Source organism: Corynebacterium sp. MSK310 (assembly GCF_030227355.1).
Taxonomy (GTDB): Bacteria; Actinomycetota; Actinomycetes; order Mycobacteriales; family Mycobacteriaceae; genus Corynebacterium; species Corynebacterium rhinophilum.
In genome coordinates, this window is the sequence record NZ_JASPFZ010000003.1 from 112,848 (window position 1) to 168,911 (window position 56,064).

At 61.6% G+C, this 56,064-nt stretch carries 55 protein-coding genes (1 of these 55 cut by a window edge); 39 read left to right on the top strand and 16 right to left on the bottom strand.

Annotation, left to right across the window (positions count from 1 at the left end):
* The 6 genes from eccCa to rpsI all read left to right on the top strand — a co-directional run.
* Window positions 1–1,891 carry the 3' portion of a type VII secretion protein EccCa gene (gene eccCa / locus QP891_RS04145; RefSeq protein ID WP_284770179.1) on the top strand. Its footprint begins 1,799 nt before the window's first position, so 1,891 of the gene's 3,690 nt are visible here — the last part of the coding sequence; its start codon lies beyond the left edge, outside the window; its stop codon occupies window positions 1,889–1,891.
* Entirely contained in the window at window positions 1,892–3,055 is a 1,164-nt protein-coding gene (locus QP891_RS04150) for a type VII secretion-associated protein (RefSeq protein WP_284770178.1), read from the top strand.
* Window positions 3,056–3,187: 132 nt separating this feature from the next.
* The gene (locus QP891_RS04155; RefSeq protein ID WP_284770177.1) at window positions 3,188–3,502 is read left to right on the top strand and encodes a WXG100 family type VII secretion target; all 315 of its coding nucleotides are present in this window, start codon (window positions 3,188–3,190) and stop codon (window positions 3,500–3,502) included.
* 44 nt (window positions 3,503–3,546) lie between these two features.
* Window positions 3,547–3,834 carry a WXG100 family type VII secretion target gene (locus QP891_RS04160; protein ID WP_005277116.1) on the top strand — a complete coding sequence of 96 codons (288 nt, stop codon included), beginning with the start codon at window positions 3,547–3,549 and terminating at the stop codon, window positions 3,832–3,834.
* 385 nt (window positions 3,835–4,219) lie between these two features.
* Window positions 4,220–4,663, top strand: a complete 444-nt coding sequence (gene rplM, locus QP891_RS04165) for a 50S ribosomal protein L13 (RefSeq protein WP_126318309.1) — start codon at window positions 4,220–4,222, stop codon at window positions 4,661–4,663.
* Complete coding sequence (rpsI, locus tag QP891_RS04170; RefSeq protein ID WP_126318311.1) at window positions 4,663–5,205, top strand: 30S ribosomal protein S9; 543 nt, start codon at window positions 4,663–4,665, stop codon at window positions 5,203–5,205. The genes rplM and rpsI overlap by 1 nt, the downstream gene beginning before the upstream one ends.
* A 335-nt stretch (window positions 5,206–5,540) precedes the next feature.
* Here the strand turns inward: rpsI and QP891_RS04175 are convergent, their stop codons facing one another.
* Complete coding sequence (locus QP891_RS04175) at window positions 5,541–7,166, bottom strand: BCCT family transporter (RefSeq protein ID WP_284770176.1); 1,626 nt, start codon at window positions 7,164–7,166, stop codon at window positions 5,541–5,543.
* Between the two features lie 15 nt (window positions 7,167–7,181).
* Complete coding sequence (locus QP891_RS04180) at window positions 7,182–7,466, bottom strand: hypothetical protein (RefSeq protein WP_284770175.1); 285 nt, start codon at window positions 7,464–7,466, stop codon at window positions 7,182–7,184.
* A 195-nt stretch (window positions 7,467–7,661) separates the two neighbouring features.
* On the opposite strand from QP891_RS04180, the gene glmM reads away from it, so the two are divergent.
* From glmM to QP891_RS04200, 4 genes are all read left to right on the top strand, one after another.
* Complete coding sequence (glmM, locus tag QP891_RS04185; protein ID WP_284770174.1) at window positions 7,662–9,005, top strand: phosphoglucosamine mutase; 1,344 nt, start codon at window positions 7,662–7,664, stop codon at window positions 9,003–9,005.
* Between the two features lie 96 nt (window positions 9,006–9,101).
* On the top strand, window positions 9,102–9,416 hold the full coding sequence (locus QP891_RS04190; RefSeq protein ID WP_034653448.1) for a hypothetical protein: 315 nt from the start codon (window positions 9,102–9,104) through the stop codon (window positions 9,414–9,416).
* Window positions 9,416–11,206, top strand: coding sequence for a hypothetical protein (locus QP891_RS04195; protein ID WP_284816965.1), 1,791 nt, complete (start codon window positions 9,416–9,418; stop codon window positions 11,204–11,206). The genes QP891_RS04190 and QP891_RS04195 overlap by 1 nt, the downstream gene beginning before the upstream one ends.
* Window positions 11,206–11,484: a hypothetical protein gene (locus QP891_RS04200; RefSeq protein ID WP_284770172.1), complete on the top strand. Its 279-nt coding sequence runs from the start codon at window positions 11,206–11,208 to the stop codon at window positions 11,482–11,484. The genes QP891_RS04195 and QP891_RS04200 overlap by 1 nt, the downstream gene beginning before the upstream one ends.
* 22 nt (window positions 11,485–11,506) lie before the next feature.
* Here the strand turns inward: QP891_RS04200 and QP891_RS04205 are convergent, their stop codons facing one another.
* Window positions 11,507–12,340: a dienelactone hydrolase family protein gene (locus tag QP891_RS04205; RefSeq protein ID WP_284770171.1), complete on the bottom strand. Its 834-nt coding sequence runs from the start codon at window positions 12,338–12,340 to the stop codon at window positions 11,507–11,509.
* Between the two features lie 202 nt (window positions 12,341–12,542).
* On the opposite strand from QP891_RS04205, the gene QP891_RS04210 reads away from it, so the two are divergent.
* The 10 genes from QP891_RS04210 to QP891_RS04255 all read left to right on the top strand — a co-directional run bounded on the left by QP891_RS04210 (window position 12,543) and on the right by QP891_RS04255 (window position 24,276).
* The gene (locus tag QP891_RS04210) at window positions 12,543–15,347 is read left to right on the top strand and encodes an FAD-binding and (Fe-S)-binding domain-containing protein (protein ID WP_284816968.1); all 2,805 of its coding nucleotides are present in this window, start codon (window positions 12,543–12,545) and stop codon (window positions 15,345–15,347) included.
* Between the two features lie 225 nt (window positions 15,348–15,572).
* Window positions 15,573–17,444, top strand: a complete 1,872-nt coding sequence (glmS, locus tag QP891_RS04215) for a glutamine--fructose-6-phosphate transaminase (isomerizing) (RefSeq protein ID WP_023030137.1) — start codon at window positions 15,573–15,575, stop codon at window positions 17,442–17,444.
* Window positions 17,445–17,555: 111 nt separating this feature from the next.
* Entirely contained in the window at window positions 17,556–18,653 is a 1,098-nt protein-coding gene (gene alr, locus QP891_RS04220) for an alanine racemase (protein ID WP_284770169.1), read from the top strand.
* Window positions 18,643–19,143, top strand: coding sequence for a tRNA (adenosine(37)-N6)-threonylcarbamoyltransferase complex ATPase subunit type 1 TsaE (gene tsaE / locus QP891_RS04225; RefSeq protein WP_284770168.1), 501 nt, complete (start codon window positions 18,643–18,645; stop codon window positions 19,141–19,143). Before alr ends, tsaE begins: the two co-directional genes overlap by 11 nt.
* A gap of 88 nt (window positions 19,144–19,231) precedes the next feature.
* Entirely contained in the window at window positions 19,232–20,821 is a 1,590-nt protein-coding gene (locus QP891_RS04230; RefSeq protein ID WP_284805865.1) for an aspartate:alanine exchanger family transporter, read from the top strand.
* 174 nt (window positions 20,822–20,995) lie between these two features.
* The gene (locus QP891_RS04235) at window positions 20,996–21,505 is read left to right on the top strand and encodes a hypothetical protein (protein WP_284770166.1); all 510 of its coding nucleotides are present in this window, start codon (window positions 20,996–20,998) and stop codon (window positions 21,503–21,505) included.
* Entirely contained in the window at window positions 21,505–22,197 is a 693-nt protein-coding gene (gene tsaB, locus QP891_RS04240; protein ID WP_284770165.1) for a tRNA (adenosine(37)-N6)-threonylcarbamoyltransferase complex dimerization subunit type 1 TsaB, read from the top strand. Before QP891_RS04235 ends, tsaB begins: the two co-directional genes overlap by 1 nt.
* Window positions 22,194–22,715 (top strand): ribosomal protein S18-alanine N-acetyltransferase, encoded by a 522-nt coding sequence (gene rimI, locus QP891_RS04245; RefSeq protein ID WP_284770164.1) that lies wholly within the window; start codon window positions 22,194–22,196, stop codon window positions 22,713–22,715. The genes tsaB and rimI overlap by 4 nt, the downstream gene beginning before the upstream one ends.
* Window positions 22,715–23,758, top strand: coding sequence for a tRNA (adenosine(37)-N6)-threonylcarbamoyltransferase complex transferase subunit TsaD (gene tsaD / locus QP891_RS04250; RefSeq protein WP_284770163.1), 1,044 nt, complete (start codon window positions 22,715–22,717; stop codon window positions 23,756–23,758). The genes rimI and tsaD overlap by 1 nt, the downstream gene beginning before the upstream one ends.
* Window positions 23,759–23,847: 89 nt before the next feature.
* Window positions 23,848–24,276: a hypothetical protein gene (locus QP891_RS04255; RefSeq protein WP_284770162.1), complete on the top strand. Its 429-nt coding sequence runs from the start codon at window positions 23,848–23,850 to the stop codon at window positions 24,274–24,276.
* Between the two features lie 9 nt (window positions 24,277–24,285).
* On the opposite strand, the gene QP891_RS04260 is transcribed toward QP891_RS04255, so the two are convergent.
* Both QP891_RS04260 and QP891_RS04265 read right to left on the bottom strand, forming a co-directional pair.
* Window positions 24,286–24,921, bottom strand: coding sequence for a response regulator transcription factor (locus QP891_RS04260; protein ID WP_284770161.1), 636 nt, complete (start codon window positions 24,919–24,921; stop codon window positions 24,286–24,288).
* A complete protein-coding gene (locus tag QP891_RS04265; RefSeq protein ID WP_284781908.1) occupies window positions 24,918–26,114 on the bottom strand; it encodes a sensor histidine kinase in 1,197 nt (398 codons plus the stop codon). Before QP891_RS04265 ends, QP891_RS04260 begins: the two co-directional genes overlap by 4 nt.
* Window positions 26,115–26,226: 112 nt before the next feature.
* On the opposite strand from QP891_RS04265, the gene QP891_RS04270 reads away from it, so the two are divergent.
* The 5 genes from QP891_RS04270 (at window position 26,227) to groL (ending at window position 31,528) form a co-directional block, all read left to right on the top strand.
* On the top strand, window positions 26,227–26,832 hold the full coding sequence (locus tag QP891_RS04270; protein WP_284770159.1) for an ABC transporter ATP-binding protein: 606 nt from the start codon (window positions 26,227–26,229) through the stop codon (window positions 26,830–26,832).
* A complete protein-coding gene (locus QP891_RS04275; RefSeq protein ID WP_284770158.1) occupies window positions 26,816–28,075 on the top strand; it encodes an FtsX-like permease family protein in 1,260 nt (419 codons plus the stop codon). The genes QP891_RS04270 and QP891_RS04275 overlap by 17 nt, the downstream gene beginning before the upstream one ends.
* Before the next feature lie 106 nt (window positions 28,076–28,181).
* A complete protein-coding gene (locus tag QP891_RS04280) occupies window positions 28,182–29,423 on the top strand; it encodes an ATP-binding protein (RefSeq protein ID WP_284770157.1) in 1,242 nt (413 codons plus the stop codon).
* 176 nt (window positions 29,424–29,599) lie between these two features.
* Entirely contained in the window at window positions 29,600–29,893 is a 294-nt protein-coding gene (gene groES / locus QP891_RS04285; RefSeq protein ID WP_005277188.1) for a co-chaperone GroES, read from the top strand.
* A 9-nt stretch (window positions 29,894–29,902) separates the two neighbouring features.
* Window positions 29,903–31,528 (top strand): chaperonin GroEL, encoded by a 1,626-nt coding sequence (groL, locus tag QP891_RS04290; RefSeq protein WP_023030149.1) that lies wholly within the window; start codon window positions 29,903–29,905, stop codon window positions 31,526–31,528.
* 371 nt (window positions 31,529–31,899) lie between these two features.
* Here the strand turns inward: groL and QP891_RS04295 are convergent, their stop codons facing one another.
* The gene (locus tag QP891_RS04295; protein WP_284770156.1) at window positions 31,900–32,196 is read right to left on the bottom strand and encodes a WhiB family transcriptional regulator; all 297 of its coding nucleotides are present in this window, start codon (window positions 32,194–32,196) and stop codon (window positions 31,900–31,902) included.
* A 420-nt stretch (window positions 32,197–32,616) separates the two neighbouring features.
* On the opposite strand from QP891_RS04295, the gene QP891_RS04300 reads away from it, so the two are divergent.
* Window positions 32,617–33,189: a sigma-70 family RNA polymerase sigma factor gene (locus QP891_RS04300; RefSeq protein WP_284770155.1), complete on the top strand. Its 573-nt coding sequence runs from the start codon at window positions 32,617–32,619 to the stop codon at window positions 33,187–33,189.
* A 64-nt stretch (window positions 33,190–33,253) separates the two neighbouring features.
* Window positions 33,254–34,012 (top strand): PTS lactose/cellobiose transporter subunit IIA, encoded by a 759-nt coding sequence (locus QP891_RS04305; protein ID WP_284770154.1) that lies wholly within the window; start codon window positions 33,254–33,256, stop codon window positions 34,010–34,012.
* A 25-nt stretch (window positions 34,013–34,037) separates the two neighbouring features.
* Here QP891_RS04305 and QP891_RS04310 read toward each other — a convergent pair whose 3' ends face one another.
* Window positions 34,038–34,409 (bottom strand): DUF5319 domain-containing protein, encoded by a 372-nt coding sequence (locus QP891_RS04310; protein ID WP_284770153.1) that lies wholly within the window; start codon window positions 34,407–34,409, stop codon window positions 34,038–34,040.
* A gap of 120 nt (window positions 34,410–34,529) precedes the next feature.
* On the opposite strand from QP891_RS04310, the gene guaB reads away from it, so the two are divergent.
* From guaB to guaA, 3 genes are all read left to right on the top strand, one after another.
* Window positions 34,530–36,050, top strand: a complete 1,521-nt coding sequence (gene guaB / locus QP891_RS04315) for an IMP dehydrogenase (protein WP_284770152.1) — start codon at window positions 34,530–34,532, stop codon at window positions 36,048–36,050.
* Window positions 36,051–36,057: 7 nt separating this feature from the next.
* On the top strand, window positions 36,058–37,209 hold the full coding sequence (locus QP891_RS04320) for a GuaB3 family IMP dehydrogenase-related protein (protein WP_284816969.1): 1,152 nt from the start codon (window positions 36,058–36,060) through the stop codon (window positions 37,207–37,209).
* A 210-nt stretch (window positions 37,210–37,419) separates the two neighbouring features.
* Window positions 37,420–38,994: a glutamine-hydrolyzing GMP synthase gene (gene guaA / locus QP891_RS04325; RefSeq protein ID WP_284770150.1), complete on the top strand. Its 1,575-nt coding sequence runs from the start codon at window positions 37,420–37,422 to the stop codon at window positions 38,992–38,994.
* 63 nt (window positions 38,995–39,057) lie between these two features.
* Here guaA and QP891_RS04330 read toward each other — a convergent pair whose 3' ends face one another.
* The gene (locus QP891_RS04330) at window positions 39,058–40,152 is read right to left on the bottom strand and encodes an HNH endonuclease signature motif containing protein (protein WP_284770149.1); all 1,095 of its coding nucleotides are present in this window, start codon (window positions 40,150–40,152) and stop codon (window positions 39,058–39,060) included.
* 137 nt (window positions 40,153–40,289) lie between these two features.
* Window positions 40,290–40,709: a hypothetical protein gene (locus QP891_RS04335; protein ID WP_023016789.1), complete on the bottom strand. Its 420-nt coding sequence runs from the start codon at window positions 40,707–40,709 to the stop codon at window positions 40,290–40,292.
* 64 nt (window positions 40,710–40,773) lie between these two features.
* Here QP891_RS04335 and imuA' point away from each other — a divergent pair, with 64 nt between their 5' ends.
* Together imuA' and QP891_RS04345 are read left to right on the top strand one after the other, a co-directional pair.
* On the top strand, window positions 40,774–41,436 hold the full coding sequence (gene imuA', locus QP891_RS04340; protein ID WP_502869490.1) for a DnaE2-dependent mutagenesis accessory factor ImuA': 663 nt from the start codon (window positions 40,774–40,776) through the stop codon (window positions 41,434–41,436).
* Window positions 41,433–42,965, top strand: a complete 1,533-nt coding sequence (locus tag QP891_RS04345; RefSeq protein ID WP_284770147.1) for a DNA polymerase Y family protein — start codon at window positions 41,433–41,435, stop codon at window positions 42,963–42,965. The genes imuA' and QP891_RS04345 overlap by 4 nt, the downstream gene beginning before the upstream one ends.
* Here QP891_RS04345 and QP891_RS04350 read toward each other — a convergent pair.
* The gene (locus QP891_RS04350) at window positions 42,962–43,519 is read right to left on the bottom strand and encodes an AMIN-like domain-containing (lipo)protein (RefSeq protein WP_284770146.1); all 558 of its coding nucleotides are present in this window, start codon (window positions 43,517–43,519) and stop codon (window positions 42,962–42,964) included. The genes QP891_RS04345 and QP891_RS04350 overlap by 4 nt on opposite strands.
* 110 nt (window positions 43,520–43,629) lie before the next feature.
* Here QP891_RS04350 and QP891_RS04355 point away from each other — a divergent pair, with 110 nt between their 5' ends.
* On the top strand, window positions 43,630–44,502 hold the full coding sequence (locus QP891_RS04355; protein WP_284770145.1) for a ferredoxin family protein: 873 nt from the start codon (window positions 43,630–43,632) through the stop codon (window positions 44,500–44,502).
* On the opposite strand, the gene QP891_RS04360 is transcribed toward QP891_RS04355, so the two are convergent.
* From QP891_RS04360 to QP891_RS04370, 3 genes are all read right to left on the bottom strand, one after another.
* A complete protein-coding gene (locus QP891_RS04360) occupies window positions 44,489–45,169 on the bottom strand; it encodes a methionine ABC transporter permease (protein ID WP_005277229.1) in 681 nt (226 codons plus the stop codon). The genes QP891_RS04355 and QP891_RS04360 overlap by 14 nt on opposite strands.
* Entirely contained in the window at window positions 45,166–46,203 is a 1,038-nt protein-coding gene (locus QP891_RS04365) for a methionine ABC transporter ATP-binding protein (protein ID WP_284770144.1), read from the bottom strand. The genes QP891_RS04360 and QP891_RS04365 overlap by 4 nt, the downstream gene beginning before the upstream one ends.
* 72 nt (window positions 46,204–46,275) lie before the next feature.
* Window positions 46,276–47,139 (bottom strand): MetQ/NlpA family ABC transporter substrate-binding protein, encoded by an 864-nt coding sequence (locus QP891_RS04370; protein ID WP_023016795.1) that lies wholly within the window; start codon window positions 47,137–47,139, stop codon window positions 46,276–46,278.
* A gap of 136 nt (window positions 47,140–47,275) precedes the next feature.
* Between QP891_RS04370 and QP891_RS04375 the strand changes: the two genes are divergently transcribed.
* Window positions 47,276–50,395: an error-prone DNA polymerase gene (locus QP891_RS04375; RefSeq protein WP_284770143.1), complete on the top strand. Its 3,120-nt coding sequence runs from the start codon at window positions 47,276–47,278 to the stop codon at window positions 50,393–50,395.
* Window positions 50,396–50,560: 165 nt separating this feature from the next.
* On the opposite strand, the gene QP891_RS04380 is transcribed toward QP891_RS04375, so the two are convergent.
* Window positions 50,561–50,788: a helix-turn-helix domain-containing protein gene (locus QP891_RS04380; protein ID WP_005277240.1), complete on the bottom strand. Its 228-nt coding sequence runs from the start codon at window positions 50,786–50,788 to the stop codon at window positions 50,561–50,563.
* Window positions 50,772–51,320, bottom strand: a complete 549-nt coding sequence (locus tag QP891_RS04385) for a hypothetical protein (RefSeq protein WP_284770142.1) — start codon at window positions 51,318–51,320, stop codon at window positions 50,772–50,774. Before QP891_RS04385 ends, QP891_RS04380 begins: the two co-directional genes overlap by 17 nt.
* Before the next feature lie 112 nt (window positions 51,321–51,432).
* Here QP891_RS04385 and QP891_RS04390 point away from each other — a divergent pair, with 112 nt between their 5' ends.
* On the top strand, window positions 51,433–51,894 hold the full coding sequence (locus tag QP891_RS04390; RefSeq protein WP_284770141.1) for a PH domain-containing protein: 462 nt from the start codon (window positions 51,433–51,435) through the stop codon (window positions 51,892–51,894).
* A complete protein-coding gene (locus tag QP891_RS04395) occupies window positions 51,891–53,192 on the top strand; it encodes a PH domain-containing protein (RefSeq protein WP_284770140.1) in 1,302 nt (433 codons plus the stop codon). Before QP891_RS04390 ends, QP891_RS04395 begins: the two co-directional genes overlap by 4 nt.
* On the opposite strand, the gene QP891_RS04400 is transcribed toward QP891_RS04395, so the two are convergent.
* Entirely contained in the window at window positions 53,176–53,646 is a 471-nt protein-coding gene (locus tag QP891_RS04400; protein WP_284770139.1) for a tRNA (cytidine(34)-2'-O)-methyltransferase, read from the bottom strand. The genes QP891_RS04395 and QP891_RS04400 overlap by 17 nt on opposite strands.
* Window positions 53,647–53,669: 23 nt before the next feature.
* Between QP891_RS04400 and QP891_RS04405 the strand changes: the two genes are divergently transcribed.
* The 3 genes from QP891_RS04405 (at window position 53,670) to QP891_RS04415 (ending at window position 55,913) form a co-directional block, all read left to right on the top strand.
* The gene (locus QP891_RS04405; RefSeq protein WP_023025319.1) at window positions 53,670–54,518 is read left to right on the top strand and encodes a bifunctional methylenetetrahydrofolate dehydrogenase/methenyltetrahydrofolate cyclohydrolase; all 849 of its coding nucleotides are present in this window, start codon (window positions 53,670–53,672) and stop codon (window positions 54,516–54,518) included.
* The gene (locus tag QP891_RS04410; RefSeq protein ID WP_284770138.1) at window positions 54,515–54,829 is read left to right on the top strand and encodes a DUF3017 domain-containing protein; all 315 of its coding nucleotides are present in this window, start codon (window positions 54,515–54,517) and stop codon (window positions 54,827–54,829) included. The genes QP891_RS04405 and QP891_RS04410 overlap by 4 nt, the downstream gene beginning before the upstream one ends.
* A gap of 115 nt (window positions 54,830–54,944) precedes the next feature.
* The gene (locus QP891_RS04415) at window positions 54,945–55,913 is read left to right on the top strand and encodes an HNH endonuclease signature motif containing protein (RefSeq protein WP_284770137.1); all 969 of its coding nucleotides are present in this window, start codon (window positions 54,945–54,947) and stop codon (window positions 55,911–55,913) included.
* The last annotated feature ends 151 nt before the right edge of the window (window positions 55,914–56,064 follow it).

Below are 56,064 nucleotides of genomic sequence, written 5' to 3' on the forward strand. Positions count from 1 at the left end.
CCTCAAAACCTTTTCCTCCGCCGAATCCCGCCAGGTCCTTGGCGTGACCGACGCGTATCATCTCCCCGGCCAACCCGGTGCTGGCTACCTGAAATCCGATGCCGAGGATCTCACCCGCTTTCAGGCTTCCTACGTATCAGGGCCGCTCGCGCGCCGGGTTGCACCTGGCGCGGGGATGCACGCGGCCACGGACCTGGAAGGTAATCCTTCCGGCCCGCCGCGCCGGGTGGAGCTTTTTACGGGATGGGCGAAGGACGATGCCGCTGTACAGAATTCTCCTGCGGTGGTAATGGATGAATCTACATCGGTTCTTACTGAGGTGGTTCGCGCCGCCGGCGAAGAGGCCGCCGCACGCGGCCAAGAGGCCCACCGCATCTGGCTACCTCCGCTGCCACCGGTCATTGAACTATCGTCCCTCGAGATGGAGGGCGCGGAGTCCACCGCAGCGGAACTGTCCGTGCCGATTGGGATCATCGATAGACCCTACTACCAGCGGCAAGACCAATTAGTCATCGATTTTCACCAACACGGCGGCCACCTTGCCTTGTGCGGGGGACCGCAATCCGGCAAGTCTGGCGCGCTGCGGACGATAGTCTCCTCCCTGGCGCTGCACCTGCGGCCGGAAGATATCCGCTTTTATGTCATCGACTTGGGCGGCGGGCAGCTAACCGCCCTAGACCGGCTACCGCACGTTGCCGGGGTAGCCGGGCGCGAGGAAGGCGAGAAGATCCGCCGCATCGTAGACGAGGTCGCCGGGTTTATTCGCCGGCCGGAATCGCGCGAGACCTTCTTGATTATCGACGGCTGGCACCACATCGGCCCGTCCAACGCGGAGTTTGAGGATATAGCTGAGTCCATCACGGATATCGTCGCGGACGGCGCCTCCGCCAATGTCCACGTCGTCATCGCGACCTCCCGGTGGACCACGATGCGCCCGGCGATTAGGGATCTCATAGCCCACCGCCTCGAGCTGCGCTTGGGTGAGGCGCTCGATTCCCTCATTGACCGCAAGCTGCAGCAAAAACTGCCCAGCGCGCCGGGCAGGGGACTGACACAGGCCGGCGAAAATATGCTGCTCGCGCATACCTCGAATCAAGACATTGCCCATATCTGCCGCGTGCATGCTAACGCCGTTCCCGCACCGCGGTTGAAGATGCTGCCCGCGGTGCTGACCCCAGAGGTGCTCGCCGCCCATGGCGAAGCACCTACTGGTGGCATCCCGTGGGGCATCGGCGGGCGCGACCTTTCCACTTTGGCGTGGAATCCGGAGCGCGAACCGCACCTAGTTGCCATCGGTGCCCAGGGCTGCGGCAAGTCCAATTTCTTGGCACAGATAATGCGCGGGGTTAGTAGCCTTCCGCGGGAGGAGGCGCGACTGGTGGTCATCGATCAGCGCCGTGCTCACCTGGGCACGCTGGATCCGGACATGGTGGCGGCCTATGCCGCGACGCAATCAAGTGCGCAGGAGGAAATCGTCAATACCGTGCGCACGCTGGAACAACGCTTGCCGGGAGCAGATATCACCCCAGAGCAACTCGCCGCCCGCGATTGGTGGGAGGGTCCGGATATTTATGTGGTGATTGATGATGCGGACTTGGTGAGCGATATCGCCCTCGCACCCTTAATCGATCTTCTGCCGCACGCGCGGGACATCGGCTTGCACATGGTAATCGCCCGAAAATCCGGCGGCATCGGACGGGCGCTGTTCGGCCAATTCTTTTCCGCGGTGCGCGACCTGCAACCTGCATTCCTGCTTTTCGATGCCGACCGCGACGAAGGCACCATCTTTGGGCTCAAGCCCAGCCACCAGCCGCCCGGCCGCGGGCAGTGGAGCATCCGCGGCGAAAACCTGGGAATTGCCCAGGTGGTCTATGGGGAAGGAAAAGAATAAATGTCTACAGATACGCCTACATCCGCGCCACCGGCAACAATTACGGTGACCGTCATGGATGCGGCCACTGTCTTTGAAGGCCCGGAAACCGTGTACCGCTACGATCTCGCTGGAACCGGCATCGTAGAAGGCAAAGCCTTAGGCCACGTCATGGACCAGATTGCGAAGATCGCTGGATCAGCTTGGCCGGACGTGGACGTATCCGTCATCGCGGATCCCTCGGGCACCGCTATCTCCCGGGAAGCGGTGACCATCCTGACCCGCCAGCTCGATGTAGCCGGCGCCCGCGTGCAGCAGCAAGATGCAACACCCGCACCGGAATCAACTCCAGCACGAAGTACTGAATCGGTTGCGGCCGCCCCAGAATCCGCGCCGACCGCCCAGATGGATGTCCCCATGGAACGCGCGGAAGCGGCTCCGGAGGCAGGGACTGAAGCCGGACCCGGAGCCGGAACTGGAACTGGCCCGCGAGCAGGCAAGGGGCAGGAAGCAGGCACGCGGTGGGGCGATAAGCTGCGCGGTTGGATAGGTGCCATCGATATGTTCCACGTCGCGATCGTCGTGGTGATTCTTGCCGTCGTTGGGGCCTCGTGGTGGGCTATGGGCGCGAATGCGTCTAATGATGAAGACGATGGCGAGACCGGTACTACTGCCGGAAGCACCACCGCTGCGAGTGCCGCCGATTCCGTGCCGGCGGAAGAATCTGGTGGCGGTGGCAGCGATGATGGCGACGGTGCGGCTGGCGACGCGGGCGGTGATGGCGAGCTCAACCCAGGCGAAAAACGCCTCGATATTGAAGGGCTCTCCGTTGTCCTTCCCACCGGATTTCAAGCCACCGTGGAGGAAGGACTGGTTACCGCCTCAGGAAAAGACCCTGATTTAAGGATCCTCTTAGCGTCGGACTCGCTTTTTAACGTTCCGGCCAAGGCGCTCTTTGATGAAATAAAAGCGCAGGTGGATAGGGATCCGGAACTGCGCGATGTATCCGAGGACGCAGGGCGTTTGCACTATATAGAAGACCCCGGCGATGGCTCCGTTGTGGAATGGACCATCTGGGAAGATACCGGGCACCACATGTCGGTGGGGTGCCATACCCGCCATAACGCCAATGCCGTGCAAAAAGCCGCGTGCCGGATGGCCACCGAGTCCCTGAGTAAGAAATAACCAGAAAAGTTTTAACTTACTGGGAACCATATGGCCCTGAGCTCAGTCCAATAACGGTGAGAAAGCACAGAAGCTTTTTCGGGGGAAATCACACTCAACATCTCTTCCCGCCCTAAGGAGGGGCGCACTGTTATGTCTCAGACTTTTAAGACACAAGCCGATGTCATGGTCTCCACTGCCGGCCGCGTGGATAACACCAATGACGAAGTCCAAGGCGAGCTCACCCGCCTACAGGGTGTAGTGGATTCTGTCCGCGGCAGCTGGGCCGGCCAGGCGCAGGTTTCATTCGATAACTTGATGCAGCGCTACAACACCTCCGCACAGCAGCTGCGCGAGGCATTGACCTCGATTTCTGAAAACATCCGCAGCAATGCCCGCAACTTTGACAACGTCGAAGCCGAAAACACTGAGGCCTTCTCCAAGGTTGGCGGCGGCCTAGCCCTGTAACCCAGCCACCTCCACCAGCAATTTCGAAAGGAACCATTTTCCACATGTCCGAGATCAAGTACCAATTCGGCGCCATCTCTTCTGCCGCAGCTGATATCAACGCCACCTCCGGCCGCATCAACAGCACCTTGGCCGACCTCAAATCCCGCCTTCAGCCCATGGTGAGCACCTGGGAAGGTGAATCCGCAGTGGCTTATAACCAGGCGCAGGCCAAGTGGGATAAGGCGGCACAGGAACTCAATACCGTGCTGGCAACCATCTCCAAGACCGTCTCTCAGGGCAATGACGCCATGAGCGATGTCAACCGTCGCGCCGCCGCTAGCTGGGGCTAACGCACTGTTGGCGGTATCTAACTAGCCTGCTTCTTCAAGCGCGGTAGGAGGGACGAGCGGTGCCTGTGCCCGTATCCATCCGGCAGGAGGCGAACGCAGCTGCCGTCCCCGCACCGCGCTAATCACGGAAGCTAACCGCAGAAACCAACCACAGAAACCGCCACCTAGAACCTCTTTTACCGGTACCTTTTCTTTCTGAGAAGGTGCCGGTTTCGGCGTTTTGGTCTTTTCTGCCAGCAGCAGCTAAAGTTGTAGCCCTATGTGTTCGCTCGTCGGCAAGCAGCTGGCGAAGCGCTTCCCGCAGGTCTCCACCGGCCGCTGTTGGGAAGCGAATGGATGCTTAGCGCTGGCCGGCAGTTCCGAGACAGACTTTCAAGGAGTCATTTTGTCTACTTTCCACCCAAAGAGCGGTGACATCACCCGCAAGTGGTACGTCATCGATGCTACTGACGTGGTGCTGGGCAAGCTTGCTTCCACCGTGGCAGACCTGCTGCGCGGCAAGCACAAGCCACAGTTCGCACCCAACGTTGACACCGGTGACCACGTCATCATCATCAACGCTGACAAGATTCACGTTTCTTCCACCAAGCGCGACCGCGAAATGCGCTACCGCCACTCCGGTTACCCGGGCGGTCTGAAGTCCATGACCCTGGGTCAGTCTTTGGACGCCAACCCGGTCCGCGTTATCGAAGAATCTGTTGCCGGTATGATGCCGCACAACAAGCTCTCCCGCGCTTCCATCAAGAAGCTGCACGTCTTCGTAGGCGATGAGCACCCGTACGCCGGTCAGAAGCCGGAAACCTTCGAGTTTAAGCAGGTGGCACAGTAATGGCTGAGCAGAACATCGACAACAATGTAGCCGAGGCTGCTGACATCGCTGCAGCAAGCGCCGCTACCGAAGAGTTCACCAACACCATCGGTGATTCGTTGGCTAGCGCCAACCCTGAGACCGAGGCAGAGGTTGAGGCCGCTGCTCCGGTTCACGAGGGCCCAATTCAGACCGTCGGTCGCCGTAAGCGCGCCGTCGCTCGCGTTCGCCTCGTTGCTGGCTCCGGCCAGATCGTGGTTAACGGCCGCGAGTTCGCGGAGTACTTCCCGAACAAGCTGCACCAGCAGGACATCCTCACCCCGCTGACCCTGCTGGACCGTGAGAACCAGTTTGACCTGAAGGTCACCGTTAACGGTGGTGGCCCGACCGGTCAGTCCGGCGCCCTGCGCCTGGCTATCGCTCGTGCACTGAACATCTACAACCCGGCTGATCGCTCCGCCCTGAAGAAGGCTGGTTTGCTCACCCGTGACGCTCGTGCAGTTGAGCGTAAGAAGGCTGGTCTGCACAAGGCACGTCGCGCACCGCAGTACTCCAAGCGCTAATCTCGCTCCTACTGCGCGCGCAAGCGCCATACACTGCCGCTGCTTCCCATTCTGGGAGGCGGCGGCTTTGTCGTTTTCTCGCTCTTGCCGATGCCTATTCGATTGCGCCCGCTAATCCCTCCTAGTCGGCCTTCGGTAAGCCTCTTAACGCTTAACCGTGCTTCTGGGCTGAGCGGCCTCGCTGAGGCCGTTGTGAGCCCGTAGACACTGCTATGTGCCGGACTGCGGAGTAGAGAAAAGCCCGCCTCCCATCGCGGAAGCCTGATTGCGCAGTGCGATGAGAGGCGGGCTAGGGGCTGAGGGCCTAAGGGGAGAGGACCGGTTAAACAGGGAGGTTATTCATCGTCTTCTGCGGCCTTGTCCTCGGTCTTCTTCTTTGCAAAGTTCTTGAGCTCGGCGCGGCGCTCTTCGCGGAGGGTTGCCTGCTCTGCGAGGTATTCATCCGATGCGTTGATGGTGTACCACTCGTGGAGGTACGGGTCATCGTTTTCAATTTCGGCCCCGGCACCGTGGGTTTCTGGAACGGCGGACGAGCTGAATACGAAGTCGCCATTGTGTTCTTGGAGGCCCAGGTGGGTGCCGCGCTCAATGGCGGCATGGGCGTATTTCCTGCGCAGGATAGCGGGATCGCGTGCCAGGTCTTTGCCCCAGGCCACCATGATGCCGATGAGGATGAAGGTAAACGGCAGTGAACTGGAGACCATGATGGACTGCAGGCCGCTGAGCGCATCCTTGCCGGCGATAAGCAGCAGGGACAGGGAAATGCCGCCCAGGGCAACGCCCCAAATTGCAGAAATCGCGGTCGAAGGTACCGGTCGGCCCGATTGGGACATAGAGCCCATGACGTTGGTAGCGGAGTCAGCGGCCGTATTGAAAAAGACGACCACAGCGAGGAGGACGATGACCGTGGTGATGCTAGAGAGCGGTAGCGATCTCATGAGGTCGAACATCACATTCTCGCCGGAACCTTCAATCTCGATTCCATCACCGTCCAGGTGAGTCTTGATAGCCGTGGCACCAAAGATGACGTACCAGAAAAGCGACAGGGTGGTAGGCACGAGCATGATGACGAAGACGAATTCGCGAATGGTGCGGCCGCGGGAAATCTTCGCGATGAACATGCCGACGAAGGGCGACCAGGAAATCCACCACGCCCAGTAGAGCATGGTCCATGCGGTGACGAATTCCTTCTCCGGTTCACCCTGGGAGGCGGATAGGGACATCATGTCTTCGAAGTGCTTGAAGAATTGCAGAAGGGAGGCGGGAAGCAGGTCCAGAATGTAGAGCGTCGGCCCGGTGATGAGAACGAAGACCGCGAGGCCGATGACCAAGCCCATGTTGATATTGGACAAGATGCGGATGTCGCGCTTGATGCCGGACATCGCGGAAAGAATGAAAAAGATGGTGAGGATCGTAATGATCACCACCATGATTCCGTTGCCCTCTAAAGGCTTGCCGGTAAGGATAGAGGTACCCGTACGGATCTGCAGCGCGCCGATACCCAGGGAGGTAGCCGTGCCGAAGAGGGTGACCAATACCGCGAAGATATCGACGATCTTTCCAAATACCCGGTTATTCGAATCCGTAATGAGCGGCTCAAAGAGCGAGGAAATAAGCGGGATACGGCCGCGTCGATAAGCGGCATAGGCAAGCGCACCGCCCACCAGCGCAAAGATCATCCACGGCAAGGTAGCATGGTGCAGGACCGCCTGGGCAAAGGCCGGAAGGATGGCCTCTTGGCTACCGGATTCGACGCCGGAAAGGTACGGCGGGGGAGTCAAGAATAGGGCAAGCGGCTCCATCGGGCCGTAGAAGACCAGGCCGATTCCCATACCGGCGGCAAAGAGCATGGCGATCCATGCGTTGCGGGAGAAATCGGGTTTGGAATCATCGGCGCCGAGTTTAATTTTTCCGGTTGGGGCGATGGCGATTGTCAGCAGGAATGCCGTGGTGGCAATCATGATGATCGTAAATAGCTATCCAAAGTTTTGGACGACCCATGCCCGCATGGTGCTTCCTGTGCTGGCCAGATTATCTGGGGCGATGATGGCCCACAGGATGATGGCGAAGGTTGATGCCAAGGCCACCGCAAAGACGGTTTTATTGGTCTTGAAATCTGCGCGGGTGTTTTCGACACTTACTCCGGGAATGAGGGCTGGATGAATAGCGCGTTCCCCAGAAGCGGCTTTCGCAATGGCTGAGCGAGCCTTCTGCGAGGTAGTTTCAGGTGACTTGTCACCTGAAGATCTAGGTTCGTTCATCGTTGATCCTCTCTAGGGCAAAAGAGTGAAGTATAACCTAGCTAACAATTTCATATAAATGCCAAAAAGTACGACTTTAGGCAAATTTTGCTTTTTATCACAAGGACATTTTTCGTGATGTTGGTTACCTAATTAGCCCGCTTGCCGATGCCCCAAACATGCAACGGGTGGGACTTACAGGGCATAATTGTTTTCATGACTCGACTATTTGGAACCGATGGAGTTCGCGGCCTCGCGAATAAAAAACTGACTCCCATTTTGGCCTTGACGCTGGGACAAGCGGCTGCGGAGGTCTTTACTGCGCAGCGCGAATCTTATGAGCGCCGCCCACTGGCAATCATCGGCCGTGACCCCCGCGTATCGGGCGAGATGCTCGATGCCGCCATCGCCGCCGGCTTGGCGTCGCGCGGCGTGGACGTTGTGCGCGTGGGGGTGCTTCCTACCCCAGCTATCGCCTTTTTGACGGATGATTACGGAGCGGATCTCGGCGTGATGATCTCTGCCTCCCATAACCCGATGCCGGATAACGGCATTAAGTTCTTCTCCGCTGGCGGTAAGAAGCTGCCGGATAGCGTCGAAGATGAGATTCAGGCCGCGATGGATAACCTCGTTGAGGAAGGCCCAACGGGCACGAAGTTGGGCCGGATTATCTCGGAGGCCCCCGATGGCCGTGAGCGCTACCTAGAGCACCTCAAGGAAGTCGTATCCACTGACTTAAGCGGCATCAAGGTGGTCGTGGATGCGGCTAATGGCGCGGCGTCTAAGGTCGCTCCCAGTGCCTATGAAGCAGCAGGCGCTGAGGTTATTCCGATTTACCACCGGCCCAATGCCTTTAATATCAACGAGAACTGTGGTTCTACCCATATCGAAAAAGCCCAGGCAGCGGTGCTTGAACACGGCGCCGATTTGGGCCTTGCCCACGATGGCGATGCGGACCGCTGCCTCGCCGTCGATGCCGAAGGCAATGTGGTCGATGGTGATCAGATCATGGCCTTGCTCGCGGTAGGTATGAAGGAAGACAATGACCTGCGCTTTAATACGCTCGTGGCCACGGTCATGTCCAACCTCGGCTTGACTCTCGCCATGGAAAAGCAAGGCATTGAGGTCCGTCACGCGGCGGTGGGCGATCGCTATGTGCTCGAAGAGCTCCACCGCGGCGATTTCTCCCTGGGCGGCGAGCAATCCGGGCACGTCGTGCTTCCCGATGACTCCACTACCGGCGATGGCACCCTCACCGGCCTTTCCATCATGGCCCGTATGGCCAAGTCCGGAAAGAGCCTGAAGGAATTGGCCTCCGTGATGACCGTATTGCCGCAGGTGCTCATCAACGTTCCAGTATCCAATAAGGCGGCGATCATGGATTCTGCCGAGGTCAAGCAGGCCATCGTGGAGGCAGAAGAAGAGCTCGGGGAGACCGGCCGCGTCCTGCTCCGACCCTCTGGCACCGAAGAGCTGTTCCGCGTCATGGTGGAAGCTGCAGAAGAGGAACACGCCCGCAAGGTGGCAGGCAGGCTTTCTGCCGTCGTCGCCTCGGTATAGGCAGGAAAATAAGAAGTACTGGGAACCATTTGGTATAAACCCCAGTCCAATGAAGGTGAGCACACTTACCGCATATGGATTTGGGGATTTATACCGATGTCTGAGGTTTTTCTTCGCCCCGCAGAGGCGATGTCAGCACTACAACAAGCTATAAGCGCCAACGATGAACAGCGCCAAGCCCACCGCGCCGATGTTCCAGACTTTCCCGTTGCCGCGGCTGGGCGGAATTTTTCCGGCCACGGGGAGCGCATACGCAGCATCCTCGCGCGCATTCATGACAATGGAACGTGGCGCTTAGACAATATCTCTGCCACGGGCCAGGCAGCGCACGATCAGATGCGCGCATTCGCCACGTACGATGCCGGCTTTAGCCGCTCCTTTGCAGGAGAAAGCGGAAAGGCAGTGGACTAATGAGTACGCTGACTAAATCACTTTTAGGGGATTATTCCGCCGCCATTTCGCAGTTCCAACTGGCCTGCCTGGGACATTATTCCGGCCCCAGTATGCCATTGGGGCTTCTGAGTGAGCTCATCAGCGCGGTAGATGGAATCGCCCCACAAAACATACTGCGCCACACCATCTCCGCGGTGGGAGGAAATCTCCCGCACGGCGGCGGCACGGGGTTTGCGGATTTTCTGCGCACGGATGATTCCGAAGTCGCCCATGGCACCTTGCGCGAGCACCTGACCGGCATTCAAAAAGATTTTGATATCCACCGCGATGAAGGAAAGCAGCTTACTGACTCTGCCAAGCAATGCTCGGGCGCTATTTCCGATGTCGTCGATACCTCCGATACCGCACTCACCGAGCTGATTTCTGCGGTAATCCCACTGCTCAATATCTTGTCCATGGTGGCTACCAGGCACCCGCTGGCCAAGTTCATTATTCCCATCGTCTCTACCATTGGTGCGAAGATCATCGATGACACCAATGACTCCATCGCCAGCACGTGCCGGGACCGCGATGATGCCATTGAATCCTGCTATGACGAGTTTGAATCCCGCTGCGAATGTGTCTGTCAGCGGCCTCTTCCTGAGGAATGCCCCGAGCCGGCAGAGGCCGAGGAGGATTCCTGCCCACCGCCAGTGGAAAAGTGCCCAGATACGCCAGCTCCCACGCGTCCGATGCCCGATGGCGGGGGCGACACCACTTCCAACCCGCCACAGCCAGCGCAGCCGACGCAACCCGCATCTACCGCTGAGTGCCCGCCCAAGCCGGAACCGATGCCAGAGCCGACCCCGGAGCCAAGGCCAGACCCGAAGCCAGAACCGAAGCCGGCACCGCAACCACAATCCGCACCCGAGCCGAAACCAGCTCCCGAGCCGCAACCGGAGCCAAAACCAGGACCGACTCCGAAGCCGGCTCCTGAATCCTCACCTGAGCAGCACCCTTCCGGGTGCCAGTGCCAACAGTGCCGCGGTTTCGTAAACGAGCCGTCTCGACAGAACGAGTCCACGACCACCCCGGCGCACGCGGATCCGGATCCTGAGCCGGAACCCAAACCACAAGACTGCCCACCAGAACAACAGGAACACCCCGCACCGCAGCCAGAACAGGACGCAGTCCCTGAGCCTGAGCCGGAAGATTCTGAATGCGAAGAAGAACCAACAACACCGGCTGCCGTGGAAGATGATGCGGCCTGTGACATCGAGTCCTCCTGCAGTGGCAGCTTGGGAATCGTTGGTGCAGGAATCGCTTTGGTGGGCGTAGGTCTCATCATTGAAGGCGCTGCGGAGTGCCTGGAAAATATCGCCGATGCAGATTGCCCAGAGCCGGAACCGGAACCGGAACCTGCGCCTGAACCGGAACCCGAGCCCGCACCGGAGCCTGAACCAGAACCTTGTCCTGAACCAGAACCAGAACCGGAACCGGAACCGGAGCCGTGCCCAGAACCTGAGCCGCAGCCCGAACCCGCGCCTGAATCGTGCCCGGAAGACGGAACAATTGAGCCGCCTCCGGAGCTTTCTCAGGTGGAAGAACCGACCCCGCCTCCAGAAAAGGTGCAGCACCTACAGGCAGCGGAAGCCGCTGGAGCTGGAGCACCTGCGCCAGAGCCGCAGCCTCAACCTGAGCCTGCACCAGCACCGGCACCGGAACCTGCACAGCCACAGGCCCCGGCACCAGCCCCAGCCCCTGAGCCTGCACCAGAGCCAAGCTCAGATGAACCATCCGTGACTGCACGAAAGGCAGGGCAGTGGTAATGAATAACGATTTTGCAGAATTCGCGCAGGGGTTTCGCGAGCGCACTGCTCGCCGCATGCTGGAATTTGAAAAAAGCCTGGCTAAGGCCCAAGACGAGCTAGAAAAGTCCACGGCCAAGGCCGTCCAACAGGCCAAAAATGAGCAGCATGGGGGAAGGGAAGGTGATGCGGTGGGGCATCGGCAAGCAGCTGCTGGAACGTGGCGCCAAAATGGTGCTGCCCCAACGCGTGGCAGTAACGCATCGGGGCAGGTGAAATCTGTGCTGCGACGTGGATAGGCCTAGTTCAGCGAGTTAGCTTTTAGTCATCGCGGGCAACGCCGGCGCGCTCGGCCAGGTCGTCACCGGTCAAGCTTTCAACCTTCTTTGCGCTCGCCTCAGGATCCGCAAAGCCGTCATAGGCGGACTCGCCGGCAAGGGTGGAAAGCAAGAAGCCGGTGACGAGACCGCGGGCGATTTCGGTGGGGCCGGATTGGAAGGCGCCGGAACCGATGGCCAATTTGCGGAAGCGATCTTCGCTAAAGCCGGCCTGCGTGCCCTTATCGATGGCCCGGTAGGCCACCTGGCCGCGCCAGTTATAGGCCAGCTTGGCGGGGTTTCCGGCATTGAAAATATCATCGCGCCCAGAGCCAATGACCAAGCCCGGCGTATCGAGGCTGCGGGCGGCCTCGACGGAGGACGGGGCGGTCACTGCGGGATAAATCGCTGCGACGGCCTTGACCTTCGGGTTATCAACCGCGCTCAAAACCGCGGTGCCGCCGCCCATGCCGTGGCCAATCATGCCGAGCTTGCCCGGCGATACGGTAATATTGCCGGTTCCGAGTTTTACCCCAGCGGCGATCTGCAACGCAGATTCCATGTCTGCAGACAGGTTGCGGTGGTCAGGGAACATGCCGGTCTCAGAATTGGGGGCGACCACGACGATGCCCCAGCTGGCGAGGTGGCGCAGCGTGGCGTGGTAATCCTTGATTTTGTGCATCCAGTCGTGGCCAAAGGCGACGGCGGGCAGGCCTTGGCCTTCCGCAGGGGTATAAACCTTGCCGGTAATACCTGCATAATCGAGGTCGCCAACCAGCACGCGGTTGCGGCCACGCTTCGATAATGTTCCGAGGTGTTTATTCAAATTCGCAGACACGCATTCTAGGATAGATGAAGATCACCCCGTGCTGGTGGCAAGGGGTGGCGAGTGGCACATGCGGGGGATTCGCGGAGGCCAAAAGGGGTGCGCGGCGCCGAAGTTATATGGGTTGCCTTACTTGCGCGCTGGCGAGAAAGCAGGCGAAAATGTGCACTAGGTAACATTCTCTATGCTTCTCTGGGAAGGCAGGTCGCCGCATATGACTACCGGCACCCTTAAGATCGACCAATTATTTTCGCAGGATGGGCCGGAGGTAAAGACCGGCATCATCGACAGGGTGGCCTATGCCTCCGATGCCTCGCACTACCTCTACACCCCAAAGGCCGTGATTGAAGCGCGCTCGGCAGAACACGTGGCTGCCATTTTCAAAGCGGGGCGGCAGCACGGTATTCCGGTGACCTTGCGCTCGGGTGGTACCTCCTTGGCTGGCCAGGCCTCCGGCGAGGGCTACCTGGTGGATGTGCGCAAGCATTTCCGGGGCATAGAAGTCCTCGATGACGGCAAGCGGGTGCGCGTGCAGCCAGGGGCGACCGTGCGCCAAGTCAATGCGCGTTTGGGGTTGCGCAACCGCAAGCTCGGCCCGGACCCGGCCAGCGAGGCGGCCTGCACCATCGGCGGTGTGGTAGCGAATAATTCCTCCGGCATGGCCTGCGGCACCGAGTTCAATACCTACAACACATTGGAATCGCTGACCTTTGTCTTGCCTTCTGGCACGGTGATCAATACCGCGGACTCTGATGCGGACCGGCAATTCCAAGCGCAAGAACCCGAGCTGGTGGATACGCTGATCCGCCTGCAGCGCCGCGTGCGCGATAACCAGGAATCAGTAGATATCATCCGCCGCCACTTCCAGCTGAAAAATACGATGGGTTACGGGCTTAATTCCTTCCTGGATTTTGAAAGCCCCGTCAAGCTCTTTGAGCACCTCTTGGTTGGCTCCGAAGGAACACTCGCGTTTATCGCGGAAGCGGTCTTTCGCACCGTCAACATTTCAGACCTCACGACGACCACCGTGGCGGTCTTTACCGATCTCTCCGCCGCTACGAAGGCGCTGCCTTCCCTGGTGGAGACCGGTGCCGCCACCCTGGAGCTAATGGATTCTGCCTCTATTCGCGTCGGCCAAGGATTCGATAAGGTCCCGCAGGCCATTACCGGCTTCGATGTGGATTCACAGGCCGCGCTGCTCATCGAGTACCAATCCGATGACAAGGAAGAGTTGCGGGAAAAAGAAAACAAGGGCTCGTCTCTTTTGCGCGAATTGGACCTCCAATCGCCGGCGGAGTTTTCTGCCGATATTCCCACCCGCACCGCCGCGTGGAACTTCCGCAAGGGCTTGTATGCCCAGGTGGCAGAAGCAAGACCTTCAGGAACCACGGCGCTCTTGGAAGACGTTGTGGTGCCGGTGGGGGATTTGGCCGATACTTGTTCTTCCTTGCAGGAGCTTTTTACCCGCTATTCCTACGATGATGCGGTCATTTTCGGCCACGCGAAAGATGGCAATATCCACTTCCTTCTAACGGACCGCTTCGAAGGCGATAGCGCCATTGGCCGTTATAACAACTTCAATGAGGAAATGGTTGACTTGGTGCTTTCGGCGGAGGGAAACCTCAAGGCCGAGCACGGCACCGGCCGCGCCATGGCCCCGTATGTGCGCCGCCAGTACGGCGATGAGCTTTACGAGGTCATGCAGTTGCTCAAGCGCGCCTGCGATCCCGCTGGGACCATGAACCCAGGCGTCATCTTAGACGATGACCCCGATGCACACATTACAAATATCAAGCTCAACCCCACGGTGGAGGAGGAAATCGACCCGTGCGTTGAGTGCGGCTATTGCGAGCCGGTCTGCCCGTCCAGGGATCTCACCTTGACCCCGCGCCAGCGCATCGTGGTGCGCCGTGCCCGCCAGCGGGCGCAGGAAAGTGGCGATACGCACTTAGTTGCAGAACTTGATGAGGCTTATGAGTACATGGGCATCGATACGTGCGCCGTGGATTCCATGTGTCTAACCGCATGCCCAGTGGGCATCGATACCGGTAAATTTATCAAGAAGCTGCGCCACGAGAAGGCCGGGGCCGCAGAAGAAAAGGTCTGGTCCACTGCCGCCAAGAATTGGCAGGTTACTAGCCGCGGTGCGGCAACGGCGCTTACCGGCGCGCACATGTTGCCGGCGCAGCTGGTCACGAAGGTCACCGATGCGGCCCGCTCGCTCGTCGGCGCCGATTCTGTGCCGGGATACCAACCGGAGTTAGGTAAGGGCGGCAAGTCCCGCGAGCGCCTGGCCGGGCGCGTGGGCGATCGCTACGCTGAGACCTCGGGAATCTACCTTCCAGCCTGCGTAAACTCCATGTTCGCCCCGCAAGGCAAAGGCATGGGAGCGACGGAAGCCTTCGTTACCGTCTTGGAGCGGGCGGGGATAGCGCTGGAGGTTCCCAAGGGCATCGAAAAGCTCTGCTGTGGAACGCCATGGTCCTCAAAGGGCATGCGCAAGGGCCACGACATTATGGAGCAGCGCGTGCGCGAGACCGTCATGGAGGCTACCGATAACGCCCGCCTTCCCGTGATTGTGGACGCGTCCAGCTGTACCGCCGGCTTCCAGGAGATGCTGGAATCCGTGGGCATCACCGTCATCGATGCGCTGAGCTTTACCGCCGATACGCTGCTGCCGCGCCTTGAGACCACCCAGCCGGTCGATTCCATGACGATTCATCCAACTTGTTCGGCGTTCCAGCTTGGCATGATGGGAGATGTTGAAAAGGTCGCCCGCGCCGCAGCTACGGAGGTGCACATCCCCACCGCCTGGAATTGTTGCGGCTATGCCGGCGACCGCGGCATGCTCCACCCGGAGCTCACGGAGTCCGCCACCCGCGCCGAGGCAGCCCAGGTCACGGAGCTGGGCGCGCAGTATCATGCTTCGACCAACCGCACGTGTGAGCTGGGCATGACCCGCGCCACCGGCGAGGATTACCACCACGTCCTGGAGATGCTGGAGCGCGCCACTCGTTAGGAGCCTGGTGGGGAAGGGGCGCGGCTGCTTGCCGATGCCTCCCTCTCCTCCTGCGTTCCCGGTCAGCTGCAGCGCTGGAGGGGTACTCACCGAGGGCGCGAAAATTAGCGGTGGGCAGGCCAGTTTTCAGTAACTATAAAAGGCCTGAATTAGTATGCGGCCATAAATAACAGGCCCTAGTCCAACCCCCGGTTCGTGTTGACCAATGAGGTAGGATTCCTTTTTATGTGTGGAATTGTTGGATATGTTGGTCACGCTAGCGGTGACCGCGAATACTTCGCTCTGGATGTAGTCGTGGAAGGTCTGCACAGACTGGAATACCGCGGCTATGACTCCGCTGGTGTGGCGATGTACGCCGATGGGGAGATTAGCTGGCGGAAGAAGGCGGGCAAGGTTGCAGCCTTGGATGATGAGATCGCAGCTCGTCCGCTGAAGGATTCCGTGTTGGGAATCGGGCACACCCGTTGGGCCACCCACGGTGGTCCGACCGATCTCAATGCACACCCGCACGTCGTTGACGGTGGCAAGCTGGCCGTGGTGCACAACGGCATCATCGAAAACTTCGCGGAGCTGCGGACTGAGCTCTTGAACAAGGGCTACAACTTCGTTTCTGAAACCGATACTGAAGTTGCCGCTGCGTTGCTCGGCGATGTTTTCCACAACGATGCCGCAGGGGATCTCACCAAGGCAATGCAGCTGACCGCCAAGCGCCTCGACGGCGCGTTTACCCTGCTGGCTATTCACGCTGACCAGCCGGATCGCATCGTTGCTGCCCGCCGCGATTCGCCCTTGGTCATCGGCTTGGGCGAGGGTGAAAACTTCTTGGGCTCTGACGTATCGGGCTTTATTGACTACACCAAGTCCGCAGTGGAAATGGACAATGACCAGGTGGTCACCATCACTGCTGACGATGTCGTCATTACTGACTACGACGGCAACCCCACCGAAGGCAAGTCCTTTGAGATCAAGTGGGACGCGGCTGCCGCTGAAAAGGGCGGCTTTGATTCCTTCATGGAAAAGGAAATCCACGATCAGCCTGCCGCCGTGCGCGATACCTTGCTCGGCCGCTTTGATGAGCAGGGCCAGCTGACCTTGGATGACTTGCGCATCGATGAGTCGGTCTTGAAGTCCATCGATAAGATCATCGTGATCGCCTGCGGCACGGCGGCCTATGCTGGCCATGTGGCGCGGTACGCCATCGAGCACTGGTGCCGCATTCCCACCGAGGTCGAGCTCGCCCACGAGTTCCGCTACCGCGATCCGATCGTCAACGAGAAGACCTTGGTCGTGGCCTTGTCCCAGTCCGGCGAGACCATGGACACCTTGATGGCCGTGCGCCACGCCCGCCAGCAGGGCGCGAAGGTCATCGCCATCTGCAATACGCAGGGCTCGTCCATTCCGCGCGAATCCGATGCGGCGCTCTACACCCACGCGGGTCCCGAAATCGCGGTGGCCTCCACCAAGGCTTTCTTGGCGCAGATTACCGCGACCTACCTGCTGGGCCTGTACCTGGCACAGCTGCGCGGCAATATGTTCTCCGATGAGATTCAGGGAGTTCTGGCTGAGCTGCGCAATATGCCGGATAAGGTACAAAGCGTCATCGATGAAGAGCAGCAGGTAGCCGGCCTGGCCAACTCCATGAAGGATGCGGAATCCGTGCTCTTCCTAGGCCGCCACGTAGGCTTCCCGGTTGCCCTCGAAGGCGCGCTGAAGCTTAAGGAGATCGCCTACCTGCACGCAGAAGGCTTTGCCGCAGGCGAGCTCAAGCACGGCCCGATCGCGCTGATTGAGGAGGGCCAGCCGGTCTTCGTCATCGTGCCGTCCCCGCGCGGGCGCGATTCGCTGCATTCCAAGGTGGTATCCAATATCCAGGAAATCCGCGCCCGCGGTGCCATTACCATCGTGATCGCAGAAGAAGGCGATACCGCGGTAGAGGATTACGCTAACCACGTCATCCGCGTGCCAAAGGCGCCGACGTTGATGCAGCCGCTCCTTGCTACGGTGCCCCTGCAGATCTTTGCCGCGCACGTGGCAAAGTCCAAGGGCTATGACGTTGACCAGCCGCGCAACCTGGCCAAGTCCGTGACCGTGGAATAATCTTCCGGCGGTTTTGACCCCTTTCTCGTCCTTTTTGCACAGGTGGGAGAGGGGTCTTGTGCATATCTGCAGTAAATTCAGCGCGCGGGTGGAAAGTGGCACAATAGTGGCATGCTGAAAACCACAATTGACCTTGCTGCCATCGCGCATAATGTGCGGCTGATTAAGGAGAAGATCGGCCCAGACGTCAAGCTGATGTGCGTGGTGAAGGCGGATGCTTACAGGCATGGCGTAGAAAAGGTCGTGCCCGTGATGCTGGAAGCGGGGGCGGATTCCTTTGGCGTCGCCACGCTGACAGAAGCAGTGCAGCTGCGGCGCATGGGGGTCGATTCGCCCATTGCGGCATGGATCTGGCAGTCGGATCAGGTGCTTGAAGAGGCCCTGGCCTCTGGCATCCAGATTGCGGTCAATTCCCCGGCGCAGGCGCAGAAGCTGGTAGAAGCAGAGATTCCCGCCGAAATCTATATCAAGGTTGAAACCGGAATGCACCGCTCCGGGGTGGATAAGGCGGACTGGGCTGAGGTTTTTGCGCTGCTGCGGGATGCCCCGCATATCACCGTGCTGGGCCTCATGTCCCACTTTGCCTGCGCGGACGATCCGGATAACGCGCATAATGACACCCAGGAAGAAGAGTTTCGGCGCGCCCTGGATGCGGCGCGCGCGGCGGGTCTGGAGTGCCCGGTTAATCATTTGGCCAATTCGCCGGCCACGCTCTCGCGCCCATCGGCGCACTTTGAGCAGGTGCGGGTTGGCGTCGCCTGTTACGGGCTCGAGCCCATCGCTGGGCGGGACCATGGCCTGCGCCCGGCAATGACCTGGTCCGGGAATGTCTTCGGGGTCAAGCCAATCGATAAGGATGAGGCCACCAGCTACGGGCGGACCTGGAGCGCGGATAAGCCAGGGTTCCTGGCCACGGTGGATTGTGGCTATGCCGATGGCCTGCCGCGGGCGTACCAGGGCCACCTTCAGGTGGGCATCAGCGGGCGGCTTTATCCCCAGGTAGGCCGGGTGTGCATGGACCAAATAGTGGTGGATTTAGGAGATAACCCGCACGGTATTGCCCCCGGTGATGAGGTGACCATCTTTGGACAGGGTGGCATGTCTGCCACTGAGCTTGCTAATGCCGTGGGCACCATCAACTATGAAGTGGCGTGCCGGCCCACCGGCCGCACCGAACGCGAATATATAGGAGAGGCCGATGCGCAGTAATTTTCCGGAGACTGGAACCCGCGATCTGGCAACGGTGGAACAGACCCACGCCTGCGGCAAGGAACTGGGCGCCGCGCTAGAAGCTGGCGATGTCGTTATCCTGGACGGCCCATTGGGTGCGGGGAAGACCACCTTCACCCAGGGGATTGCGCAGGGCATGCAGGTCAAGGGCCGGATTACCTCGCCCACATTCGTCATCGCCCGCGTGCACCGCTCCCGGGTTGGGGGACCGGACCTAGTGCACGTGGACGCCTACCGCCTCTTGGATGAGGGCGGGGCCAATTCCGGCGATCCCCTGGGGGAGCTGGATGCCTTGGACTTGGACACCGAGCTTGCCGATGCCGTCGTCGTCGCCGAATGGGGCGGCGGCCTCATCGAGCAGATCGCAGATAGGTACCTCTTTGTCAGCATCGACCGCGAACCGGCGGAGTTTGCCGGCGCAGATGAGGACGTGCGCCGCATTAGCTGGTCGTGGCGACACAATGATTAGCTAGGCCTCATTAATTTCAAGGTATAAGTGATGGACATCTTAGGGCGTCAAGTTGCTTTAGGTATTTAAGGTGCGGGATCCTTGAAGGGTGTTAGATCTCCTAGCCTCTAGTCCTCTGCTCGCCCTTTTTGCCATCATGGCCATTGGTTTGGCCATCGGCAAAATCAAATTCTTTGGCATCTCTCTTGGCGCCGCGGCCGCGATGTTCGTGGCGCTCGGGCTTTCTACCGCCAATCCGGATATCCAGATTCCACCGCTGGTGTATCAATTCGGCTTGGCCATTTTTGTTTATGCCATTGGCCTGAACTTCGGACCGTCGTTCGTTCGCGAATTTGCTACCCGCGGCTGGAAGCTGACCGTCTTTATGATCGGCATGTTGGTCCTGTTGGTCGGCGTGGGTTTCGGGCTCATCCGCGTATTCGGCCTCGAAACCGATGTGGCCGCCGGTATGTTTGCCGGTTCGCTGTCGTCCACGCCAGGTATGGCGGCTGTGGTGGATATGCTGGGCAATTCCACCCCAGTCGTCGGCTATTCGCTGGCTTATCCAGGCGCGGTCATCGGTGCGATTCTGGTCGCCGCCATCGGCGCGAAGGTTCTCAAGGTAGACCACGAGGCGGACGCCAAGGAAGAGGGGATGATTCCCGCTCCACTGGTAGCCAAAGGCGTGCGGCTGACCAAAGACTTCCCGGATACGGCCGGGCACCTGTACCAAGTAACCGGACATAGTGTGGTGGCCACCCGCGAGATCTCCGATATGGAAAATCACCGTCTGGCACAGCCGGATATGCCCCTGCGCAAGGGCGAGGCATTCCTTATTAATGGCTCCGAAAAAGACGTCGCCGGTGCCATCGAGGTGCTCGGTGAGGAATACCCCGTCGAGCTCACCCCAGAGGCGGGCTTGCAATATAAGCGCGTGACCGTGTCGAACCCGAAGGTGGCGGGAAAGCGCATCCGCGATATCGATGCGCTCGAGCACGGCTTCATTATCGCCCGTGTGCGCAAGGGCGATAGCGATGAGGTCCCGCACCCGGATATGGTGCTGAATTACTCCGACCGCGTGCGCGTGGTGTGTAGCTCGCACCACGTGCGCGAGGTGCGCAAGTACTTGGGCGATTCCGAATCGGCGCTCGGCAACGCTTACCTATTGTCCATGTCCATCGGTTTGACCTTGGGAATGCTGTTGGGCCTTATCCCCGTCCCTATGCCGGGCGGATCGACCCTGCAGCTGGGCTTTGGTGGCGGTCCCGTCGTGGTCGGCCTCATCCTCGGTTACCTGAACCGCACCGGCCCCATCAATTGGCAGATGCCCTTCCATACCAGGGAAACCCTCTCGAACCTGGGGCTGACGCTCTTCCTTGCGGGCGTGGGGACATCGGCAGGCGCATCGTTCCGCGAGGCCCTGACAGATCCGTCCTCGCTGACCATCATCGGCGTTGGCCTTATCATTACCTTGGTATCGGCCATCCTCATCGGCGTCATCGGCATGCTAGTGCTGCGCTTGAAGTGGGACGAGGCCATGGGCTGTGCGGCCGGCATGACCACGAACCCGGCAGTATTTGCCTATATCCGGGGCCAAACCGGCACGGAGCTCGCTGGGCGCGGCTGGGCAACGGTGTATCCCACCACCATCATTGGCAAGATTATCGCCGCTCAGGTGCTGTTATTGTTATTGCTTTAGCCCCGTATGCCCCGCGCTAATTATTCACCCACTGGGTATGCCGCCTACACTGGCAGGCACTACCCAGTGGGTGAGTGCTTGTTAGCCGCCGAGTAGCCTCGGTAATAGAACTGACAATCACTTCACCATATGTACATATAGGACCCCCTTGACCCGAGGAGCGTTACTCACCCCATGACTAAATTTGCTCGCAACCTGACCACGACCATTATCGCGCTATTTATCATTGTGATGATGGTGCTCGTTGCCGGGGCTACCCTGCGTGATGAGGATTCCCTGGAGGGAAACCTCACCAATACCTTGCAGCACGCCCCGCGGAACCTCGAGGTAATGTCGCTCATTCCTTCTGATGTCTACGGCGCCGACTACAGCGCCATCGGCTTCATCTGCTCCGGCATGGCGGAAGACAAGGTTAAGGAAGCAGCCCCGAACCCTGATGACATCACCTTCGAGGACGGCGTCGTCCCTGAGGGCAAGAGCTACGTCATGGCCCTGGGCCACAACGTTGATCCCTATGTAGAGGAATTGGATTCCTCCGAGGTTGAGGTCTGCGAGATGATCAACGCCCAGGTTAAGGCCATGGAGCAGCAGGGTCACGGGCTCGACGGCGGGGTTCCGCTGGTTCAGGGCTCCCAGCCGCTGGCCTTCCAGAGCGAAGACGGCGTGTGGAAGCTGGTCGGCTAATGCACGTCCTGGCCATTGATACGGCGACGACCGCCCTGGTCACCGGGGTAGTCGACACCGAGTCTGGGCAGATAACACAGCGCGTGCTGGCCGATACGCGCGCACACAATGAACGGCTCATGCCCACCATCCTCGAGGTGATGAGCGAGGCCGGGCTGGAGCTCGACGACCTCGACGCCATCGTTGCGGGCATGGGCCCTGGCCCCTTTACCGGCTTGCGCGTTGGCATGGCCACGGCGCAGGCGCTTGCCGATGCCCTCTCCATCCCCCTCCACGGCGTCTGCACCCATGATGCCATCGCGCACGCCGCGCTAGCGGGGGCCGATGCAGCCGATGAAAGGGACGCGGCAGACGCAGCGCTGGTTGCTACCGATGCCCGCCGCAAGGAAATTTATTGGGCCACCTACCGCGCGGGACAACGCATTGTGGGTCCGGACGTTTCGAAGCCGGGGGAGCTTGACCTGCAGGACATCGCGCAGGTGGTCATCCCGGAGAAGCTTGCTGAGGGGTTGCCGGAGGAACTCGCTGCGCTGCCACGCAGCGAAGCCGCGCCCACCGCAGAGGGCCTGGTGGCCGTCGCGCGGCTCGACGCGGATCCGGAGCCATTCGTACCGTTGTACCTGCGCCGGCCCGATGCGGTTCCTCCCAAAAAGCAGCAGCTTTCCGCGGCCATTCCAGAGGTGCGCCTGTGAACCTGCGCGAGCTCACCCCTGCCGATGCCCCGCGCTGCGCCGAGCTGGAAAAGGTGCTTTTTCCCGGTGAAACCCCGTGGACGGAAGCGGTATTTAAGCAAGAAATGGCTCAGCCCTTCAACTTCTACCTCGGGGTGGAAGGCGCCCTCGATCCCGCAGCGCCGGAGGACGGCCAGGAGCCGGTCTTATTGGGCTATGCAGGCATCGGCATGATGGGCCCAGCCGCGGACCCCGAGTTTGAAATCCACACCATCGGCGTCGATCCAAAGGCCCAGCGCCGCGGCATCGCGCGCATGATGATGGACAATATTTGCTATATCGCGGACTTAAAAAGCGCGCCCATCTTCTTAGAGGTGCGTGTGGGAAACGATCCCGCCATCGAGCTATACCGGCGCTATGGCTTTAACATCGAGGGGATTCGCCGCAATTATTATCAGCCTTCTGGCGCGGATGCGCACGTCATGGTGCGCCCCGGCCAGTCGCCACAAGCAAGACAGCGCGAAGCAAAGGAGCAGTAATGAAGGTCATGGGCATCGAGTCCTCCTGCGATGAGACCGGGGTGGGCATTGTCGAGCTGGACCAAGACGGCCACATGGAGATCATCGCCAATGCCGTTGCTTCGTCAATGCAGCAGCACGCGCGCTTTGGCGGCGTCGTGCCAGAAATCGCTTCCCGTGCGCACCTGGAGGCCATGCCGCAGGTGATGCGGGCGGCGCTGGAGGAGGCGGGCATCGATAAGCCCGATGCCATTGCCGCCACCGTGGGCCCGGGCCTGGCCGGAGCCCTGCTCGTGGGTGCTTCTGCAGCCAAGGCTTATGCCGCCGCGTGGGGCGTGCCTTTTTATGGCGTCAACCACCTTGGCGGGCACGTCGCCGTGGCCAACCTCGAGGGCGAGAGCCTGCCGCACTCGATCGCCCTGCTGGTCTCCGGTGGGCACACGCAGTTGCTCGAGGTCGAGGCCGTAGGAAAGCCCATGCGCGAATTGGGCTCCACGCTTGACGATGCCGCCGGTGAAGCCTACGACAAAGTCTCCCGCCTCCTAGGGCTGGGGTATCCGGGCGGGCCGGTCATTGATAAGTTGGCCGCCCGCGGAAAACCCACCATCGATTTTCCCCGTGGCATGTCGCGTGCCGAAGATCTGCGCGGCGAGCACCGGCATGATTTCTCTTTCTCGGGGCTCAAAACCTCCGTTGCGCGCTATGTGGAGCGCGCCGAAAAGGCCGGCGAGACCATCTCCGTGGAGGATGTATGCGCCTCGTTCCAAGAGGCGGTGGCCGACGTACTCACCGCCAAGGCCATTCGCGCCTGCGAGGATACCGGGGCGAAGGTGCTGTTGCTCGGTGGCGGCGTCGTGGCCAATTCCCGGCTGCGGGAGCTAGCCGCCGAGCGTTGCAATGCCGCCGGTGTGGAGCTGCGCGTGCCGCGGTTTAACCTGTGCACCGATAACGGCGTGATGATTGCAGCCCTTGGCGCCCAGCTCATTCATGAGGGGGCTGCGCCGTCGAGCCTGGGTATTGGCACCGATACGCAAATGGATGTGGAAGAGCCACAGTTAACCTAAAGTTCTTCTTCCTCGCACTGCGGGGTGGGGGAAGCGGCGGTAACGTTTAACGCGTTCACGCCTTCTCCGCTTTAAAGGATCTTTCTCTCATGACCGTTGGTTTCCTCGTCAACCCCGATCTCACTCGCAGAAAAATCGAGTTTGAGTTAGAACACGCCAACCAGTTCTTGGGCGGCACCACCGAGGATCGCGTCTCCGTCGTCTTTCAAGATGACGGCACGACCTACGCCGCGCTGTATAACCCAGAAGCTAAACAGGAAGGCGCCGAGCCCAACCCGGTTGCTTCCCTGGCCCGCAATGCTGCCGACACGGGAAACTCCGCCTTTTTGCAGGATCCCATCCGCGCTATCAGCGGCCCAGTTATCTTCGTGGATGCAGAGGGCGAGGAAGACTACATCGACGAGGTCATCGCATCCGTTGAGCACGGCATCCGCGCGGTGAAAAACTACCGCGAGGATTTCTCGGACGAGTACACGCTCTGGCGCGCTGCGGTCATCAACTCCACGAAGAGCGCATAAGCACCCTTTTTAACGCTCGGTGTGGCGCAGCCACATCAGCACCGCTTTGACCCGGCGATTGGCGTCTTCGGGACGAAATCCGAGTTTTAGAAAAACATTGGAGACGTGCTTGCTTACCGCGCCCGCGGTTAATACCAGCGCGTTTTCAATTTCTTGATTGCTCAAACCTTGTGCCATGAGCCCCAAAACCTCGCGTTCGCGGGCGGTTAATTGGCTCAGCCCCGTGCGCCGCGCGGATAGCAGGGCGGTGACCACTTCTGGGTCGACGACGGTACCGCCGCCCGCCACTTCCTCGAGGGTGTGCACGAATTCGTCCACATCAGATACGCGCTCTTTGAGCAGGTAGCCGAATCCGCCGTGCTCTAAGAGCCGGTCCAAGTAGCTTGCCGCCACGTATTGGCTGAGCACCACCACCGGTTGCGACGGGTCTGCTGCCCGAACATCGTGCACGGCGCGCAGCCCATCATCGCTCATGGTAGGCGGCATGCGGACATCGCTAATGATCAGATCGAAGTGGTCACTGCCCGCGCAGGCGCGCAATTCCTCCGCATCGTTGACAGCGGTCACGCTATGGCCCAGTGCCGTCAAAAGCTGTTCTAGCCCGGCGCGCAAAAGGGCAGAATCTTCTGCCAATAAGAGTTTCATCGGGCCTCCTTTAGCGGTAGTGACATGGTTAAGGTTGCTCCTTGTCCCTCTGTGTGAGCGGGAAAGAAGTCGACGCTGCCGCCTAGTGCCGCTGCCCGCTCGTGCAGCCCTGCCAACCCAGTGCCCGCAGTCGCCCCGGTGGTCTTTGCGCTAGTCGCTTCGTCACCTGTGTCGGCGCTGGTACCAACGCCGGCACGGGAATGCGCGGGGCCGGACGCGCTAGGGCCTCCTCCTGCGGAGAGGCCGCCGACGCCATTATCGCGGACGCTCACGCGGAGATCGTCGCCAAAAGATATGGACACGGTGGCGGCGGTGGCCGCGCCGTGGGTGGACGCGTTGGTTAGTGCTTCTGCTACCGCGTGGTAGGCCAGTAGCGCCGTCGTTTCCCCAATGGAGCGTTCTGCGCCTTCAACGTGCAATTCCGCGTCGAGCCCGCTGTGGGCTAAGAGCTCATCGAGGGCGGGGATGAGGCCGTCATCGAAAAGCACCTGTGGTGCAATGCCGCGCACGGTAGCGCGCAGGGCGGATAGGGCATGGGTGGCGTTGTGTTCGGCATCGGCAAGCGCCTGCTGAGCCTCGGGCGGGGCCTGCAGCTTGGCCGCAGCCAGGTTGAGCTTGAGCGCGGTCAGGTACTGCTGGGGACCGTCGTGGAGCTCGCGCTCGATGCGGCGGCGCTCGCCCGAAAAGGCATCAATAAGCGTGGCGCGTGAGGCCGCCAACTCCTGCGCAGAAGGGCTCAGCGCGAGGCGGGTGAGGGAAATAGAGGCCTTGACCAGCAGGCGGTTGAGCACCACCAGTAGGACGAAGAGCACGGTGGCCGCGAGCCAGCACACGACAAAAATCAATGGGCGATTATCGGTGGTCCACTCGCCGACGTTGAACTCGGCCTGCGGAATAAACGGCGCGATAACCAGTACGCCCGCGACAAAACCGACAAAGACCCAGTTGGCAAAGCAGGCCACGCAAATAAGAAGTTGCAGTAGGAGGTGATAAAGCTGCTGCCAATCAAACCAACGGTTGGCCCGTCGCGCGGGAATATCAACGCCCATCCATTTCGCACCACAGCGGCCGATAAACTCCGCGGCGCGGGCTACCAGCGGAATCCACGGCAGCATGAGTACGGAGACCACCAGTCCCGGAAGCGCGAGCACACCGAGGACGAGGCTCCACGCATTGGCCTTGACAGTTCGCATATTCGTTCAGCCTAGCCGCCGCGCCGGGGTGGTGGCAGTAGAGCTAGCCCCACCATTTTCTGGGCAGCTATCCCCATCGCGCGTGCGGGATGCGGCCGGTGGAATGGGAAGCATGTTAAAAGCACAGAATCTGAGCAAGCGCTACGGCACCCATCCCGCTCTCGCCGAGGTGAACTTAAGCATCGAGCCGGGGGAATTTGTCGCGATTATGGGGCCATCCGGTAGCGGCAAGACCACCCTGTTGAACCTGCTCTCCGGGCTGGATAAGCCCAGCTCCGGCACGGTCAACGCGCCGGGCCGCACGGAGCGCGCCTTCGTATTCCAGGACTATAACCTGCTGGAATCGCTCAACGCCCGCAAAAATGCCACGTTGACCGCGCACTTTTCCGGCCGGCGCTGCACCAGCGACGAGGTGCAGAAGACCTTTGCGTCTCTGGGGCTTGACGGGCTTGAGCGCCGCCTGCCCGCGCAGCTTTCCGGCGGCCAGCAGCAGCGCGTTGCCGTGGCCCGCGCCTTGCTGGCCGGTGCACCGTATATCTTTGCTGATGAGCCCACGGGCGCGCTTGACGATGCCACCGCCGAGCTCGTCCTTACCCATCTCCGCACCGCCGCACGGGGCGGGGCCGCAGTGGTCATGGTGACCCACTCCTACCTTGCCGCGGAGGCCGCCGACCGCATTATCGAGCTCCAGGAGGCCAACCATGCTGGTGTGGCTTAAGGATTTACAAAGCAATTGGCTATCCTGGCTTGCCGTTGCGCTGACCATGGTGGTCTCATCGGCCGCGTGTGCACTGGCGGTATCGATGCTGGTAGCCACCTCGGACGCGGACGATGATCCCACGGGGCCTCTCGGTGGTACCGTGCTGGGCATGGCGGTCTGCGCCGTCGTGTTGATTACGTTGTCGCAGATGCGGCTGATCATTGAGGAACGCGAACCCGTCTACCGCTCGTGGCGCATGATTGGCATGCCCGGGTGGATGATCAATAGCTTCATCGTGGGGCAGGTCAGTGCCGTAAGCGCTATCGCGGCGCTCATCGGGACCTTCCCGGCGCGCCTGTTTGTCGAGCCCATGGCCGCGGCCTTTCGCAGCGACGGGATTCCCATGCCGGAATTGGCCATTACCCCGCTGGTCATCCGCATCGCCGTGTCCGTGTGTGTGGCATCGGCGGTTTGCGGTGCCCTCATACCGCTGCGCCGGGTCTTTCGCCCGCGGGTGGAATCGCGCCCGGTGTGGGTGGTGCTGCGCTGCCTCGTGGCCGCAGGCTTGGTAGGCGGTGCCGTGTACGGCTGCCTGCAGATTGAGGATCCGGGCGATAGCCTCGCCGCTTCTATGGGGCTGGTCATCCTGGTGGCACTCATGACGCCGTGGCTTATGCCCGCCCTGGACCAATGGACGCGCCTGTGCGGCATCGCCGGGGCCAATGTGCGGGTGCGTCGCCGCTTCTCAGTGCCTCATATCGTGCCGTGGGTATTGCTCGGTGGCTTGATCGTTGCAGTGGGCTCTGGGGTGATGATGCTCAAAGGTACGGAAAGCCTCGATACCTTGTCATCGGGGCGAGTCTTCGCGGCATTTCTCGGCCCAGTCGTTGCCCCGAGCATCGTTGGTGCGGTGTTGACCTCACTCATTATGCGCTCGCGCATCGCTAGCGATGTACGCGGCCTGCGGTTGGCCGGCGCCTCACCGGCGGCGTGGGCACGGGTGCAGGTGGGAGAGGCCTTTTGCCTGACCGTTACCGCTGCGGCGATAGTCATTGCCTTGAGCGCAACGGTAGTGATGCTGCTCAACCAGCTGCTGCATCCCGATTCTCATTCCGGGATGGGCGCGCTGTGGGAGGGCCTCGCCGGGGTGTGGTGGGCGCCGTTCGGCCTAATTTTTGGCGCCATGTTTCTCGCGCTGTGCGCCGTCAAGCTCATTCTCGCGGGATTTCTGCGCTCAACCGCCCAGATCCGCACAAACTGATGGATGAATCGCCGATATTCTGATGGGTAAAACGCGCTCAAACTGATGGGCAAAACTCTGATATTCTGATGGGTAAAACGCGCTCAAACTGATGGATGGGTTTAAAATGACTGTTCAAGAAGGCTATGTTTATCTCCCGCGAGTAGAGGATTCGCGGCTTCATGGAGTCCTGCAGCGATCCGGTGGAGTGTTGATAGAAGGCCCAAAGGGCTGTGGGAAATCCGCGACCGCACGGCAAATTGCGGGCAGTCTCGTCCAAGTGGATACGGATTTAAATCTCGACATGCAGCTCAGCACCGTTCCGGATTTGGCGTTGGAGGGGGATACGCCGCGAGTTTTTGATGAGTGGCAAGAAAAACCGCAGTTGTGGAACTTGGTGCGGCATGAGATTGACCGTCGGCAAGCGCCTGGGCAGTTCATTCTTACTGGGTCGACTGCGCCAATGGAGGAACAATCCAGGCACTCGGGTGCGGGGCGCATAGCCAGGCTGCGGATGAAGACCTTCAGTTTTTATGAGTCGGGGCATTCTAATGGCGCAGTATCATTAGCCGAATTGGTAGCTCAGGAATCCCCCCAGTCGAATGGGGAGACGGTTGTAGATGTTGCAGGGATTATCGAGCGCATGGCGCACGGAGGCTGGCCCGCAAACCGGAATTTTTCCGTTGAGGCGGCGCAGGAGAATCTGCGCAGTTATATCGATACTGTGGCCCACGTGGATATCAATGCCGCCGATGGTGTGCGAAGGGACCCGGTAAAAGTAACGACACTTATTCGTTCGCTTGCCCGTGGGGTAGCCACAGAACAGTCCATTTCTTCTATTGCTACCGATATTGGCGCGCAAAGGGCTACGGTCAGCGAGTACCTTGCTGCGTTGCAGCGCATCTTCATCGTGGAAGAACAATTGGCATGGTCCTCCCATCTTCGCTCCCGGGCTAGCCTGCGAACGGCACCGAAGAGGCATCTGGCGGATCCGGCGTTGGCGGCTGCTGCCGTGGACGCGTCCCCAGACAAGTTGCTGCGCAACCTTGCCTTTGTCGGGCAGCTTTTTGAATCCCAAGTTGTCCATGACCTGGCAGTGCTAAGCGGGAAGCGTATTTTTCACGCCCGTGATGCCTCTGGGTTGGAAGTGGATGCGGTATTTGAGCTGGCGGGCAGGACCGTTTTCGTAGAAATTAAATTGGGGCAAAGCCAAGAGATCATTGAGAAGGCGGTAAGCAATTTGCAGGCCTTCGCAGAACGCTTTGAATGGGAGGTCCCGCCCGTCTTGATGATCGTGACGGGAGGAAACCTGAGCTTTCGGCATCCGAGCGGGGTACGCGTGGTGTCCCTGACGCACTTGGCGCCGTAGCGCGGCCCAGCAACGGGGGTCGCGTCGTTGTTGAGGGTTAGCAGTCACGAGGGTAGAGTGCTAATCAGGTTGTTTGACCCACAGTTGTTCACCCGCGACGACGGCTGTGCTGGACATCCACAACCGGCACGCGCGCGCCATTAAGGTGCGCAAACGAACAATACGGAGGAAACATCATGGCAACTATTAAGCCGCTTGAGGACCGCGTCCTCGTACAGATCGTAGAAGCAGAATCCACCACCGCATCCGGCCTGGTTATCCCGGACTCCGCAAAGGAAAAGCCGCAGGAAGCAACCGTTATCGCCGTCGGCCCGGGCCGCTGGGAAGATGACGATGACCGCATCCCCATGGACGTTAAGGAAGGCGACACCGTTGTCTTCTCCCGCTACGGCGGCACCGAGCTGAAGTACGACGGCGAAGAGTACTTGCTGCTGAGCCAGCGCGACATCCTCGCCATCATCGAGAAGTAGGAACTACTTATGGCAAAGCTTATTGCATTCGACCAAGAAGCCCGCGAGGGAATTCAGCGCGGCGTCGATACGCTGGCTGATGCCGTCAAGGTCACCCTCGGCCCGCGCGGCCGCAACGTCGTCTTGTCCAAGGCCTTCGGTGGCCCGACCGTTACCAATGACGGCGTGACCATCGCCCGCGATATCGATGTCGAGGAGCCCTTCGAGAACCTCGGCGCCCAGCTGGTTAAGTCCGTAGCGGTCAAGACCAACGACATCGCCGGCGACGGCACCACCACCGCGACCTTGCTGGCCCAGGCGCTCATCTTTGAGGGCCTGCGCAACGTTGCAGCCGGCGCTAACCCGATTGAGCTCAACCGCGGCATCTCCGCAGCGGCGGAAAAGGCCGTCGAGGAGCTTAAGGCACGCGCCACCCCGGTTAACTCCGCCTCCGAAATCGCGCAGGTAGCTACCGTGTCCTCCCGCGATCCGGAGGTCGGCGAGATGGTGGCCGGCGCCATGGAAAAGGTGGGCAAGGACGGCGTCGTCACCGTCGAGGAGTCCCAGACCATGGACTCCACCGTGGATGTCACCGAAGGTATTTCCTTTGACAAGGGCTACCTTTCCCCGTACTTCGCTACGGAGGAAGAGACCAACCACGCCGTGCTTGACGATGCCGCCATTTTGCTCGTCCGCAACAAGATTTCTTCCCTGCCGGACTTCTTGCCGCTGCTGGAAAAGATTGCAGAAACCAACCGCCCGACCCTCATCATCGCGGAAGACGTCGAGGGCGAGCCGCTGCAGGCGCTCGTGGTCAACTCCATCCGCAAGGTCCTGAAGGTTGCTGCCGTAAAGGCACCGTACTTTGGCGAGCGCCGTAAGGGCTTCATGGATGACCTGGCCGTGGTTACCGGCGCCACCGTGGTGGACCCTGAGGTGGGCGTCAACCTGAACGAGGTCGGCCTCGAGGTGCTGGGTTCCGCACGCCGCGTGACCATCACCAAGGAAGACACCGTGCTTGTCGATGGCGGCGGCAGCGCCGCAGCCCTCGACGATCGCCGTGAACAGATCCGCGGCGAAATCGCCCGCACCGATTCCACCTGGGATAAGGAAAAGCTCGAGGAGCGCTTGGCCAAGCTCTCCGGCGGCGTCGCCGTTATCCGCGTCGGTGCCGCAACCGAGACCGAGGTCAACGAGCGCAAGCTGCGCGTCGAGGACGCCATCAACGCCGCCCGCGCGGCCGTGGAAGAAGGCGTCATCGCCGGCGGCGGCTCCGTGCTGGTGCAGATCTCCAAGGAACTCGAGTCCTTTGCCCAGGACTTCGAGGGCGAGGCTAAGGTCGGCGTTCTCGCCGTCGCCCGCGCCCTGACCCGCCCGGCATTCTGGATCGCAGAAAACGCAGGCCTCGATGGCTCCGTCATTGTCTCCCGCGTATCTGAGATGGCCAACGGTGAAGGCTTTAACGCCAACTCCCTGGAGTACGGCAACCTCATCGATAACGGGATCATCGATCCCGTGAAGGTCACCCACTCCGCAGTGGTCAATGCCACCTCCGTTGCCCGCATGGTTCTTACCACCGAGGCATCCGTTGTGGAAAAGCCGCAGGAAGAAGACAACGCTGAGGCCGGTCACGGCCACGGCCATCACCACCACTAATTCCTGCGCTGTATTTAGCTCAGAGCCCGCCGCACCTTCCCCGTCTTATTGGGGAGGCTTGCGGCGGGCTTCTGGCTTATACGTAAAGCACGCGGGAACATAACCCGTGCGATGCCACGGTAGACCTTTTTAGCCGCCAGCGGCAGCAGGGGAGAGGCTAGTTCACAAAAGGTGCCAAGCTTAGGGTTCCTCTTCAGCCGGAGGCTGCCTCGTCTTTAGCGGCACACCCCAGGGCTTAGCGGGCTCGAAGGCGTCCCTCACGGGGCGTTATTTGCAGCAGGCGCTTGCTACGCAGGGCTAATTCGGAACCCCGGACTCCCGCCCGCCGCGAACGCGGTGTGTGGACTTTGCGCGCTAACTTTAATTTTGGGTTAAACGTTGACCGTTGTGCGGCGACGCTTGCGCAGCGCCACCACGCGCTCAGACTCGCTCATGCCGCCCCAGACGCCATACGGTTCGGCTGAACGCAGGGCGTGCTCGCGGCACAGCTCGATAACCGGGCAGGAATTGCAGATGGCCTTGGCGCGGTTTTCGCGCTGGGCGCGGGCTCGGCCACGCTCTCCGTCTGGATGGTAAAAAACGTCCGAGTTTTCACCGCGGCACGCACCTTGCAACTGCCAATCCCATACATCTGCAGTAGGTCCGAGAAGAGACTTGGACTGAGACACGTTTCTTAATCTCCTTATAACAGGACGAGAATTCTTACGCTGGCGGCCGGTGGAGAGTCATCCGCGAACCGCAACGATTTGTAGTGTGTCGCGTCTTGGTAAACAAAGGGTTACTAGTATTTAACTTCTAGGTATTGTATCTATTTATGGGACTCGTTAGCGCCCATTTACCTGCAATAATGACTAAGGTTAACGAATTATGAATTTTCCTCTTTCTATTGTGCAGGGGCCATAAACCCGCCTTCAAAGCAGGTACAACCGCTGGGCGCGGGTTTCTTGGTGGTGTTTTTCCTTGCTGGGGCATCGCCAAGCAAGGGCAGTGCCGAGGCGGAGGTGTGCAACGCAGTTGTCCCTTTGCGCTCCCTGCCCCAGAGGAAATATGGTTGAATATCGATTTAATAGTCTGCAGAGGGTACACTCGTGAGCGATAAGGATAAAGAGCTAGCGGATCTCGTTCCGCTGGCCGCTGGTGGTAGCCGCCGCGCACTGCAATCTATCCTGCAAATTATTCATCCGCAGGTGCTGCGTTATTGCCGCGCGCGCATCGGTGGCGGGCGCCAGCCCACTGCGGAAGACGTGACCCAAGAAATCTGCCTCGCCGTCGCTACCTCTATCGATTCCTATGAAGATAAAGGCCGGCCGTTTATGGCCTATGTCTACGGCATCGCTTTTAATAAGGTCACCGATGCCCACCGCGCCATGGGTCGCGACCGCTCTACACCCACCGAAGAGCTTCCAGAAAGCACCGCGAACGAGGCGACTCCCGAGGAATGGGCGCTGGAAAATGACGGTAGTAACAGAATGCGCGCGTTGCTCGATACCTTAAGTGACAAGGCAAAAAACATCGTTATTTTGCGCGTGTTCGTTGGTCTTTCGGCAGAAGAAACCGCCGATATCGTGGGGTCTACCCCGGGTGCGGTTCGCGTCGCACAACACCGAGCTCTCGCACAATTGCGAAAGGCCCTTGGGCAACAACTAGCCACTGAGGGCTAAAGCCACAACCCCGCTCTAGAGACACGCGTAAACCTTCAGAAAGGAAGGAGGGACAGAAACCATCATGGCCTCCAAACACTCCAAAAAGAATAACGATGACCTGACGGAGCAGCTCCAGCCCTTGGTAGATGATGATGCATTCCTCACCGAGCTGTCGCAGGGCAAAGACCCCTCCAACGGCAGCGATGAGCTCGCTGGGTTGTTGCTAGGGCTGAAGGGGGACATCGATAAGCAGATGCCGCCAGCCCCGCGCGTGGACGGGGCAGAGGAAGAACCAGAAGTCATTAGTCTCGATAAGGCGCGGTCTCGTCGGCGCAATCGCCCCGTGATGCACGGACTTATCGGCGCGGCCGCCGCCACCGTCATCCTCGCCGGTGCGGGCGGGGTCATGGTTAATTCTGGCGTGTTTGATAGGCCGGATGAGACCCGCAACGTGGAGCTGGCCGGCACCTTAGATGAGATGGAATCCCGCGCGGCAGAGGGAGATTTCGAAGGCGCGCGCGAGCTTATGAAGGAAGCCCGCTCCAAGCTTGAAGAGGCTGAGGGCAAAGAAGAAAATGCCATCGCTGCCAAAGAGGAAGCCGAAAAGAAGCGTCCTGCCCGTCCGAAGACGAAAACCGTGACGGAAACTGCTACTGAGACCGCGCCGGGCCAAAAGCCGCAGGATAACCCCGAGCCAGCACCAAAAACCGTAACGGAAACGCAGTACGAGACCTCAACCGTGGTGGTAACGGAGCAGGCGCCGGCGAATCCGCAGCCGGAGACGCGCGAGCCCGAAGAAGCACCCACCACAACCATTCAGTTGGGGGCGGGCGCCGAGTAATAACGAGGGCGGTGACTTACACGCCCTAGCGGTTTTCTAGGCCGTCGACGTAGCCCAGCGCGTAGTCCCACGGCACGTAGCGGCGCGGGTCGGGCTCTGCCCCCGGTTCGTGCACTGGGGCGAGCTCGCCCGCCAGCGTGGCGCGCATATTGGCGGCCATAATGTCCCACTCGTAGAAGTGGTTTTCCTGGCAGTCTTCACACAAGAAGAAGATGCCATCGATCCCGCGTGGGCCGAGCACACTTGCGAATTTCTCTACCCGAGCGAGATCGTGGATGAGGGCGAGGCGGTCTTCATCGGAAAGCGGCATGACCTGCTCGTCCTCCTCCAGGAAGGACGCAGGGTCATTCGGATCGTCTGCAAAAGGATCGCGGGGCATATTGGCGAAGAAGTTCACGCCTGCGAGCCTATTGAACTTGCCCGCTTAAGGCAATTAACCCCTAGCCTGAATGGTGTCCTTGGCCGGGCACGCACTACAGTTGGGGTAGCCGCTGAACCTGTTTAAGGAGATACCTCGATGAGCGATTACCCTATTCACACTGGTGGAGATGACCCGAACAAGGTAGCCCTGCGCGGCTTGACCTTTGATGACGTGCTTCTTTTGCCCGCCGAGTCCAATATCGTGCCCTCCGAGGTCGATACCGGCGCGCAATTTACCCGCAATATTCGCCTGGGCGTCCCGCTGGCATCCGCAGCGATGGATACCGTGACCGAGGCCCGCATGGCCATCGCCATGGCGCGCCAGGGCGGCATCGGCGTGCTGCACCGCAACCTTTCTGCGGAAGCGCAGGCCGAGCAGGTAGAAATCGTCAAACGCTCCGAGTCCGGCATGGTCACGGACCCGGTCACCGCCCGCCCCGAGATGACTATTGGCGAGGTCGACGCCCTGTGCGCCCGCTTCCGCATTTCCGGCCTGCCGGTCGTGGATGAGGACGGCACCTTGCTGGGCATTTGCACCAACCGCGATATGCGTTTTGAGCCGGACTTTGACCGCAAAGTCAGCGATGTCATGACCGCGATGCCGCTCGTCGTCGCGCGCGAGGGCGTGTCCAAGGACGAGGCCCTAGAGCTGCTGTCGGCCAATAAGGTAGAAAAGCTGCCGATTGTTGATGCAAATAACAAGCTCATTGGCCTTATCACCGTCAAGGACTTCGTCAAATCCGAGCAGTACCCCAACGCCTCCAAGGATGCTTCCGGCCGTCTGTTGGTTGCCGCGGGCATTGGTACCGGCGAGGAGTCCTATCAGCGCGCCGCCGCGCTTGTCGATGCCGGCGTTGACGCCCTCGTCGTCGACTCCGCCCACGCACACAATAACCGCGTGCTCGAAATGGTCTCCCGCGTGAAGAAGGACTTTGGCGACAAGGTCGACGTCATTGGCGGCAACCTCGCCACCCGCGAGGCCGCCCAGGCGATGATCGACGCCGGCGCGGACGCCATCAAGGTCGGCATCGGCCCGGGCTCCATCTGCACCACCCGCGTCGTCGCCGGCGTCGGCGCGCCGCAGATCACCGCGCTGATGGAGGCCGCAGCCGTCGCCGCCCCCGCGGGCGTGCCGGTCATCGGCGATGGCGGCATGCAGTACTCCGGTGACATCGCCAAGGCGCTGGCCGCCGGTGCCGATACCGTCATGCTGGGCTCCATGTTCGCCGGCACCACTGAGGCGCCCGGTGACATCGTGGTGTACCAGGGCAAGCAGTACAAGCGCTACCGCGGCATGGGTTCCATGGGCGCCATGCAGGGTCGCGGGCTTTCCGGCGAAAAGCGTTCCTACTCCAAGGACCGCTACTTCCAGGCCGACGTACGCAGCGAGGACAAGCTGGTGCCAGAAGGCGTGGAGGGTCGCGTGCCCTTCCGCGGTGAGATCGATGCCATCGTGCACCAAATCATCGGCGGCCTGCGCGCGGCCATGGGCTATACCGGCTCGGCCACCTTAGATGAGCTCAAGACCAAGCGATTTGTCCAGATCACCGCCGCGGGCCTGAAGGAATCCCACCCGCACCACCTGCAGCAAATCGCCGAAGCCCCGAACTACCGCTAGGACAAACATGCGTGAATACGCCGAAATCGGCATCGGCCGCGAGGCCCGCCGCACCTTTGATTTAGACCAGGTCTCCATCGTCCCCCAGCGCCGCACGCGCTCGTCCAAGGACGTGGATACCACCTGGAATATCGATGCCTATACTTTCGATACCCCCTTCGTTTCGCACCCCACCGATGCGCTCGCCACGCCCGAGTTCATCATCGAGATGGGCAGGCAGGGCGGGCTCGGCGTCATCAACGCCGAAGGCCTGTGGGGCCGCCACGAGGACCTCGAGGGTGCGTTGGCGCGCATCTATTCCCAGCCGGGCGATAACTCCACCATTCAGGAGTTGCACGCCGCCCCGCTTGACGATGCCCTCCTTGCCTCCCGCATTGCCCAAGTGCGCGAGTCCGGTGTGACCGTCGCCGTGCGCGTTTCGCCCCAAAACGCCCGCGAGATGGCGCCGAAGGCCATTGCCGCCGGAGCCGAGCTACTGTTCATCCAGGGCACTTTGCTGTCAGCAGAGCACGTCGCCACCGGCGGCGAGCCGCTGAACCTGAAGGAATTTATCGGCTCGCTTGAAGTACCCGTCATCGCCGGTGGCGTGGCGGACTACACCACGGCGCTGCACCTGATGCGCACCGGGGCGGCCGGCGTCATCGTGGGCGCGGGCGTAACGACCAACGCGGAAACCGTCGGCATCGATACCGCCATGGCCACCGCCATTGCCGATGCCGCCGCCGCCCGCCGCGACTACCTTGACGAGACCGAGGGCCGCTACGTGCACATCATTGCGGATGCGGAATTCGATAATTCCGGGACCATCGTCAAGGCCTTCGCCTGCGGCGCCGATAGTGTTGCGCTCGGCCCCCTTCTTGCCCAGGCCCGTGAGGCAGGCGGTAGGGGATGGTATTGGCCGGCTACAGCAGGCCACCCGCGGTTCCCGCGCGGATACGCGCAGTTCGCCGGGGTCGATACCGACCTCGATGTGGATTTCCTTACCGCAGGCGACGCTGAGCCCGCGGCTGCGCCGAGCCTGGAAACCGTGCTGCACGGCCCATCCAGCGAACCATTCGGCCGCACCAACCTTGTGGGTGCGCTGCGGCGTGCCCTCGCAAAGTGCGGGTACACCGACCTGAAGTCCTTCCAGAAGGTCGAGCTCGCGGTTCGCTACTAAGTAGCGTGCGGCGCGCCTCGCACCGTGCAAGCCCGCGCCGCACGCCCCGAATCGCTTCATCTCGCGCAGCCGCGCTGCTGCGCAAGAGGGGCCCTTGCGCACCCCGATTCGCTTGCGCGCCCCGCGCCACCACGGCGCGAAAGCCGCCGCAATGCGCTACATGGGCAAGCGCTTCCTAGGCCGCGGGGCCTATGGGCTAGACTATGGGGCGTGACTAAGCCAAATACTACCCCGCGCCCAGTCCTCGTCGTGGACTTTGGCGCTCAGTACGCGCAGCTCATTGCCCGCCGCGTGCGCGAGGCCAAAATCTACTCCGAGGTTGTTTCCAACTCCGCCTCTATCGAGGAAATCAAAGCTAAAGACCCCGCCGCGCTTATTTTGTCCGGCGGCCCGTCGTCCGTCTATGCCGATGGTGCCCCAGCGCTCAAGCCTGAGCTGCTGGAGCTTGGCGTTCCGGTCTTCGGCATTTGCTACGGATTCCAGGCCATGAACCACATCCTCGGCGGTACCGTATCGTCTACCGGTGAGCGTGAATACGGCCGCACCGATATCGACGTCAAGGGCGGCATCCTGCACAAGGGCCTCGAGCCCACGCACAAGGTATGGATGTCCCACGGCGACGCCGTCTCCGCCGCCCCCGAGGGCTTCGATGTAACCGCAACCTCCGCCGGTGCCCCAGTCGCCGCGATGGAGTGCCCGGCCAAGCAGATGGCCGGCGTGCAGTACCACCCAGAGGTGTTGCACTCGCCCCACGGCCAAGAAGTGCTCACCCGCTTCCTCACGGAGATCGCCGGTCTGGAGCAAAACTGGACCGCCGATAATATCGCCGAGCAGCTCATCGCGGATATCCGCACCCAAGTAGGCGAGGAAGGCCGCGCTATTTGCGGCCTGTCTGGTGGCGTGGACTCTGCGGTCGCTGCGGCCTTGGTGCAGCGCGCCATTGGCGATCGCCTGACCTGTGTATTCGTCGATCATGGCCTGCTGCGCGCGGGCGAGCGCGAGCAGGTTGAAACGGATTTCGTGGCCTCGACCGGCGCCAAGCTGGTTACCGCCGACGAGCGTTCGGCCTTCCTGCAGAAGCTCGCTGGCGTGAGCGACCCCGAGGAAAAGCGCAAGGCTATCGGCGCGGAGTTCATTCGCTCCTTTGAGCGCGCCGTGGCCGGTGTGCTTGACGATGCCCCCGCCGGCTCCACCGTCGATTACCTCGTCCAGGGCACCTTGTACCCGGATGTCGTTGAATCCGGCGGCGGCGATGGCACCGCCAATATTAAGTCGCATCACAACGTTGGCGGCCTCCCGGATGACGTCGAGTTCGAGCTCGTCGAGCCGCTGCGCTTGCTCTTTAAGGACGAGGTGCGCGCGGTGGGTCGCGAGTTGGGCCTGCCGGAAGAGATCGTCGGCCGTCAACCCTTCCCGGGCCCGGGCCTAGGCATCCGCATCATCGGCGAGGTTACCGAGGAGCGCCTCGAGACTCTGCGCCAGGCGGATCTGATTGCCCGCACCGAGCTAACCAATGCTGGCTTGGACGAGCAGATTTGGCAGTGCCCGGTCGTGCTGCTTGCCGATGTCCGCTCCGTCGGCGTCCAAGGCGATGGCCGCACCTACGGCCACCCCATCGTGCTGCGCCCAGTATCTTCCGAGGACGCCATGACCGCGGACTGGACCCGCTTGCCTTATGACGTGCTAGAGAAGATCTCCACCCGCATCACCAACGAGGTCAAGGACGTCAACCGCGTGGTCTTGGATTGCACCTCCAAGCCACCGGGAACCATCGAGTGGGAGTAAAACCCACAAAACGGCATGCGTAGAAGGCGCTCAGTATTTGAGCGCCTTTTCGCATACCTGCGGCTAGTTTCGGGGTGTTACGGGTGGCCGCCAGACGATGCGACCGCCCACTCTTTCTAGCCGCCCGCGCCGGGGCGGGGCATTGGGGTCGTCGTCGTTGATGCCGTTATGGTAAGCACAGCACACGACGAGGTTTTTCATATTGGTCTCCCCGCCGCGACTCCAGGCCGTCAGGTGGTGGACCTGGGATAGATCTGCCGGTTGGTTGCACCCGGGCCAGGCGCAGCGTGGATTTTCCGCGGCCGCCATCATTCTTTGTTTATCGGTGGCCACGCGCGCCGTGCGGTAGAGGTTGACCGGCCCTTCTACCGGATGCACGAGGGTGACATAACCCGTTTCGCCGTCCCCGCTGCCGCTGCCGTTGGCGTCGCCGTCGCCATTGCCGTTGGGGCTGGGGCCGGGGGCGGAATAGCCGGCATCGTTAAGCACGCGGCGCAAGTACTCGGTACCGGACATGGTCGCACCGTTGGTGAGATCGAGCTGCACGTCATCGCCGTGGCCATCGCGGATGCGAATGAATTTCTCCAGCGGCACGACGGCGTTGGTTATCACCGTGGAGCGCGCGGCGCTGCCGGCGCCGAAGAAGATATCTTCCACCGCCTGCAGCGGCTTTTTATCAGTGGCCGTAATCGCGCCCTGCAGATCCGCGATGAAGCGAGAGGTCCCCGTAATGGCAAGCGTCCAGTAGTCATTGGGCCGCCGGTACGTGCGCACGCCGGGGCTGACCGTGGACTTTTTCATCTCGCGCACCCGGCGCCGAGCGTGTTTGATGATAACGCTCATCTCCGCAGACATCGCACAGCATTCCGCACGCAGCTCCCACGCCTGTTTCTTGCTGGGCGCGCGATTAACTACGCGCTCGATGCCGGCCAGGAGGGAAATGGGGTGGGCGTTGGTGCGGGCATCGGCAATGGCGCGGCGCTGCATCCGGCTAAAGGCGGTGTGGCCGTAGTAGCTTTCGCACAGAAGGAGCAGGTCGGCGGCGATGGTATCGGGCGCGCCGCGCTCCATAAGCTCAGCCCCAGAGAGCCCGCGGCACGCGGCGATGATGTCCATGCCGGGCGCGAGGGCGGTCAGGTAGGTCTCGAGTGCGTTCATGCCGCCTACGCTAGGGCGGTGTTAGCCCGCGCTCAATCGGTAGGGCAACCGCAAGGGCACAAACTGTGGATAACCCGGATCCGCAGCGCGAAAACCCGGGGAAATCCTGTGGATAAGTCCCCGCAGTGTCGCATGGATTAGACAAAGGCCAGCCGGCGCGTGCCATCCACGTGGGGGAAGGCGATAAAACTTATACCTGAGACCGCAACCCACACCAGCGCCGAGCCCCACGCGGGCAGGCCCAGGATGGGCGCGAGCATGATGAGAAGCCATAGAATCATCAGCGGTACTAGCTGCGCGATGGTGGGGATGAGATCGGCATCGTGCCGGTCAGCATAGGAGCGCATCTCGCGGCGGTAGGGGTGGGCAAAGACCAAGACGAATGCCGCCACGAGGCAGACCGCGGCCCCAGATAGGGTGGCGAAGAAATGGGTGCGGGTGGTCAGCAGCGCGACGGTGGCGCCGAGCAGGATGGAGGATCCGAGGCGCACCCACGGCGGGGTGGGGATGGGGGTTGGATTCTCGCGCATAGCACCGTAAGCCTCGTTCAGGTTCATGCGCTTAAGACTACCATTCGAACATACAGTTGCATGTGTCCGGTTGAAGGTTCATACTGTGTGGGTGAGTCAAACGAACGTTCGCCTAGAAAAAGCGGTGGCAGGGCTGGATGGGCCCGACCGTGTTGCGGTGCTGCGCGCCCGCATGCAGGCGATGGAGCAGGAGGACGAAGACGAGCTGGTAGATACCCTTCCCCAGCTGGCGCGGCTGCTTCCCGCAGGTGGGCTTGCTCGGCGGAAGGTGGTCTCGTGTGCGGAGTGTCCCGCGCTCGTGGTGGAGCTCATCTGCCATCTTACGGCCCACGGGGGTCATGTGGGGATAGTGGGGTGGCCGGATCTTTCTCTCGCACAAGTTGCCGAAATGGGGCAGCTCAACAACGTGGTCACCGTCCCCGATCCGGGCCTGGAGGCATGGGCGGTAACCAGCGTGCTGGCAGAGGGCATGGACCTTATCATCCACCACGGCCCGCCCGGCGAGCTGAGCCCGGCCAAGGCGCGGCCGGTGTGGGCGAAGATCCGCGGCGGGCAGGCCGCGGTGCTGACCGTGGGCGCGCGGCTGCCGGGCACCGCGGTGTGCATTGGGGCGGAGGTGAGTACGTATCGGGGCATCGGCAAGGGCAGCGGGCGCATCCGCGGCGTGGATATCGATCTTGCGGTGGACTCGAAAAAGGGCACCGCGCGCGGGAGCCTCACCATGGGCGAAGCCCGCAGGTTGGCGGTCGTATGAGGGTGGCCGCGGTGTGGTTTCCGGATTGGCCCATCCAGGCGGTCGCGCAGGCAGGGCCGGTGCTGGTTGCGCGCAATCATGCGGTGCTGGTCTGCGATAGCGCGGCGCGCCGGGCCGGCATTCGGCGCGGGATGCGCCTGCGCCAGGCCCAGGCGATTTGCCCTGAGGTAAAGGTGGTGGAGGCGAACCCGGATAGGGACGGCGCGGCCTTCGCGGAGATTGCGGCAGGCTTGGACGCCGTGGCCTCGTCCGTGGAGGTGCTGCGGCCCGGCCTGGCCATCGTGGACGCGGGGGCGGCGCTGCGCTATCACGGGCCGGAGGCGCTGGAGATGCTTGCCGATGCCACCGCGCACGCCGGTTTTGATTCCACCCTCGGCGTGGCAGACGAGATTGCCACGGCCATCATCGCGGCCCGACATCGCGGGGTAGGCGCGGTGGTGCCGGAGGGCGGGTCCCGGGATTTCTTGGCCGCCCAGCCCGTGAGTGTTTTAGCCGCGGAGGCTGCGCTGGGGTTTTCTGCGGAATTTGTGGCCCAGCTGCAGAAATTGGGCGTGCGCCGGTTAGGTGATGTGGCGGCGCTGCCATTTAAGCAGGTGGTTACCCGGTTTGGGCAGCAGGGCAAACGCGCGCACGAGGTGGCGCACGCGCGGGCGGACCGGCGCGTGTCCCCGGAAATGGCGCGGCCCGATCTGTCCGTGAGCAGCGAGCAATCCATCGAACGCGTGGATGCGGCGGCGTTCGTGGCCCGGCAATTGGCCGCGCAGCTGCACGTGCGGCTGGCGGAGGCGGAAGTGGTGTGCGTGCGCCTGCGCGTGGTGGCGGAGCTGGCCACTGGTGAAACCGTGGCCCGGGTATGGCGCACGCATGAGGCGCTCACGGAGCAGGCGACCGCGGACCGGGTGCGCTGGCAGCTGGATGGGTGGCTTACGGCGGCGCGGTCGAGCGGCAAGGACGGCGCCGCGATCGTGCGGTTGGTGCTTGAGCCGGTGGAGGTGGCTAGGCCGCAGGCCGATGGCCTCTGGGGCGGGGATACCTCACAGGAACAGGTCAAGCGGGTGATTTCGCGCGTGCAATCGCAGCTGGGCATAGATCGCGTCTTGCAGCCGCGGGCCGTCGGTGGCCGTGGGGTGGCCGAGCGTATCGAGTACGTTCCCTATGGGGAGCAGCGCGATGCCACGCCGCAGGGCAGCTGGCCAGGCAGGATCCCCGCGCCGCTTCCCGCCCGCCTAGGCGGCGGGCCGAACCACCCGGCCGCGCGCATTCGGCTTATCGATGCCGCCGCGCGGGACGTCATCGTCACCGCCGAGGCCCTCCTATCCTCTGTGCCCGTGGCACTCGGGTGGGGCGCGCACCGCTACCGCGTTATCGGCTGGGCTGGGCCGTGGCCGGTGGATACGCAGTGGTGGACCGAACAGCCGCAGCACGCGGCGCGGCTACAAATTGTGGGCCAGGCTGAACGGGAGCAACGCCAGCGCGCCTGGCTCTTGGTGTGGTCAGAGGGGCGCTGGCGCGTGGAAGCGACGTATTAGGAGCGAATATCTACCACGAGGCGCGTGGGATTTTCTAGCACCTGCACGGAATAAGGCTTGCGCTGGTTCATACCGATGACAAACTGGCTGCGGCCCTCATAGGTGCGGCCGTTGACCACTTGGGTAATAACGCCGCCGGCGGGGGCATCGACGATGCCGATGCGCGGCTCGTCAATGCCGGCCTCAAACGGATAGACCACGCCATCGATATTGACATTGAGCGCGGTATCACCGGCATAGTTAATGGGTTGGCCGGAGCCTTGCTGCTTGGGGTTATCGGCGTAATCCACGAACCAGCCTGGGGAACCCTCGCCCTCGAGCTCGAAGACGGCGCGCTCGAAACCATCGTGCTGGCCCACGCGTACCTTGGTCACCACGAGCTCCGAAGGGGCTTCTGGGCGCAGCGTTTTCATGCTCATATCCGCCTCACCCAGCGGGTTGATGTGCGAGTTTCCCACAGAGGCCGCCATGGTGGTGTCATCCGCTGATTCGGTGCTGCAGCCGGTGAGGAGGGCTGCGGCGGCAAGCAGGAGTGAGAGGCGGGCTTTATACATGACCACTAGAGTATAATTTCCATTAATTACTGCCTAGCGTTGGGGGCAGATCTTGACCGAATTGTTGCCAAATATGTGAGCTGAGTTGCAGACGGGTTAGGCTAGGGTACATGACCGATTTCTGTTCAGATTACCAGGTGGAACCGCTGCCCGGCACAGCGAAAAAAGAGTCCGTGTTTGTCCTCTTTGAGTGGCCCGGCGGCTGGTCGCGCGACGTGCTTGATGGCGATACTTTTGGCCCAGAACTCACGGCCCAACTGAAGAAAAAACTCAAGGGCCAGGCCGGGCTGCAATTGATTCGCCGCCCCGGCCGCGATGGCCGCCAAATCGGCACCATGCACCGGTGTTACCTGGTGTGGGCTGAGCAGGGCGTGATGGAATTGGTCCTTTTGACCGGCCCGGAAAAGATTCTGGATCTGGATCTCTCCGCGCCGGGCCGCAATGGGGGAGGAACCCTCGATACGCCCCTGGTTTTGGTGTGCACCCATGCTAAGCGCGATAAGTGCTGCGCCGTGAAGGGGCGCCCGCTCGCCGCGGAGCTGGTGGAGGATTACCCGGATATGGTGTGGGAGACCTCGCACACGAAGGGGCACCGCTTCGCGCCCTCGGTCATGCTCATGCCGTGGGCCTATTCCTTTGGCCGGATGAATAAGGAAGCCGCCGCGCAGATGATTGCGGCGGCGGCGGAAGGGAAATATTTCTACCCGGTCAATCGCGGGCGCGGCATTTTCGGCCCGCGCGGCCAAGTGGCGGAGTTGGCGGTAGCGCGCGAGCTTATCGATGCCTCTGAGGACCTCTACTACGGCCAGCTCTACGCAGAAGACGAAAAGCAGGGCCCCGTGGTCACGCATGCCGATGGCCGGCGGTGGAGCGTGACGCTCGAGCAGCGCGCCGTGGAAGGAGTGGTTTCTTCCTGCGGCGACGCACCCAAGACCGGCAAGGCGCTTGTGGCCACGGATGTGGAGCTTATTAGCGGCGCATAACCTTGGAGGATAGCCAGTTGCCAAAGAACTGCGCTGCCTGCACCAGCACGATGATGATAAGCGTGGCCACGACGGTGACTTCCCACTCGAAGGCGCGGTAGCCGTAGACGATGGCGAAGTCACCCAGTCCGCCGCCGCCGACGTAGCCGGCCATGGCGGACATATCCACGATGGCGATAAACAGGAAGGTATAGCCCAGAATCAGCGGGCCGAGGGCCTCCGGGATAATCACGGAGGTAATGATCTTCCACGGTGAAGCACCCATGGCGCGGGCGGCCTCGATAACGCCTGGGTCGATGGCCACGAGGTTTTGTTCCACCACGCGCGCTACGGAGAACGTGGCGGCGATGACCATCACGAAGGTGGCCGGTTCGCGGCCGATGGATCCGCCCATCACGGCGACGGTGAGTGGCTGCGCAAACGCCAGCAAAATAATAAACGGGATGGGGCGAACGAAGTTCACCAGCAGGTTGACCACCAGGTAGACGGCCTTATTTTGCAGGATGCCGCCCGGGCGGGCGGTGTAGAGCAAGATGCCGAGCCCCAGGCCCAAAATGCCGGCGACGACGAGGGTGGTCGAGACCATGATGAGGGTGTCGACGATGGCATCGACAAGCGATCCGCCCAAGCGGTCCCAGTCGGCGGCGGCGAGATAGTTGACGTTCATCGTTCAATCTCCTCAATTTGAGTGGTGGCAGATAGGGCGCGGTAGAACTCTTCGATGGCGGCGTCGTCACCGCTCAAGCGCACGGTGAGCTTGCCAAAGGAGTGCTGTTGCAAGGTGGTAATACCGCCGTGGACGACGGCGATGGATACGCCCGCATCCTTCAGCTTGGCGGCGGCGCCGAAGAAGCCGGATTCCTCGGTCAGGTTGATGGTAAACAGGCGGCCTTCATGAACGAGCAGGTCATCGGTTTCCACCACGTCGGGCTCATTGCGCAGCGAGGTAGCAACGAACTTGGCGGCCACGGCGGTCTGGGGATTGGAAAAGACCTGGTAGACGCTGCCTTGTTCTACGACGCGGCCATTTTCCATCACCGCAACCTTATCCGCGATGGAGCGCACGACCTCCATTTCGTGGGTAATGACCACGATGGTGATGCCGAGCTCCTTATTCACCCGGCGCAGCAGGTCGAGGACCTCCTGCGTGGTGGTGGGGTCGAGGGCGGACGTGGCTTCATCGGCAAGCAGCAGCGAAGGATTCGTGGCCAGGGCGCGCGCGATGCCCACGCGCTGCTTCTGGCCGCCGGAAAGCTGTTCCGGGTAGCTTTTCCCCTTATCTCCCAGGCCAACAAAATCCAGCAGCTCCTGCACACGCTGTTGGCGCTCGCGCTTGCCGATGCCCTGCAACTGCAGCGGGTACTCAATATTGCCCGCCGCAGTGCGGGAGTTCATGAGGTTAAACTGCTGGAAGATCATGCCGATATTGCGGCGGATGCCGCGCAGCTTCTTTTCGGACATGCCGACGATATTCTGGCCATCGAGCAGCAGCTCGCCGGAGGTGGGCGTATCCAGGCCGTTGATCATGCGGACCAAGGTGGATTTGCCGGCGCCGGAGTAGCCGATGATGCCGATGATCTCGCCGGAATCGACGGTCAAGGAGACATCGTCAAGAGCTTTGACCTCGGCCTTTTTCTGTTGGAAGACCTTGGTGATATTGCGGAACTCAATGCGAGTGCCGTTCTGGGTGGAATCTGCCACGGGTTGCGTCCTTAGTGAGGAAGTGCCAAACCCCGCCGGGGTGAAAACCGGCGGGGTAGAAGGCAAGGGTGATTAGTCCAAATCTGCTTCGAGCTTGTCCAGGATTTCCTGGAGTTCTTCTGGGGTGCGCTCGACCTCGACGGAGGTACCTGCGGAGTCCTCGTCGACGCCCTTTTGTACCGCATCGGAGTGCCACAGCTCGGCGAGCTTCTTGATGTCCTCGTTATCGGCGTCTTCCTCGCGAACGGCAAAGACGTTGATATAAGGCTCAGCCTCTTCGGAGTTCGGGTCATCCTGGAAGACGGCGGTGGCCGGGTCGATGCCGGCGCGCTCCAGGAAGGAGTTATTGATAATCGCCGGGGTGCCCTCGCCATGCGCGGATGGGGTCTGGGCTGCATCGACCGGCACGACCTTGACCTTGGACTTCTTCTCATCGATGTCCAGCGGCGTTGGGGTGATAAGCCCGTCCTTCTTCAAGGTGATAAGGCCAGCCTGGACCAGCACGTTGATGGCGCGGCCCTGGTTGGTGGAGTCATTCGGGATGGCAACTTCTTCGCCCTCAATGCCATCGAGGGAGTCGTGGCCCTTCCAGAACAGCGCCAGCGGCACGATTTCGGTGGCGACGATGGGGACCAGGTTGGTGCCATTGCCGTGGTTGTACTCGGCCAGGAACTTCAGGTGCTGGAAGTTATTGGTGTCCAGCTCGCCCTGGTTTAGGGCCTGGTTCGGGGTGTTGTAATCCGAGAAAGACTTGATGTCGATGTCGTAGCCGGCGTCCTTGGCTTCTTGCTCAAAGGCAACCCAGGCCTGCTTTGCATCATCGGTGGTGCCAACGGTGATGGTCTTGTCATCATCTGCGTCGGAGGAGCAGGCCACAAGGCTGGTGGCGGCGACGGTAACGGCGGCGGTAGCGGCCGCTGCGCGACGAATCTGCATGAGGTCCCCTTACATGTAGGAGTTTAAATAAATTGACCGTTTAGCAATCTAGCAATAAGCGAACCGCTTTGTCTATTGAACGCGTCTCATCGTGCCGGGTTGTATAGAACATTAATTCGACATTACCCTGTGAAGGGTGAAATTTAATGGTGGAAAGGCGCTGCCGTGGTCGCGTTTAGAAAGGATACTATCCGGCAAGGACGCTGCCGCGCCCGTCGCCGTGCATCACCTCGGCGGCGGCGATGAGCCTGTCCAGCGCGGGTATTCCGCCGTGCCCTTTGCGGAGCTGCACGCGGTAAGCTCCTATAGCTTTCTCGACGGCGCCGCCGAGCCGGAAGAGCTGGTCGCCCGCGCCCTAGAGCTTGGCCTCGAGGGGCTGGCTGTTGTGGATCGGGATGGCTTCTACGGCCTGATGAAATTCGCGGAAGCCGCAGCTAGGGCCGGACTTTCGGCCATATACGGCGCGGAGCTTTCCCTCGCGGAGGCCCCAGTGACCGTGCTGGCGCGCACGCCGGAAGGCTATCGCCGCCTCTCTCGCCTTATCGCCCGCGCGCGGATGGATGCCGGGGAGAAAGGAGGCGTTGCCTACCCGCCCCTAGACGCCGTGGCGCGTGAGCTAGAAGAGGAGTGCTTTTTCCTGCTGGGGTGGGAGGCTATACAAAAAATCGATCACGTTCTCGAAAGAATAAAAATAGACAGCATAGTTCTCGAATATGCGTGCACAATGTCTCCCGAAGATGCGGATCACCACAGTTTCCTGGATAAGTACAATAATCTCCGCGCCATCGCAACCGCTCGACCTGCGGCAGCAACGCGCGACCAGGTAAGGCTCGCCGCCGCTAAACGCGCCTTGGCGCACCGCCAATCCTTAGAGGAAGCCGCACCGGATGCCCACCCGATGGGCGCAGGCTGGATGCGCTCCGGCGAGCAGATGGCCCAGTTGCTTCCCGGCCGGCCCGAGCTTATCGCCGAAACCGTGCGCCTTGCCCGCGAGTGTTCCTTTACCTGGGGTGCACTTGCGCCCAACCTGCCGGACTTTGTCGTCCCGGAGGGGCATACCGAGATGAGCTGGCTCGAACACGAGGTGTGGCGGCGCGGTAAAAAGCGCTACGCCTCGCGCCCGCCCGAAATACAGGCCAAGGCGAAAAAGCAGATGCGGCACGAGCTGGGCATCATCAAGCAGCTGGGCTTTCCGGGCTATTTCCTCATCGTCTGCGACTTGGTGGATTTCTGCCGCCAGGAAAATATCCTCTGTCAGGGGCGCGGCTCGGCAGCTAATTCCGCCGTCTGTTTCGCGCTGGGCATTACCAACGCCGAGCCCATTTCGGCGCAGCTGCTCTTCGAGCGCTTCCTGTCGCCGGATCGCGATGGCCCGCCCGATATCGACATCGACATCGAATCCGGCCGGCGCGAGGAGGTCATCCAATACGTCTATCGCACCCACGGCCGCGACCGCGCCGCACAGGTGGCTAACGTCATTACCTACCGCCGCAAGGGTGCTACCCGCGACGCCGCCCGCGCGCTGGGCTACCCACAGGGCTCGGCCGATGCGTGGTCGAAGGGCATAGCCGAGCCGCCTGCCGATGTCTCCTTACTCGCCGAGCAATTCCTCGACCAGCCGCGCCACCTCGGCATCCACTCCGGCGGCATGGTCTTATGTGACCGGCCAATCGCGGACGTGGTGCCGATGGAATGGGCCCGCATGGAAGGCCGCTCCGTGCTGCAATGGGATAAGGACGATTGCGCCGCCGCCGGGCTGGTGAAATTCGACCTGCTGGGCCTCGGCATGCTGGAGGCGCTGCACCACATGATCGATGCCGTGCGCACCACCACCGGCCGCGAGGTGCGCCTGTGGGAACTCGACCTAGCCGAGCCCGCTGTCTATGACATGCTCTGCCGCGCTGATGCCGTCGGCGTCTTCCAAGTGGAGTCCCGCGCGCAGCTGGCCACGCTGCCGCGGCTCAAACCGCGCTGTTTCTTCGACCTTGTGGTGGAGGTCGCGCTCATTCGCCCCGGCCCCATCCAGGGCGGTTCCGTGCACCCCTACCTGCGCCGGCGCGATAGCCTCGAGCCCGTGACCTATGACCACCCGGTGCTGGAGAAATCGCTGGGTAAAACCCTGGGCATCCCGCTTTTTCAAGAGCAATTGATGCAGATTGCGGTGGATGCCGCCGGTTTTACCGGCGCCGAGGCCGATGACCTGCGCCGCGCCATGGGTTCGAAGCGCTCACCGGCCAAGATGGCCGCGCTGCGCAGCCGCTTTTTCGAGGGCCTGCGCGCCACCAACGGCATCGACGGTGAAGTCGCGGAGAAGCTCTGGGCCAAGATCACCGCCTTTGCCGCCTACGGTTTCCCGGAATCGCACTCGCAGTCCTTCGCCTCGCTGGTGTATTTTTCCGCGTGGTTCAAGCACCACTACCCGGCGGAGTTCTGCGTGGGCTTGCTGCGCGCGCAGCCCATGGGCTTTTATTCGCCGCAGTCGCTCATTCAGGATGCCCGGCGCCACGGCGTGCGCGTGCTGCCGGTGAGCATCAATGATTCCGGCGCGCAGGCCAGGGCGCTGCCCACCGGCGAGATCCGGTTGGGCCTCAACCTCATCAAGGGGCTGGGGGACAAGGCCGCCGAGCGCGTGGAGGCCACAGCGCCTTTTAGCACCGTCTCCGATCTGTCGCGCCGGGCGGATCTTAGCGTGGAGCAGGTGGAGGCGCTGGCCACGGCGGGGGCGCTGGAGTGCTTGGGGTTGGAGCGCCGCCAAGCGCTTTGGCAGGCTGGCGTCGCCGCCACCGAGCGCGAGGGCATGCTGCCCGGCACCTCCGCGCTCGCCTCACCGCACCTGCCCGGCATGTCGGTGTTCGAGCTGATGGCTACCGATGTCGCCGCTACCGGCGTCACCCACGATAAGCAGCCTATGGAGCTAGTCAGGGCCGCGCTTGGCGATGTCCTGCCTTCCTCCCGCCTTCCCCACGTCCCCGATGGCACCCGCGTGCGCATCGCCGGCATCATTACGCACCGCCAGCGCCCGCGCACCGCCTCCGGCCTGACCTTTTTGGGAGTGGAGGATGAAACCGGACTGATGAACGTGATGGTCTCGCCCGGGCTGTGGTCCCGCCAGAAGGTGCTCGCCCGTACCGCCCGCGCGCTTATCATCCGCGGCATCGTGCAAAACGCCACCGGCGCGGTAAGCGTGGTCGCGGATAAGCTCGAGCCGCTGGACTTTGGTGATTTCCTCTCGCGCGGCTCCCGGGATTTCCGCTAGTTTTCTCCGCATCGAAGCCCAAAAGCGGTGGCCAGGCCGAGAAAAACATCGCCGGCCGGTACTAGACGCCGGCGGCGAGTTAGTTAGCCATTAGGAATTCTTCCTATAGATTTCCGTGGACGTAGGTCAAAGTACTGCATAAACCCAACATAATGACAAGGTTTTCTATTCCACTTCGAAGATATCGCCCGGCTGGCAGTCCAGTGCCGCACACAGTGCTGCAAGGGTGTTAAAGCGTACGGCCTTGGCGCGATTATTCTTCAGAACGGACAGGTTAACTGGGGTGATACCTACCTCTTTGGCGAGCGCCGCTCCGGTAATACCGCGCTCTTCCATTATCCGGTCGAGGTGGCAGATCACCTGGGGTTCTTGCTCCTCAGACAAGGCCTTCAACCTCCTCTTCGAGCTTGCTGCCGCGCTTGATGGCAACTGAGAAGAGCTGGAGAGTGCAGACAAAAAGGTAGGGCAGCGCAAGCTCGCCTAATGGGGTTCCGCTCTGGTTGGCCCACCAGTCAATGTCGAGCTGCGAGGAAGCCCAGTTATTGCCCATACCTTCGAGTGGGAAGCGTCCGATAAACCAGACAAGGATTCCGATGGTCATGCCGTTAAGAAAGCGGATGTTTTTCGTATTGAAAACCTGCCCACGAAGCATCGGTTTGACCAAACGGTAGGCAAAGAACGCGATAATCAAGATTCCTGCAATCTTGACGACGAGCCCCGCAGTGAGCATCCAGAATGGCCCGCCGTCGAGGTTGTGCTTGCTTAGGCCTTCCGGGATGGCCGCACTCAGTGCGGTGGAAAAGCGTCCGGTGACAAGGTCGCGCAGGTAGGTGGGGCCGAGGATGATAATGGTGAACAGGCAGAGGGCGGCCGCCGCGTTAATTTCGCGTCGCTCAGCTTGAGAGGTGGGCTGTGGGGTGGTCATGACAATCCTTTCCGTCGATTCCTTATCGACTTTCGATGTTGTCGTAATTCGATAATATCGACTAACGATAAGTTGCGCAAGGGTGCGAGACCGATTGCTACTGTCAGTAGCTATGAGCGAAGAAATGAACCCCGTCTCGCCGCGTTTGGTGAAGGTGCGCTACATCCGCCACCTGGGCTGGACGGTTATTTCCGCCGCGGCGGCCGCAGCGGCAGGGTACTGGTGGACCCCGTGGTTCTACTGGGCGGCGGGGCTCTTCACCGTCCTCTTTTTCTGGCTGCTCTGGCTCATTCCGGCCCAAGTGCGCCGCATGGGCTGGTGCGAAACCGACGATGAGCTGCTCATTACGCGCGGCAAGCTGTGGCATTCTTTCACCGTTGTGCCCTACGGCCGCATCCAGTTCGTGGACGTGACTGCCGGCCCCCTCGAGCGCGCCTTCGGGCTCAAGGAGCTGCAGCTGCACACCGCCTCCGCAACCACGGACGCCACGGTGAAGGGTTTGGACGCCCCGCTTGCCGATGCCCTCCGCACCCGCCTCACCCACCACGCCCGCGAACGGATGAGCGGGCTATGAGTTACCACCGCGTCCACCGCTTGACCCCGCTGCTGCAGCTGTGGTCGGTCATCCTGGCCGTCATCGCGGCTTTTGCCTTAAACGTCAATATGGAGGCGCTGCGCGGAATCTTTGCCTTCGTTACCGGCGAACACAGCGCCGCGGACCTGCGCGATATCGGCCTCGCCCTAGCCGGATTCATTGCAGTATGCGCAGTGGTCTGGCTCGTATCCGGCGTGTGGTGGCGCCAGATGGGCTACCGGCTGGGCGAGGAGGAACTCACCTTGCGCCGCGGGGTTATTTCGAAGCAGCAGCGCACCGCGCGCTATGACCGCACGCAGGCGGTCGACGTCGTCGAGCCCGTTATCGCCCGCCTTTTCCGGCTCGCAGCCGTGCGCGTGGAAACGGCCGGCGGGCAGTCGTCCGCCATCGAAATCGCCTTCCTGAAAAAGCGCGATGCCGAGGCCCTGCGCGCCGAAATCCTCTCCCGCGTCCACGGCGAGCCGCGGGAGCGGCCGACTGAGGAGCAGCCAGCCGAAGAAGAGGACAACGTCCTTATCCCCGAAATCCCCATCGCGCGTTCCCTGGCCGCGGCCGCTTTGCACGTGTCCACGATCGTCCTCATTGCGGCCCTTGTATTCCTCGTGGTCACACCGATGTCCCTGACCATCACGCTGCCTATCCTTTTGGCCACCGTCCCGCGCGCCTGGAACGTGATTGACTCCTCGTGGCGCTATACCGCCAGCCTTGAGGATGGCGTGCTCAATATCACCTACGGCCTTGCCGATCGCCGCCGCCAAAACATCCGCCTCGAGCGCATCCACGCCGTCCAAGTCACCCAGCCCTTCCTGTGGCGGCCCTTCGACTGGTACGAAACGCGCGTGTCGGTCGCCGGCTACGGCGGCATGGCCAGCGGCGAGGGATCGGGATCGACGCGCATCGTGCCCGTCGGCAAGCGCAGCCAAGCCCGGCAATTCCTGCCCGCCGACGCCGCCCCGACCTATGCCTCGCCCGCGCGCGCCAAATGGGTCTCGCCCATCGATTACCGGCAGCAAACCGTCGCGCTGACCGGCGACTATGTCATCGTGCGCGCCGGCCGCTTCAACCGCCGCGTCCAAGCCATCGAGCTGCGCCACATCCAGGAACTCACCCTGCGCCGCGGCCCGATATCCCAGCTGCTCGGCCTAGCCACGGTGGAGCTCGACCTCGTGCAGGGGCCCGTGTCCATGGCGGCGCGCAACCTCGCGCTTGCCGATGCCCACGCGCTGCTTAACCGCCTGCGCTCCCGCGACCTGCCAGAACTTACACCGCTCCCTTAAAACCAAGCTGGCGCCACGCCTCAAAGACCGCGGTAGACGCGGAGTTGGAGAGGTTCATCGAGCGCCTGGCCGGGATCATCGGAATGCGCACCTGATCGGTGATGCGCGGATGGTTGACATGCTCATCTGGCAGGCCGGTCGGCTCCGTGCCAAAGAGCAGCACGTCGCCGTCCTGGTACTCAACCTCCGTAAACCACTTATCCGTATGCGTGGTAAAGGCGAAAACGCGCGCGCCGGGCAGTGCCTCCATGCACGCGTCGAAATCCTTGTGGAGCTGCACATCTGCCAGGTCGTGATAGTCCAACCCGGCGCGTTTTAAGTGCTTATCGTCAAAATTAAACCCCAGCGGCTCAATCAGGTGCAGGCTCGCGCCCGTCACCGCCGCGGTGCGAATGGCATTGCCGGTATTGGTCGGGATGACGGGATTATCAAAGACGATGTGCAGCTGGCTCATGCCTTCAGTCTAGGATGGGGGCTATGAGCGCTACCAAACTAGATGGCACCTTGTACCGTGACGAGATTTTTGCGGACCTCGCCGAGCGCGTGGCCGCCCTGAAGGACAAGGGGATAACCCCTGGCCTGGCCACCGTTCTGGTGGGTGAGGACCCAGGCTCCCAGTCCTATGTAAAGATGAAGCACCGCGATTGCGAAAAGTTGGGTATTAATTCCATTCGCAAGGACCTGCCGGCGGATATTTCGCAGGAGGAACTCGAGGCGGTCATCGATGAGCTCAATGCCGATGACGCCTGTACCGGCTACATCGTCCAGCTCCCGCTGCCCAAGCACTTGGATGAAAACGCCATCCTCGAGCGCATCGATCCGGAAAAGGACGCCGATGGTCTCCACCCGGTCAACCTGGGCAAGCTCGTTCTCAATGAGGAAGCCCCGCTGCCGTGCACCCCGAATGGCTGCCTGCACCTGCTGCGCCGCTTCGGCGTGGAGCTGGACGGCGCCAAGACCGTCGTCATCGGCCGCGGCGTGACCGTCGGTCGCCCCATTGGCCTGATGCTGACCCGCCGCAGCGAGAACTCTACGGTCACCCTGTGCCACACTGGCACGAAGGATCTTGCCGCCGAAACCCGCAATGCCGATATCGTCATCGCCGCCGCCGGCCAGCCACACATGCTCACCGCAGACATGATTAAGGAAGGCGCCGCGCTTCTCGATGTCGGCGTATCCCGCGTCGACGGCAAGCTCACCGGCGATATCGCCCCCGACTGCTGGGATAAGGCTGGGTACGTCTCGCCCAACCCAGGCGGCGTCGGACCGCTCACGCGGGCCTTCTTGGTGCGCAACATCGTTGAGCGCGCGGAAAAGCTGGCGTGAATTTAGACAACCCTCACGACGCGCACCTGAAACCGTCCCCGCTGCCCGCCTCCGTGCAGTGGGTGGCCATCGGGCTCTTCATCGCCGGGGTGGCCGTGTCCGGCGGCTACGCCATTTTCGAGTATTGGCGCAGGGCTACCTTCTTGCTCGGGCTCGCGCTGCTGTGGCTGACGGTGGTGCGCCTGACCTGCGATTCGCGCCGCGTCGGCGTGCTGGCGGTGCGCTCGCGCCGCTTCGATGCCACCTTTACCGGGGTCATCGGCGCGCTGATGACCTTTCTCGCTTACTCCGTGGACGCGCTGGGCAGCTAGTTATCCACAGGTGATTGTTTCAGTATCACCAATCTGCGGAGTGTCGCGCGGCTATCCACAGCCGCCGCGCACTTGGCCTCGCGCCCTCAGCTACCCGCGGTTTAGGCTCGGGGCCATGATTTCGGATTACCTCGCAGCGATAAACTCCCCGATGGCGCTCATCGGGGAGTGCGCTGGGCTATCCGAAGCCGAATTGGTAGACCGCGGTTTTAGCGATAAAGAGGCAGCGGAATTCGCGCGCTTGGCAGATACGTATTTTGGCAAGACATCGTTTAGCGCCAAGCAGCGCGCCGCCCGAACGACCGCGCTCCCGCTCGATGCGCTGAAAATCATCGAGGTGCACGCGCAGAAGCTGAAGACCCAGCGCGCGGCGTGGGCCCTGCGCGAGGAGCTGTGCCGGCTCAACGTTTCTACCAGCGAGATAGAAAAGCGCGCCCGCCGCCGCGTCAAGGAGGAGCGCACACAGAAGCGCGCGGAGGGCGTGCGTCTTACCCGCCGCACCGATGACCTGTGGACGCTGACCATCACCGCGGAATCGGGCCTGGTGGCTGAGATTAATAACCACGTCTCCACCGTGGACGATGCGCGCCGGGTATTTGCAGAGGGCGCGGCCGCCTCCACCATCACTACTAACGTGGTCCTCACGCTAGATGACATGGTGAAGGTTACCCACGGCGAGGACGACGTCACCCTGCAGCTGACTAACGGTGCCACCATCACCGGTGCGCAGCTAGCGGAGCGCGCGCTTGCCGATGCCGGCCTCATCACCCTCATCCACCCCGTCACCGGCCCCGTGAACCTGTACCACACGCGCCGGCTGGCCACCTGGAAGCAGCGGCAGATGGCGATGGCCGAAAATCCGGTGTGCCCGTGGCCTGATTGTCATATCCCTGCCGATGAATGCCAGGTTCACCACCTGCAACCGTGGCTGCTCGGCGGCGAGACCAACTCCGAGAACTTGACCATCGCCTGCAAGTATCACAACGCCGTCAACGACGATGACCCAAATGCCCCGCCCCGTCGTGGGCGCCTAGAGCGCCACCCGCACGAAGGCATCGTGTGGCGCCCGCCCTGGGCCCGATAAAGAACATTGCCGAAGCCAGCGCAGTTAAACCTGCGCCGCTCCGGCGATCCTTCTGTATGCCTTCTGCAAGGAGTCCGGGCTAGCCACTTACCGTGCCCCCGTTCCGGACCCCGCCACTATCTGCCTCGCGCCGCGTCCCGTTCGTGCGTCG

What these genes read in the sequence shown, in the direction of transcription:
- QP891_RS04175 (WP_284770176.1), bottom strand. Translation starts at nt 7,166, where the DNA reads ATGATTGCCACCACGGCATTCCTGCTGACAATCGCCATCGCCCCAACC.
- QP891_RS04200 (WP_284770172.1), top strand. Translation starts at nt 11,206, where the DNA reads ATGAATAACGATTTTGCAGAATTCGCGCAGGGGTTTCGCGAGCGCACT.
- tsaB (WP_284770165.1), top strand. Translation starts at nt 21,505, where the DNA reads ATGCACGTCCTGGCCATTGATACGGCGACGACCGCCCTGGTCACCGGG.
- groL (WP_023030149.1), top strand. Translation starts at nt 29,903, where the DNA reads ATGGCAAAGCTTATTGCATTCGACCAAGAAGCCCGCGAGGGAATTCAG.
- QP891_RS04275 (WP_284770158.1), top strand. Translation starts at nt 26,816, where the DNA reads ATGCTGGTGTGGCTTAAGGATTTACAAAGCAATTGGCTATCCTGGCTT.
- QP891_RS04210 (WP_284816968.1), top strand. Translation starts at nt 12,543, where the DNA reads ATGACTACCGGCACCCTTAAGATCGACCAATTATTTTCGCAGGATGGG.
- QP891_RS04390 (WP_284770141.1), top strand. Translation starts at nt 51,433, where the DNA reads ATGAGCGAAGAAATGAACCCCGTCTCGCCGCGTTTGGTGAAGGTGCGC.
- groES (WP_005277188.1), top strand. Translation starts at nt 29,600, where the DNA reads ATGGCAACTATTAAGCCGCTTGAGGACCGCGTCCTCGTACAGATCGTA.
- QP891_RS04235 (WP_284770166.1), top strand. Translation starts at nt 20,996, where the DNA reads ATGACTAAATTTGCTCGCAACCTGACCACGACCATTATCGCGCTATTT.
- glmM (WP_284770174.1), top strand. Translation starts at nt 7,662, where the DNA reads ATGACTCGACTATTTGGAACCGATGGAGTTCGCGGCCTCGCGAATAAA.
- QP891_RS04195 (WP_284816965.1), top strand. Translation starts at nt 9,416, where the DNA reads ATGAGTACGCTGACTAAATCACTTTTAGGGGATTATTCCGCCGCCATT.
- QP891_RS04160 (WP_005277116.1), top strand. Translation starts at nt 3,547, where the DNA reads ATGTCCGAGATCAAGTACCAATTCGGCGCCATCTCTTCTGCCGCAGCT.
- QP891_RS04370 (WP_023016795.1), bottom strand. Translation starts at nt 47,139, where the DNA reads ATGCAGATTCGTCGCGCAGCGGCCGCTACCGCCGCCGTTACCGTCGCC.
- QP891_RS04355 (WP_284770145.1), top strand. Translation starts at nt 43,630, where the DNA reads ATGACCGATTTCTGTTCAGATTACCAGGTGGAACCGCTGCCCGGCACA.
- QP891_RS04280 (WP_284770157.1), top strand. Translation starts at nt 28,182, where the DNA reads ATGACTGTTCAAGAAGGCTATGTTTATCTCCCGCGAGTAGAGGATTCG.
- QP891_RS04395 (WP_284770140.1), top strand. Translation starts at nt 51,891, where the DNA reads ATGAGTTACCACCGCGTCCACCGCTTGACCCCGCTGCTGCAGCTGTGG.
- guaB (WP_284770152.1), top strand. Translation starts at nt 34,530, where the DNA reads ATGAGCGATTACCCTATTCACACTGGTGGAGATGACCCGAACAAGGTA.
- QP891_RS04180 (WP_284770175.1), bottom strand. Translation starts at nt 7,466, where the DNA reads ATGAACGAACCTAGATCTTCAGGTGACAAGTCACCTGAAACTACCTCG.
- rpsI (WP_126318311.1), top strand. Translation starts at nt 4,663, where the DNA reads ATGGCTGAGCAGAACATCGACAACAATGTAGCCGAGGCTGCTGACATC.
- QP891_RS04190 (WP_034653448.1), top strand. Translation starts at nt 9,102, where the DNA reads ATGTCTGAGGTTTTTCTTCGCCCCGCAGAGGCGATGTCAGCACTACAA.
- QP891_RS04270 (WP_284770159.1), top strand. Translation starts at nt 26,227, where the DNA reads ATGTTAAAAGCACAGAATCTGAGCAAGCGCTACGGCACCCATCCCGCT.
- QP891_RS04265 (WP_284781908.1), bottom strand. Translation starts at nt 26,114, where the DNA reads ATGCGAACTGTCAAGGCCAATGCGTGGAGCCTCGTCCTCGGTGTGCTC.
- QP891_RS04335 (WP_023016789.1), bottom strand. Translation starts at nt 40,709, where the DNA reads ATGAACCTGAACGAGGCTTACGGTGCTATGCGCGAGAATCCAACCCCC.
- tsaE (WP_284770168.1), top strand. Translation starts at nt 18,643, where the DNA reads ATGCGCAGTAATTTTCCGGAGACTGGAACCCGCGATCTGGCAACGGTG.
- tsaD (WP_284770163.1), top strand. Translation starts at nt 22,715, where the DNA reads ATGAAGGTCATGGGCATCGAGTCCTCCTGCGATGAGACCGGGGTGGGC.
- QP891_RS04305 (WP_284770154.1), top strand. Translation starts at nt 33,254, where the DNA reads ATGGCCTCCAAACACTCCAAAAAGAATAACGATGACCTGACGGAGCAG.
- QP891_RS04345 (WP_284770147.1), top strand. Translation starts at nt 41,433, where the DNA reads ATGAGGGTGGCCGCGGTGTGGTTTCCGGATTGGCCCATCCAGGCGGTC.
- QP891_RS04150 (WP_284770178.1), top strand. Translation starts at nt 1,892, where the DNA reads ATGTCTACAGATACGCCTACATCCGCGCCACCGGCAACAATTACGGTG.
- QP891_RS04385 (WP_284770142.1), bottom strand. Translation starts at nt 51,320, where the DNA reads ATGACCACCCCACAGCCCACCTCTCAAGCTGAGCGACGCGAAATTAAC.
- QP891_RS04400 (WP_284770139.1), bottom strand. Translation starts at nt 53,646, where the DNA reads ATGAGCCAGCTGCACATCGTCTTTGATAATCCCGTCATCCCGACCAAT.
- QP891_RS04415 (WP_284770137.1), top strand. Translation starts at nt 54,945, where the DNA reads ATGATTTCGGATTACCTCGCAGCGATAAACTCCCCGATGGCGCTCATC.
- QP891_RS04155 (WP_284770177.1), top strand. Translation starts at nt 3,188, where the DNA reads ATGTCTCAGACTTTTAAGACACAAGCCGATGTCATGGTCTCCACTGCC.
- alr (WP_284770169.1), top strand. Translation starts at nt 17,556, where the DNA reads ATGCTGAAAACCACAATTGACCTTGCTGCCATCGCGCATAATGTGCGG.
- QP891_RS04350 (WP_284770146.1), bottom strand. Translation starts at nt 43,519, where the DNA reads ATGTATAAAGCCCGCCTCTCACTCCTGCTTGCCGCCGCAGCCCTCCTC.
- QP891_RS04320 (WP_284816969.1), top strand. Translation starts at nt 36,058, where the DNA reads ATGCGTGAATACGCCGAAATCGGCATCGGCCGCGAGGCCCGCCGCACC.
- QP891_RS04260 (WP_284770161.1), bottom strand. Translation starts at nt 24,921, where the DNA reads ATGAAACTCTTATTGGCAGAAGATTCTGCCCTTTTGCGCGCCGGGCTA.
- QP891_RS04360 (WP_005277229.1), bottom strand. Translation starts at nt 45,169, where the DNA reads ATGAACGTCAACTATCTCGCCGCCGCCGACTGGGACCGCTTGGGCGGA.
- QP891_RS04330 (WP_284770149.1), bottom strand. Translation starts at nt 40,152, where the DNA reads ATGAACGCACTCGAGACCTACCTGACCGCCCTCGCGCCCGGCATGGAC.
- glmS (WP_023030137.1), top strand. Translation starts at nt 15,573, where the DNA reads ATGTGTGGAATTGTTGGATATGTTGGTCACGCTAGCGGTGACCGCGAA.
- QP891_RS04405 (WP_023025319.1), top strand. Translation starts at nt 53,670, where the DNA reads ATGAGCGCTACCAAACTAGATGGCACCTTGTACCGTGACGAGATTTTT.
- QP891_RS04255 (WP_284770162.1), top strand. Translation starts at nt 23,848, where the DNA reads ATGACCGTTGGTTTCCTCGTCAACCCCGATCTCACTCGCAGAAAAATC.